This window comes from Rhodococcus gannanensis (genome assembly GCF_042681175.1).
GTDB lineage: Bacteria > Actinomycetota > Actinomycetes > Mycobacteriales > Mycobacteriaceae > Rhodococcus_G > Rhodococcus_G gannanensis.
This window is the reverse complement of the sequence record NZ_JBHUFB010000012.1, coordinates 434,410-482,777: the sequence shown is the minus strand read 5'-3', so window position 1 is coordinate 482,777 and position 48,368 is coordinate 434,410. Positions and strand designations below refer to the sequence as shown.

Sequence of the window (48,368 nt, the reverse complement as noted above, 5' to 3'; positions counted from 1 at the left end):
GTGGCTGTGGCTGAGGACACCCTGTGTGGGTTCGGGTCCGAGGCGCCCCCGCTGATAGTCTGAGCGGCGTCAGACATCCTTTAACGACCCGTCCAGAGAGGCGGAGAAGGAGGTCCAGTTGTCCACGCCCGAATCGTCGGCTCACACGCCTCCCGTCAGGGAGTTGCTTTCCGCTGCCGACGTCGGTCGCACGATCGCCAGGATCGCGCACCAGATCATCGAGAAGACCGCACTCGACGCGGAGACCGATCCGCCCCGTGTGGTGTTGATCGGCATCCCCACTCGCGGCACCACCCTCGCCCACCGCCTCGCGGTGAGGATCGAGGAGTTCTCGGGAGTCCGCCCTGCGGTCGGATCCCTCGACATCACGCTCTACCGAGACGACCTTCGGACCAAGCCGCACCGGCCCCTCGAACGGACCTCCGTGCCCGACGGCGGTGTCGACGGCACCCTCGTCGTCCTCGTCGACGACGTCCTGTTCTCCGGTCGTTCGGTCCGGTCCGCGCTGGACGCGCTGCGCGACCTCGGACGCCCCCGTGCCGTGCAACTGGCGGTCCTGGTGGACCGCGGGCATCGCGAGCTTCCCCTGCGTGCCGACTACGTCGGCAAGAACGTGCCGACCGCACGCAGCGAGGACGTCCAGGTGCTGCTCGAGGAGCACGACGGCGTCGACGCCGTCACCCTCAGCAGCGGAGACAACGAGGAAAACGCCCAGTGAAGCACCTGCTCTCGGTCACCGACCTCACCCCTGCGTCGGCCACCGGACTGCTCGACGAGGCCGAACGATTCCAGCAGGCGCTGCTGGGACGTGAGGTCCGCAAGCTCCCCACTCTGCGCGGCCGCACCGTGATGACCGTGTTCTTCGAGAACTCCACCCGCACCCGCGTCTCGTTCGAGGTCGCGGGCAAGTGGATGAGCGCCGACGTCATCAACGTCAGCGCGTCGAGTTCGTCGGTCAGCAAGGGGGAGTCGCTGCGCGACACCGCGCTGACCCTGCATGCGGCAGGCGCGGACGCGCTGATCGTCCGTCACCCCGCCTCCGGTGCCGCGCACCGGATCGCCGAGTGGACCGGCGACGGCAACGGCGGCGGACCGGCCGTGATCAACGCGGGCGACGGCACCCACGAGCACCCGACGCAGGCGCTGCTCGACGCACTGACCCTGCGTCAGCGACTCGGGGACATCGCGGGCAAGCGGATCCTGATCGTCGGCGACATCCTGCACAGCCGGGTCGCGCGGTCGAACGCCTTCCTGCTGTCGATGCTCGGCGCCGAGGTCGTGCTCGTCGCACCGCCGACGCTGCTCCCGGTCGGCGTGTCCGGCTGGCCGGTCACGGTGTCGCACTCGCTGGACGCCGAGCTGCCCGGCGCAGACGCGGTTCTGATGCTGCGGGTCCAGGCGGAACGGATGAACGGCGGGTTCTTCCCGTCGCCGCGCGAGTACTCGATCACCTACGGACTGAACGAGCGGCGGATGGCGCTGCTGCCGGAACACGCGGTGGTCCTGCACCCCGGTCCGATGCTGCGCGGTATGGAAATCGCGTCGGCAGTCGCCGATTCACCGAAAACTGCTGTGCTGCAGCAGGTCACGAATGGAGTTCACGTCCGTATGGCTGTCCTGTTCGGGTTGCTCGTCGGTACCGAGGCGGGGGCCGCGCTGTGAGCGTCGCAGAAGTTCTCATCACAGGTGCCCGGCTCTACGGCGAGGGCGAGCCGACGGACGTGCTCGTCCGGGACGGCGAGATCGTCGAGATCGGCACCGGCCTGACCGCCGACGACGCGACCGTGATCGACGCCGCGGGCCAGGTGCTGCTGCCCGGCTTCGTCGACATGCACACCCACCTGCGCGAGCCCGGTCGCGAGGACACCGAGACCATCGAGTCCGGTTCTGCCGCAGCCGCTCTCGGTGGCTACACCGCGGTGTTCGCGATGGCGAACACCAGTCCGGTCGCCGACTCCGTCGTGATCACGGACCACGTGTGGCGTCGCGGCCAGGAGGTCGGCCTCGTCGACGTGCACCCGGTCGGCGCGGTCACGGTCGGACTCGAGGGCAAGCAGCTCGCGGAGATGGCGACGATGGCTGCGGGCGTCGGCCAGGTGAAGATGTTCTCCGACGACGGTCACTGCGTGTACGACCCGCTGCTCATGCGGCGTGCGCTCGAGTACTCCAGCGCGCTCGGCGTGCTGATCGCGCAGCACGCGGAGGAGCCGCGGCTGACGGTCGGCGCCGTCGCCCACGAGGGCCCGACGGCCGCCCGCCTCGGTCTCGGCGGCTGGCCGCGCTCCGCGGAGGAGTCGATCGTCGCCCGGGACGCGATCCTCGCGCGTGACGCCGGCGCCCGCGTGCACATCTGCCACGCCTCGACGGCGGGCACCGTCGAACTGCTGAAGTGGGCGAAGGGCCAGGGGATCGCGATCACCGCCGAGGTCACCCCGCACCACCTGCTGCTCGACGACTCGCGCCTGGAGACCTATGACGGCGTGAACCGGGTGAACCCGCCGCTGCGGGAGCGCTCCGACGTCGAAGCGCTGCGGAAGGCGCTGTCGGACGGCACCGTCGACTGCGTCGGCACCGACCATGCCCCGCACGCCGAGCAGGACAAGTGCTGTGAGTTCTCGCAGGCCCGGCCCGGCATGCTGGGGCTGGAGACGGCCCTCGCGATCGTCGCGCAGACGATGGTCGAGCCGGGACTGCTGGACTGGCGTGGTGTCGCGAAGGTGATGAGCGAGCGGCCCGCCGAGATCGTCGGCCTGCACGACCAGGGCCGTCCGATCGCCGTCGGCGAGCCGGCGAACCTGACGCTGGTCGACCCGAACCGCGAGTGGACGGTACGCGGCCCGGAGCTGGCGTCGATCTCGAACAACACCCCGTTCGAGGCGATGACGTTCGGCGCCAAGGTCACCGCGACGCTGCTGCGCGGCCGGCCCACCGTCCTCGACGGGCAGGTGCAGCGATGAGCTGGGACCGGGTGTGGCTGACCGTCGGTTTCGCGCTGTTCTGGCTGCTGCTCGTCGCGCTGATGTTCTGGGGCTGGAAGGGGCGCGGCAAGCGCCAGCGAGACCGGGTCGGGGAACTGCCCGCGGTGCCCGCGGACCTCGGCGCCCAGCTGATCGCGCCGAGCACCGGGCTGTACGTCGGCAGCACTCTGGCCCCGAGCTGGCAGGACCGGATCGCCGTCGGCGACCTCGGTCACCGTGCGAACTGCGACCTCGCCCGCTACGAGCACGGAATCCTGATGGAGCGCGACGGTGAGTCGCCGATCTGGATTCCGCAGGAGTCGATCCGCGCGATCCGCACCGAGCGGGGACTCGCGGGCAAGGTCATGACGAAGGACGGAGTCCTGGTGATCCGGTGGGAGCTGCCCACCGGGACGGAGATCGACACCGGATTCCGCGGAGACGACAAGAGTGTGTACCCGCATTGGGTGAACGGAGAGAAAGCGTGAGCATCGTGCATGGTGGGCCCGCGGCCCTGGTCCTCGAGGACGGACGGATCTTCCGGGGCGTCGAGTTCGGCGCCGTCGGACGGACCCTCGGCGAGGCGGTGTTCTCCACCGGCATGACCGGCTACCAGGAGACCCTGACCGACCCCAGCTACCACCGCCAGATCGTGGTCGCGACCGCGCCGCAGATCGGCAACACCGGCTGGAACGGCGAGGACGGCGAGGCGCTGTCCGCGGGCGATCAGGCGTCCGGCCCGTCCAACAAGATCTGGGTCGCCGGCTACGTCGTGCGTGACCCCTCGCGCCGCACATCCAGCTGGCGCGCCACCGGGTCGCTGCAGGACGAGCTCGTCGCACAGGGCGTCGTCGGCATCGCAGGCATCGACACCCGCGCACTGGTCCGGCACCTGCGCACCCGCGGTTCGATGAAGGCGGGCGTGTTCTCCGGATCGGCGCTCGCCGACGACGCGACGATGCTCGCCGCCGTGCAGGGCCAGCCGTCGATGCTCGGCGCCGACCTCGCCCGCGAGGTCAGCACGGACTCCGGATTCGTCATCGAGCCGGCCGGCGGGGAGGCGCGCTACACGGTCGCCGCCATCGACCTCGGCATCAAGACCAACACCCCGCGGATGTTCGCGGAGCGCGGCATCCGGGTGCACGTGCTTCCGTCCACCACGAGCCTCGAGCAGATCCTCGACCTCGGCGCCGACGGCGTGTTCCTCTCGAACGGCCCGGGCGACCCGGCCACCGCGGACGGCGCCGTGCACCTGACCAAGGAGGTGCTGGGACAGGGCCTGCCGCTGTTCGGCATCTGCTTCGGCAACCAGATCCTCGGCCGCGCGCTCGGCCTGAGCACCTACAAGATGAAGTTCGGCCACCGCGGCATCAACATCCCGGTCGTCGAGCACGAGACCGGCCGCATCGCGATCACCGCGCAGAACCACGGCTTCGCGCTCGAGGGCGAGGCCGGCCAGGAGTTCGACACCCCGTTCGGTCGCGCCCAGGTGAGTCACACCTGCGCCAACGACGGTGCGGTCGAGGGTGTCCGTCTGCTCGACGGATCCGCCTTCTCCGTGCAGTACCACCCCGAGGCCGCGGCCGGGCCGCACGACGCCGCGTACCTGTTCGACCGCTTCACCAGCCTGCTCGAAGGAGCCAAGAAGTAATGCCACGCCGCACAGATCTTCAGCACATCCTGGTGATCGGCTCCGGACCGATCGTCATCGGCCAGGCCTGCGAGTTCGACTACTCGGGCACCCAGGCGTGCCGCGTACTGCGCGAGGAGGGCCTGCGGGTCTCCCTGGTCAACTCGAACCCGGCCACGATCATGACCGACCCCGAGTTCGCCGACTCGACCTACGTCGAGCCCATCACGGCGGAGTTCGTGGAGAAGGTCATCGCCCGCGAGGCGGAGAAGGGCCACAAGATCGACGCGGTCCTCGCGACCCTCGGCGGCCAGACCGCGCTCAACACCGCCGTCGCGCTGCACGAGCAGGGCATCCTCGAGAAGTACGACGTCGAGCTGATCGGCGCCGACTTCGACGCCATCCAGCGTGGCGAGGACCGGCAGAAGTTCAAGGACATCGTCGCCAAGGTCGGCGGCGAGTCCGCGCGCTCGCGGGTCTGCTTCACGATGGACGAGGTGCACGACACGGTCGCCGAGCTCGGCTACCCGGTGGTTGTGCGCCCGTCCTTCACCATGGGCGGTCTCGGTTCCGGCATGGCCTACGACATCGACGATCTCAACCGGATCGCCGGTGGTGGCCTCGCCGCGTCGCCGACTGCGAACGTGCTGATCGAGGAGTCGATCCTCGGTTGGAAGGAGTACGAGCTCGAGCTGATGCGCGACGGCCGCGACAACGTGGTCATCGTCTGCTCCATCGAGAACGTCGACCCGGTGGGCGTCCACACGGGCGACTCGGTCACGGTCGCTCCGGCGATGACCCTCACCGACCGCGAGTACCAGGAGATGCGCGACCTCTCGATCGCGATCCTGCGCGAGGTCGGCGTGGACACCGGCGGCTGCAACATCCAGTTCGCGATGGATCCGACGGACGGCCGCCTGGTCGTCATCGAGATGAACCCGCGCGTGTCCCGCTCGTCGGCGCTGGCGTCGAAGGCGACCGGCTACCCGATCGCGAAGATGGCTGCCAAGCTGGCCATCGGGTACACGCTCGACGAGATCGTCAACGACATCACGAAGGAGACGCCTGCCTGCTTCGAGCCCACGCTCGACTACGTCGTCGTCAAGGCGCCGCGCTTCGCGTTCGAGAAGTTCCCCGGTGCGGACGGCACGCTGACCACCACGATGAAGTCGGTCGGCGAGGCCATGTCCATCGGCCGCAACTTCACCGAAGCGTTCGGCAAGGTCATGCGGTCGCTGGAGACCAAGCGCGCCGGCTGGTGGACCGGACCCGAGGTCGAGGGCGAGAGCCTCGACGCCCTGCTCGAGGAGCTGAAGGTCCCGCACGACGGCCGCATGTACGGCCTGCAGAAGGCGTTCGCGCTCGGCGCCACCGTCGAGCAGCTGTTCGACGCCACGAAGATCGACCCGTGGTTCCTGGACCAGTTCCAGCAGATCCACGAGCTCGGCGAGGAGATCCGGGCCGCCGAGAACCTGGACGAGCTGACGCTGCGTCAGGCCAAGTACCACGGACTGTCCGACCGGCAGATCGCCGCGCTGCGCCCCGGCCAGTTCGCGGACGAGGACGCGGTCCGGGCGATGCGCGACGAGCTGAAGATCCACCCGGTCTACAAGACGGTCGACACCTGCGCCGCAGAGTTCGAGGCCAAGACGCCGTACCACTACTCGACGTACGAGCTCGACCCGAACGCGGAGACCGAGGTCGCCGAGCAGCGGGAGAAGCCGAAGGTCCTGATCCTCGGTTCCGGTCCGAACCGCATCGGTCAGGGCATCGAGTTCGACTACTCGTGCGTGCACGCGGCGCTGACGCTGTCCGAGGCCGGCTACGAGACCGTCATGGTCAACTGCAACCCGGAGACCGTCTCCACCGACTACGACACCGCCGATCGCCTCTACTTCGAGCCGCTGACCTTCGAGGACGTGCTCGAGGTGTACCGCGCCGAGTCGGCGTCGGGCACCGTCGCGGGCGTCATCGTGCAGCTCGGCGGTCAGACCCCGCTGGGCCTGGCCAAGCGCCTCAAGGCGGCGGGCGTCCCGATCGTCGGCACCAGCCCCGAGGCCATCGACCTCGCGGAGGACCGCGGCGAGTTCGGTCGCGTCCTCACCGAGGCCGGCCTGCCAGCGCCGAAGTTCGGCACCGCGACCACCTTCGACGGCGCACGCGAGATCGCCGCCGGCATCGGTTACCCGGTGCTGGTGCGGCCGTCGTACGTGCTCGGCGGTCGCGGCATGGAGATCGTGTACGACGAGGAGTCGCTGCAGGACTACATCTCCCGCGCCACCGAGATCTCGGACGACCGCCCGGTGCTCGTCGACCGGTTCCTCGACGACGCCGTCGAGATCGATGTCGACGCGCTCTGTGACGGCACCGAGGTGTACCTCGGCGGCGTGATGGAGCACATCGAGGAGGCCGGCATCCACTCCGGTGACTCGGCGTGCGCGCTGCCGCCGATCACGCTCGGCCGCGCCGATTTCGAGAACGTCCGCCGGTCCACCGAGGCGCTCGCGAAGGGCATCGGAGTGAAGGGCCTGCTCAACGTCCAGTACGCGCTCAAGGACGACATCCTGTACGTCCTCGAGGCCAACCCGCGCGCGTCCCGCACGGTCCCGTTCGTGTCCAAGGCCACGGCGGTGCAGCTCGCGAAGGCGTGTGCCCGGGTGATGCTCGGCGAGTCGATCGCGGACCTGCGGACGGCCGGCATCCTGCCCGAGTCCGGCGACGGCCTCGACGCGCCGATGACCGCACCGATCGCGGTCAAGGAGGCGGTGCTGCCGTTCAACCGCTTCCGGCGTGCGGACGGTACCGGGATCGACACGCTGCTGAGCCCCGAGATGAAGTCGACGGGCGAGGTCATGGGTATCGACAAGGACTTCGGTACCGCGTTCGCGAAGAGCCAGACCGCCGCCTACGGATCGCTGCCGACCAGCGGCAAGGTCTTCGTCTCCGTCGCCAACAAGGACAAGCGGTCGCTGCTGTTCCCCGTCAAGCGTCTCGCCGACCTCGGGTTCTCGATCCTCGCGACCGAGGGGACGGCCGATGTGCTGCGGCGTAACGGCATCCCGTGCGAGACCGTGCACAAGGCGTCCGGCGAGGTGCTGCCGGAGGGTGCGGTGACGATCGTCGACCAGATCAAGGCCGGTGACGTCGACATGGTGATCAACACCCCGTACGGCAACTCGGGTCCGCGCGTCGACGGCTACGAGATCCGCGCGGCCGCGGTGTCGGCGAGCATCCCGTGCATCACGACCGTCCAGGGCGCCTCGGCGGCGGTCCAGGGCATCGAGGCGGGCATTCGCGGCGACATCGGCGTCCGCTCCCTGCAGGACCTGCACGCGGTGCTGCGCGAGACGGCCTCGTGACCGAACACAGCTGGGGTCACCGGCTCCGGACCGCGGTCCGGAACCGGGGCCGGCTGTGTGTCGGCATCGACCCGCATCCGCCTCTCCTCGACGCGTGGGGCCTGCCGCGGACTGCGGACGGGGTGGCACGGTTCTCGGACATCTGCGTCGAGGCGTTCGGGGGAGAGGTCGCCGTCGTCAAACCGCAGGTGGCGTTTTTCGAGGCGTACGGCTCGGCGGGCTTCGCGGTCCTCGAGCGGACCGTCGCCGCGTTGCGGGAGGCCGGGACGCTGGTCGTCTCGGACGCCAAGCGGGGCGACATCGGATCGACGATGTCCGCGTACGCGCAGGCATGGCTGGGAGACGGCTCACCGCTCGTCTCGGACGCCGTGACGGTCTCGCCCTACCTGGGTTTCGGTGCGCTCGACCCGGCCGTCACGCTGGCCGGGGAGACCGGCAGGGGCCTTTTCGTGCTGGCTCGTACCTCCAACCCGGAGGGCGGTGGACTGCAGCAGTCGCTGACGGCCGGGGGGCCGTCGGTGGCGCAGTCGATCGTCGACGCCGCCGTCGCGCAGAACCGCGACGGCAACGACACGATCGGCCTGGTCGTCGGTGCGACGCGTGGTCACGGTCTCGATTTGTCCGAGTTCACGGGACCGATCCTCGCTCCGGGTCTCGGTGCGCAGGGCGCGACCGTGCGTGATCTCGCCGACATTTTCGAGGGTTCACGAGAACTGTTGCTGCCCAACACTTCTCGTGACGTTCTCAAGGCGGGCCCGACCGTGTCGGCGCTGCGTGCGGCGGCGCTGCGGGTCCGTGACGAGGTCGAGACCGGCCTCGCATAGCCGACGCGATTCCACCCCTCGGGGCGGGGGGTGGGTTCGCAATCGTCGCCCGGCGTGAGTACGGTCGCTATCGCCCCTGGTTATCCGGGGGTTGTAGGCATTTGCACACGACGAGACGGAGGAACCGTGGCCCTTCCCCAGTTGACCGACGAGCAGCGCGCTGCTGCTTTGGAGAAGGCGGCTGCCGCCCGTAAGGCCCGGGCTGAGCTCAAGGAGCGCCTCAAGCGCGGCGGCACGGACCTCAAGCAGGTCCTGAAGGACGCCGAAGAGGACGAGATCCTGGGCAAGATGAAGGTGTCCGCCCTGCTCGAGGCCCTGCCGAAGGTTGGCAAGGTCAAGGCGCAGGAGATCATGACCGAGCTGGAGATCGCTCCGACCCGCCGCCTGCGTGGCCTCGGCGATCGTCAGCGCAAGGCGCTGCTGGCCAGGTTCGATTTCGAGGCCTGAGTCGCACGTGGCTGACGCACACAACGTGTCAGACCGCGAGACCACTCCGCCGCGAGCGAAGGGGAGCAATTCCTCCCAGCCCGCGACGGGGGACGACGCAGTGCGGAGGGGCCGGCTGGTGGTACTGGCCGGCCCCTCCGCCGTCGGTAAGTCGACCGTCGTGCGCATGCTGCACGAACGGCTTCCCGACCTGGTCTTCAGCGTGTCTGCAACAACGAGAGATCCCCGCCCGGGTGAGGTCGACGGTCGCGACTACCGGTTCGTCACGCCCGCCGAGTTCGATCGCATGATCGACGCAGGCGAGCTGCTCGAGTGGGCCGAGATCCACGGCGGGCTGCAGCGGTCCGGTACTCCGGCCGCGCCGGTCGAGGAGGCACTGGCCGCCGGCCATCCGGTGCTGGTCGAGGTCGACCTGGCCGGAGCCCGCGCGGTGCGGGCCGCGAAGCCGGAGGCTGTGCTCGTGTTCCTCGCCCCGCCGAGCTGGGAGGAACTGGTCTCCCGGCTGACGTCCCGGGGCACCGAATCCGAGGACGTGGTAGCGCGCCGACTCGAGACCGCGCGCGTCGAACTCGACGCGAAGGACGAGTTCGACCAGGTGGTCGTGAACGTCGACGTCGACCGGGCCTGCGAAGACTTGGTATCCTTGTTGGTCGGCGACCAGCACTGACCGCCGTAGTCGCATCTAAAGACCAGTTCAGCTCGTTTTTCTCAACCGCTCGACCAACCGTAGGAGACTCGCCAGTGAGCGCAACCACCGCAGTCGCGACCGATCGTCACGGAATCCCGGCGTACGACACGCCGCTGGGTATCACCAACCCGCCGATCGACGAGCTGCTCGAGCGCACCTCCTCGAAGTACGCGCTGGTGATCTACGCGGCCAAGCGGGCGCGCCAGATCAACGACTACTACAACCAGCTCGGCGACGGCATCCTCGAGTACGTGGGCCCGCTCGTCGAGCCCGGTCTCCAGGAGAAGCCGCTCTCCATCGCGATGCGCGAGATCCACTCGGACCTGCTCGAGCACACCGAGGGCGAGTGACCCACTCCGTCTCGACTGCGAACGCCCCGATACTGTGACGTTCGTGACGGATTCGCATTCCGATACCGCCGGTTCACCACGACGCATCATCGTCGGGGTGGGCGGCGGTATCGCCGCATACAAGGCCTGTTCGATCATCCGTGGATTCACGGAAGCGGGGCATCACGTCCGGGTCGTTCCCACCGAATCGGCCCTCGAGTTCGTCGGTCGCGCCACCTTCGAGGCGCTGTCCGGCAACGCGGTGCAGACCGGAGTGTTCGCCGACGTGCCGCAGGTTCCGCACGTGCGCCTCGGGCAGGAGGCGGACCTCGTGGTCGTCGCCCCCGCCACCGCGGACCTCATGGCCCGCGCCGCACACGGTCGCGCCGACGACCTGCTCACTGCGACGCTGCTGACGGCGCGCTGCCCGGTGCTGTTCGCACCGGCGATGCACACCGAGATGTGGGAGCACCCCGCGACCGTCGACAACGTCGCGACGCTCCGCTCGCGTGGCGTGGTCGTCGTGGAACCAGCGTCCGGGCGGCTCACCGGCAAGGACACGGGCGCGGGTCGGCTTCCCGAGCCCGAGGAGATCCTCGGCCTCGCGAACCTCCTGCTCGAACGGCCCGACGGACTGCCCCGTGACCTCGAGGGCAAGCGGATCGTCGTGTCCGCGGGCGGCACCCGTGAACCCCTCGATCCGGTCCGTTTCCTCGGCAACCGCAGCTCCGGCAAGCAGGGCTACGCGATCGCGCGGCTCGCGGTCCAGCGGGGCGCCCAGGTCACGCTGATCGCCGGGTACACCGCCGAACTCGCCGATCCGGCCGCCGTCGACGTGGTCCGGGTGAAGACCGCCCAGGACATGAAGGTCGCCGTCGACAAGGTCGCCCCGAGTGCCGACGCCGTCGTCATGGCCGCCGCCGTCGCCGACTTCCGGCCCACAACTCTCGCCGCGTCCAAGATCAAGAAGGGCGCCGACGAGCCCGACGTGGTGCCACTCACCCGCAACGACGACATCCTCGCCGGCCTGGTGCAGGCCCGCCGTGACGGCTCTGTGCCCGCGGCGACCCGCATCGTCGGCTTCGCCGCCGAGACCGGCGACGCCAACGGGACCGTCCTGGACCATGCCCGCGAGAAGTTCGCCCGCAAGGGATGCGATCTGCTCGTCGTCAACGCGGTCGGCGACGGCAAGGCGTTCGAGGTCGACAGCAACGACGGCTGGCTGCTCTCGACTGACGGCTCCGAGCGGGCGCTGGCGCACGGTTCGAAGGCGCTGATGGCGAGCCGCGTCCTCGATGCGGTCGCGGGCCTGTTGTCCGACGACTCCACGGGTGCCGGGCACGCCGGAAGCTCGTAGTGTGGGTGTGACGGCGATCGCATCGCGAACGCCGTGATCCTAAGTGTTCTTATCTGCCGTACCAGGCATTAGTGTTCGTGTCCGATACATCATCAGTTGGCGAGAGGGAGATCTGTGAGCAAGTCCGGTAGTCGGCTATTCACCAGCGAGTCTGTGACCGAAGGGCACCCGGACAAGATCTGTGACGCGATCAGCGACTCCGTACTCGACGCGCTGCTCGCGCAGGATCCCCGCAGCCGTGTCGCCGTCGAGACGCTGGTGACGACCGGGCAGGTCCACGTCGCGGGTGAGGTCACCACGTCGGCGTACGCCGACATTCCGACGATCGTTCGGGAGAAGATCCTCGAGATCGGCTACGACTCGTCCGCGAAGGGCTTCGACGGCAACTCGTGCGGCGTCAACATCGCGATCGGCGCGCAGTCGCCGGAGATCGCGCAGGGCGTCGACCACTCGCACGAGGCGCGGGTCGAGGGCAGCTCGGACGACGACATCGACCGTCAGGGTGCCGGCGACCAGGGCCTGATGTTCGGGTACGCGTGCACCGACACCCCGGAGCTGATGCCGCTGCCGATCGCGCTCGCGCACCGACTCTCGCGTCGTCTCACCGAGGTCCGCAAGACCGGCGTTCTGCCGTACCTGCGTCCGGACGGCAAGACCCAGGTCACCATCGAGTACGACGGCGACAAGGCCGTCCGCCTCGACACCGTGGTCGTGTCCACGCAGCACGCCGCGGACATCGACCTCGACAACCTGCTCACCCCGGACATCCGCGAGAAGGTTCTCGGCTCGGTCCTGGCCGAGATCGAGGTTCCCACGCTGGACACGTCCGACGTGCGCCTGCTCGTCAACCCCACCGGCAAGTTCGTGCTCGGTGGACCGATGGGCGACGCCGGCCTGACCGGCCGCAAGATCATCGTCGACACCTACGGCGGCATGGCCCGCCACGGCGGTGGCGCGTTCTCCGGCAAGGATCCGTCGAAGGTGGACCGCTCGGCCGCGTACGCAATGCGCTGGGTCGCGAAGAACGCCGTCGCAGCCGGCCTCGCCGACCGCATCGAGGTCCAGGTGGCGTACGCGATCGGCAAGGCTGCACCGGTCGGCCTGTTCGTCGAGACGTTCGGCACGGAGAAGACCGATCCTGCCCGCATCCAGTCGGCGATCTCGGAGATCTTCGACCTGCGTCCGGGCGCGATCATCCGCGATCTGGACCTGCTGCGGCCGATCTACTCCAAGACCGCCGCGTACGGTCACTTCGGTCGCACCGACATCGACCTGCCGTGGGAGCACACGGACCGCGCGGAGAAGCTGCGCGCGGCTGCTGGGCTGTAATTGACCAGTCGTCCGAGCCGCCCACCGTTCACGGTGGGCGGCTCGTGTCATTCGGGCCGGTGGGCCGCGTGACTGCCGCCCGCGAGGCCGCGGCGACACTGCCGGTCGCGCGGGTGCTACCGATCCTGCAGGTGGCGCACCTGGACCGGGAGTTCGACTACCTGATCCCGCAGGAACTGGACGAGCAGGCCCGCCCTGGCGTGCGGGTGCGGATCCGGTTCTCGGGACGGCTCGTCGACGGGTTCTTGCTCGACCGCATCGAGACGAGTGAGCACCCCGGCAAGTTGGGCTGGCTCGAGCGCGTGGTGTCCGGGGAGCCGGTGCTCACCGCCGAGGTTGCGGAGTTGGTCGACGCCGTCGCCGCCCGGTACGCCGGAACGCGGGCGGACGTGCTGCGGCTCGCGGTCCCACCACGGCACGCCCGGGTGGAGGCCGAGCCGGTACCGGACCCGGCTGACGTCACCGCGGACCCTGACGTCTCGGCATGGTCCGCGTACCGCTACGGCGACAGCTTCGTGTCTGCACTGGGGGCGGGCAGGTCGCCACGCGCGGTCTGGCAGGCACTGCCGGGGGAGGAATGGCCGTCCCGGCTCGCCGAGCTCGCCGCGGTCGTGGCGCGACGCGGGAAGTCCACGGTGATCGTGGTGCCCGATCAGAAGGATCTCGACCGGGTGGCGACGGCGTGCACGGTCGTCCTCGGCGACGACCTGGTCGCCCCGCTCTCCGCGGGACTCGGGCCCGCCATGCGGTACCGGAGGTGGCTCGCGGCGCTGCGCGGCACCGCGAAGGTGGTCGTCGGCACCCGCGCCTCGGTGTTCGCGCCCGTTCCCGACCTGGGCCTGATCGTCGTCTGGGACGACGGCGACGACCTCCACGCAGAACCCCGCGCGCCTTACCCGCATGCACGAGAGGTGGCGTTGCTGCGCGCCCACGGAACCGGCGCGGCCGCGGTGATCGGGTCGCACTCGCGGACGGTCGAAGCGCAGGCGCTCGTCGACTCCGGGTGGGCGAGCGACCTCGTCGCGGATCGCCCGGTGGTCCGGTCGCGGGCGCCGCACGTGGTGGCGCTCGCCGACAGCGATCACGCGCTGGCGAGGGATCCCGGAGCGCGTGCGGCGAGGCTGCCGGGGATCGCGTTCAGCGCTGCCCGCGACGCGCTGGCGGCGGGTAACGGTGTGCTGGTTCAGGTTCCGCGCCGTGGGTACGTGCCCTCGCTCGCCTGTGGGAAGTGCCGGGCGCCCGCCCGCTGTCGGCGGTGCAACGGGCCGTTGTCGTTGCCGTCGGCGGCCGGACCCGACGGCGCGGGCACACCCAGTTGCCGCTGGTGCGGTGTCGCGGATGCGACGCATCGCTGCAACGTGTGCGGATCGCGACAGTTGCGCGCGGTGGTCGTCGGCGCGGGCCGCACCGCCGAGGAACTCGGTCGTGCGTTCCCCGGTGTCCCGGTGCGTACCTCCGGCGGGGGCGAGGTGCTGCGGGATGTCACACCCGGTGCGGCCCTCGTTGTTTCGACCGTCGGGGCGGAGCCGGTGATGGCCGGTGGCTACGGGGCCGCGCTGCTGCTCGACGGCTGGGCGCTGCTCGGGCGCGCCGACCTGCGCGCAGAGGAGGAGACGCTCCGCCGCTGGATGACCGCGGGCGCGCTGGTGCGGCCCGCAGCGGACGGTGGGCGGGTGGTGGTCGTCGCGGACTCGGGCATACCTGTGGTGCAGGCGTTGGTGCGCTGGGACCCGGTGGGGGCGGCGCAGGCCCAGCTCGCGCAGCGTGCCGAGGTGCGCTTCCCGCCGACCGTCCACATGGCCGCGGTGGACGGCACCCGAGCCGCCATCGACGCGCTGCTCAGCGCCGCGGCGTTGCCCGCGGACGTCGAACTGCTCGGCCCCGTGCCGCTGCCGCCGGGGGAGCGGCTGCCGTTCGGCGGGGAGGATCCCGAGCCCGACGAGGTCGAGCGGATGCTGGTGCGCGTGCCGCGGGAGTCCGGTGCAGCGCTGTCCCGTTCACTGAGGGAGGCGCAGGCCGGGCGGGCGGCCCGCAAGGATACGGGGCCGCTTCGCGTGCAGATCGATCCGCTGAGAATCGGCTGACGCTCGCTGCCGACGACACCGGTGGATGCCGAGTACGCGGTGATGCTCGGTCAGATTGATTCTGCACTGTTGGCCGACTCTACGAACCGGGACCAGAACGGCACACTGACGGTGATGGGTGAGAGATTCTTCCGGCCCTGACCGAGTGGGAACTCATTGGTGAGGTATTCGAGGAGGTTGGCCCCGTAATAGATGACGTCGGTCTGCCACACGGAGAAGACCGGCGATCCCGACGGGGAAGGTGCAGCAGGGGTGAAGCGGTGCCCGTAGATCGGGACGAGGCGCGGCCATGCCCCGAGCTCGCGGCGTACCGTTGCGGCCACCTGCTCCGGGGTGGAGGGCAATTCGCCCCAGGAGGCCGGCCAGAATGGCGGTGTCTGGTGGAGCGCATCCCACGTGAATCCGTCGGCGACTCGGTCCAGGCGTTTGACCAACTCGAGATCGTCGCCATTGCGCCAGTCCGGCCAGCCTTCGCCGAGCGGTAGGGCAGTCGCCAGAAGACTGCGGTGGTCGGGGTTGAAGTGAAATCCGAACCGATCGTGAAGCGAGGAAAACTCGGCATCGGTCAGACCACGGTCGAGTTCGACCCCAGCGTCGTCGAGCAGTACGACTGCTTCGCGCCCGATGTGTTCCATTCGAGGAGTCTCGCAAAGTGCACCGACCCATGTAGCCGTGGGCTGGAACCGCTCACGGTTGCCTCCTGTTCCGAAGCCGACTTTCGGTCGTCTTGTCATCGGCTCGTCGAAGTGGGCTGGTGTCGACGATCACTCTTGCTATCGACACATTGTCGATATATCGTCGAAGACGTAAACGAAAGGAGTTCGACCACGAACTCGAACCCGAAAGGACGCATCATGAAGAACCTCCACAGGAACTTCGATCACGAACACGGCCGCCGTGGGCGGCCCGGACACATGGGCAGGGCGGGTCGCCGCGAGGGCTTCGGCCCCGGCGAACACTTCGGTCCCACAGGGGGATTCGGCCCCGGTGGCGGATTCGGGCCGGGACCGCGGGGGCATCGCGGTGAGCCGGGTGACCGGGTCGGCCGTGGGCGCGGCCGAGGCGGCAGGGGCCGACGCGGTGACGTCAGAGCCGCCACACTGCTCCTGCTCGGTGAGCAGCCGATGCACGGCTACGAGCTGATTCAGCGGATCGCGGAACGCAGCAACGGCGTGTGGCGGCCCAGCCCCGGCTCTGTCTATCCCGCGCTCGCCCAACTCGAGGACGAGGGACTCGTCGTCATCGAGAAGATCGAGGGTCGCAAGACCGCGCGGCTCACCGAGGCCGGCGTCACCTACGTCGCAGAACACAAGGACGAACTCGGCAATCCGTGGGACGAGATCAGCGCGACCGTCGGCCGGCCCGCGCAGGAACTGCGTGCGCTGACGCACCAGTTGACGAGTGCGATCCGTCAGGTCGCCGTGGTGGGAACCGTCGAGCAGACGAAGGCGGCGGCCGAGGTGCTGACCGAGGCGCGCCGCGCGCTCTACCGAATCCTCGCCGACGAGGCCGGAGACACGAACACCGATTCTGACAGCGCACAGTGAATCCCCGTTCCCGTTCGAGCATGATGAACCTTGGCTGCGTCGGTCGGGGAGGACGTCATGAGGATCGGAGAAGTGGTGGGTGCCGCGCTCGCGGGAGCGGCACTGCTGGCCGCGGTGACGCCCGCGGGCGCGGCGCCGGCCACTGACGCGGGTTCGGTTGCGTCCGAAAGCGTGTCGGTGTCCGCCGTTCCGGACCTGCCGGGACCCGTTCAGGTCACCCACGCTGCCGCCTCCGACTTCGCGGATGCGCATCCGGGCAGCGTCCCGCCCGGCACCAACGACTTCGGATGCCGACCCACCGCCGAGCATCCCGATCCGGTGGTGCTGGCCCACGGCAGCGACTCCAGCGCCTACTCCGACTGGGCGGCGATCGCGCCCCGGCTGCACGACGCCGGGTACTGCGTCTTCGCCCTCGACTTCGGCGGCGCACTCGGCGCCACCACCTACGGCACCGAGGACATGTACGTCAGCGGTGATCAGGTCGCCGACTTCGTCGGTCTGGTTCTGCGCGAAACCGGCTCCGAGAAGGTCGATCTCGTGGGCTTCTCCCAGGGCGCGACGGTGACGCGCTACTTCATCAAGCTCGGGGGTGCGCCGGTCGTCGACCGCTGGGTCGGGCTCGCGTCACCCAGCTACGGCGGCATCTTCTACGGCCTCGTGCCCGCCGCGAATGCAATCCCCGGGGGTCGTGACGTGGTGAGCCTCTTCACCACCGTCGCGGTCGCCCAGCAGGCCGAGGGGTCGGATTTCCTCGCCGAGCTCAACGGCGACGGCGACACCGTTCCGGGCGTCGAGTACACGACCATCGGTACCCGGTACGACGAGATGATCCAGCCATACACCAATGTCGCGCTTCGCGGAGCGGGCGCGACGAACATCCTGATCCAGGACCGGTGCCCGCAGAACATGACCGGACACATGAACATGCCCTACGACGACTACACGATCGGACTCGTGATGCAGGCCCTCGATCCCGGTCACCCCGATCCCGTGTGCACGGACGTGCCCCTCGGGACCGGGATGGCCGGGATGATCGGTCGTTGACCGCAGGGCGAGCTCAGTCGGCGAGCGCCGCGAACCCCTGGGCCCACCGGAAGTACTTGTTGGTACCGAGATCGGCGACCGTCTTGATCCCGAAGGCCGCCGCGAGGTGTTCGGCGTCGCTCTCGCTCACCCCCTGTAGCGCGGACACGGGAGCCTTCGCGATCTCCTCGACCGACTTGCCTTCCCATTCCTTGTCGAGCTTGGTGTCCGTGCCGGCCATGTCGACCTCCGTCGGTGGTTGTCTCGGACGTGTGCGCGACCGGGGCGCGCCACGATCAAGTCTGGCAACCCCGCGCAGTGGTACGCCCCGGAGTTCGGTGAGGTTTGGTCAAACCGTTGCGTCCTCGAGACCGGCCTGCAGTCTCGGGATCACAGCGACGCCGCTCGTGGGTACCCGCGACGCACCGTTCGATCGAGTACGCCGAGTGTCGCCTTGAGTGAGCTCTCCGGGATCACGGGGAAGATGCCCGCCTCGCGCCACTGCGGATGGATGTTCGACCAGTCGTAGTACGAGGTGACAAGGGTGCCGCCGTCGGCCGGTTCGAGTCGGTAGCCGTAGACGTGGCCGATCTGCGGCCGGATCCTGCCGAGGATCGTCCACGCGATCTCCCGGTCGGGGACGAAGGTCTCGATGGTGACGGTGACGTCGTACAGGCCGAGCGGGACGTCGCCGAGCGCCTCGCGGTCCATGTGCACGACGAAGGTGTCACCCACGCCGGTGACCGGGTCACCGTCCGCATCCATGAGCATGCCGGAGGCGTCGATCGCCACGTGCCCCTGCGGGTCGCGCAGGACCGCGAACACGCGTTCCGGTGCGGCGGGCATGAGTCGCTGGACTTCGATTCTGTCGTCGGTCATGTCGCCATGCTCACACGCGCGGCCGCGCGTGGTCGGGACCTGGGCGCCACTTCCCTAGAATGAAACGGATCCGTCGTCGATTTGCCGGGAGCAGCCCTGTGAGTGTTCAGCCCGTTCGCCTGTTCGGCGATCCCGTACTGCGGACCCGAGCAGACGAGGTGGTCGACTTCGATGCGGAGCTGGAACAGCTGGTCACCGACCTGGTCGACACCATGCGCGAGCAGGGCGGCGCCGGCATCGCCGCCCCGCAGATCGGGGTGTCGCTGAGGGTGTTCGCGTACGACTGCGGCGGTGAGTTCGGCCACGTCGTGAATCCGGTCTACGAGGTCGTCGGCGACGACGAGCAGGTCGGTCCCGAGGGGTGTCTGTCGATCCCCGGCGTGCGCGCCGACATCCGACGGGCCATGACCGTCCGGGTCAGCGGTGTCGACATGCGCGGCGAGCCGGTGTCCTTCGAGTGCAGCGAGATCCTCGCCCGGTGCGTCCAGCACGAGACCGACCACCTCGACGGGGTGCTGTTCCTGTCCCGGATGGATCCGGCCGACCGAAAGGAGGCGATGCGGACCCTCCGCGAAGCCGACTGGTTCGGCGCGAACGCGGGGGTGCGCTGACATGCGGGTCGTCTTTGCCGGCACGCCCGAACCCGCCGTTCCGTCCCTCGCGCGACTGCTGGCGTCCGGCAGGCACGAGGTCGTCGCCGTCGTGACCCGCCCCGACGCCGTCGCCGGACGCGGCCGCAAGGTCACCCGGTCGCCCGTCGGGCTGTTGGCGGACGAACACGGCATCGAGGTCCTCACCCCGGCGCGGGCGTCCGACCCCGACTTCCTCTCCCGGCTCACCGAGCTCGCGCCCGACTGCGCTCCCGTCGTCGCCTACGGTGCACTGCTGCCCCGGCCCGTTCTCGACGTCCCGAAGTTCGGCTGGGTGAACCTGCACTTCTCCCTGCTGCCCGCCTGGCGTGGTGCCGCGCCGGTGCAGGCCGCAATCGCCGCGGGCGACGACATGACCGGATCAAGCGCGTTCCGGCTCGAAGAGGGGCTCGACACCGGGCCGGTGTACGGCGTGGCAACCGAGCGCATCCGCGAAACGGACACCGCGGGCGAACTGCTGGGTCGGCTCGCCGAGAGCGGAGCCTTCCTGCTCGAATCGGTCCTCGACGGCATCGAGGACGGCGCGCTGAACGCCGTACCACAGTCAGACGACGGCGTCTCGCACGCTCCGAAGGTGACCGTCGAGTCGGCGCGCATCGACTGGACGCTCCCCGCCGTGGTCGTCGACCGTCGCATCCGGTCGGTGACCCCGGCCCCCGGAGCGTGGACGCAGGTAGGTGACCTGCGGGTGAAGGTGGCGCCGGTGACCCCGGTCGCGGAACTGGACGCGGCGCTGGAACCGGGACAGTTCCTGGTGCGCAAGGACGGCTGCTACCTCGGCACCGCGACCACGCCGGTGCGACTGAGTCAGGTTCAGCCGCAAGGAAAGAAGCTCATGGCGGCAGCAGATTGGGCGCGCGGCGCGCGCCTCGACCCCGAGGTGCGTGCACAATGACCGAATCCCGTCGTCCTTCCCGCGGCGGCCCTCGCGGCGAGAATGCCGGTCGCAACTCCGGGAACCAGAACACCCGGCGGCCCAACAACCGTCCGCGTCAGGCGAAGCGGCCCGACGGTGCGGGTGTCGACAAGCCGCGGCTCGCCGCGCGCGACGTGCTCCGTGCGGTCCGGGAACGGGACTCGTACGCCAACCTGGTGCTGCCCGCGCTGCTCCGCGAACGTGGCATCGACGGCCGCGACGCGGCGCTCGCGACCGAGCTGACCTACGGTGCGTGCCGTGCACAGGGGCTGCTGGACGCGGTGATCTCCGCGGGCGCCGGCCGTCCGGTGGACGAGATCGACGGCCCGTTGCTCGACGTCCTGCGGCTCGGCGCCTACCAGCTGCTGCGCACCAGGATCGGGTCGCACGCCGCGGTCGACACCTCCGTCGATCTGGTGCGCACCGAGTTCGGCAGTGGCCGAGCCGGTTTCGTCAATGCCGTGCTGCGGCGGGTGGCGGAGAAGTCCGAGGACGAGTGGATCGCGCAGCTCGCCCCCGACGCGGTCCGCGATCCGGTGGGACATCTCTCGTTCCGGTACGCGCATCCGGTGTGGATCGCGCAGGCGTTCGCCGACGCGCTCGGTCCCGACGCCGCCGAACTCGAACAGGTCCTCGCCGCCGACGACGCCCGCCCCGCCGTCCATCTCGTCGCCCGCCCGGGGGAAATCTCGGCCGAGGAACTCGCGCTGATCACCGGCGGCGAGGAGGGGCCGTACTCGCCGTACGCCGTTCACCTCGACGGCGGTGACCCGGGCCTGCTCGAACCGGTTCGGGAGGGTCTCGCGGCGGTGCAGGACGAGGGCAGTCAGCTCGTCGCGCTCGCCCTGACCCGGGCCACGCTGCTCGGCGAGGACGGCGGCCGCTGGCTCGACCTGTGTGCCGGTCCCGGCGGCAAGGCCGCGCTGCTCGGCGCGGTCGCGGACATCGAGGGCGCCCGCGTGGACGCCGTCGAACCAGCCGAACACCGCGCCGACCTGGTGCGCAAGACCACCCGCGGACTGCCCGTCACGGTGCACGTCGCGGACGGCCGCGATCCCGGACTGGAACCGGGATACGACCGGATCCTCGTCGACGCGCCCTGCACCGGTCTCGGTGCGCTGCGCCGCCGGCCCGAGGCGCGGTGGCGCCGCAAGCCGACCGACGTCACGGAGCTGGTGAAGCTGCAGCGCGAGCTGCTCGCCTCCGCGATCTCCCTCGTGCGGCCCGGCGGCGTCGTCCTGTACTCGACCTGCTCCCCGCACCTGTCGGAGACGGTCGCGGTGGTCGCGGACGCCGTGCGTCGGCACGGCGTCGAGCCGCTCGACACCCGCGAGTTCGTGCCCGGCGTCCCGAACATCGGTGCCGGACAGGGTGTGCAGCTGTGGCCGCATCGGCACGGCACCGATGCCATGTTCATGGCGGCGGTGCGCAAGCCGGAGTAGCCGGCGCAGCGCGCGCCTAGTCGTGGTGCGCGACCACGTTGATCACCGCACCGTCGGGCGCGCGGACGAAGAATCGGCGCACACCCCACTCCTCGGTGGTCAGCGGGTGCACGATATCGACGCCCGCCGCGAGGGCTTCCTCGTAGGCGGCGTCGACGTCGTCGACGTGGATGGACATGACCGAGTCCTCCGGGGCGGTGGCGTCACCCGTGACGAGTTGGACGTGGGCACCCGTCTCGGGGTCGGTGTAGCGGGCCACCCAGCCGAGGTTGAACTCCTCCGTGCTCAGTCCGAGGAAGTCGGTGTAGAACGACTTCGCCCCGTCGATGTCGGGGACGGTCAGGTTCGTGGTGATTCGCTTCACTCGCATGACCCCGATGCTCGTCGCATTCGGGCGATGTGTCGACCGATCAGGCGAGTCGGCGGTCGAACTCCAGTGTCGAAGTGCCGGTGGGGATGTCGACGGCATGTGCCTGCAGCCGCACCGAGTTCGCCGTCAACTCCATGACCATGAACCCCACGTCGTCGAAGTTCTGGTACATGTTGGCGCGGTCGGGCGTGCCCGCCTTGCCGTGACTGTTCTTTCCCGACGCGCCCGACACGATCTGCCGGGTGCCCTTCGACTCGATCGTCGGTTCGAGCACCTGCATCGAATGATCGTGCCCCGACAGGATGAACTGACAACGGCCCACGACGTGGTCCTCGAAGAACCTCTTGGCATCGCTGCCGTTCATCGGCGGGACCGGGATGCCGTCGTACTCGCCGGCATCGCCGTGCGAGCCGTTACTCAGATAGGGGTGGTGGGTGCAGGCGACCTTCCACTGCGCCGGTGACTCGGCGATCGCACGGTCGAGCCAGGCACGCTGCTCGTTCATGAACTGGCCATTGGTCTGCCAGTAGGGCACGAACAGCGGCGGCAGGTAGGCGGCGAGCGGATTCAGGTCGAGGACGAAGAACTCGACGATCGGGTTCTCCTCCGGCACCCGCACCGAGTAGTAGCGACTCGGCATCCACCAGCGGCGCGAGCGGTGGTGGTAGCCGACCTCGTCGTCTCCGCGCAACAGCCAACCGCCGTCGCCGGGGAACACCGCGCTGTTGTCGTGGTTGCCGAGCACCATCACCCAGGGGAAATCGAGGCCGTGGTTGGGGTCCTCGAACTTCGTCGCGAACTGGTTGTCGTCGGTGCCGTTCGGTCCGGCCTCGTAGATGTTGTCGCCGAGACCGACCGCCATCGACAGGGGTTCCCTCCCGTGCAGTTCGCGGATCGCGTCGGTGACGGCCCACTGCGGCGGGGTGCCGGTGCCGGCGTCGCCGGTGACGAGCACCCGCAGGGTCCGCTCGGTGGGGAAGGGGAACTTGCCGGCCTGCGCCTGGGCTGTGCCCGCTCCGACACCCAGGGTCGGTGCGGCGGCACCGGCAACGGCTGCGCTGGCGAGGAAGTGTCGGCGGGTGATCGAGTCGAAGGTCGTCAACGTGGTCCTCGTCGGTCGCAGATGGCCTGGTTCGGTCGGCGTGAATCTGGACCATTGTCCAACTGTCGGCCCGTCCGTGTCGGCCGAACGCCACATGTTCATCCGACGGCCACCGGTCCGTCGCTCGATAGGCTGCGAGGATGCGCGGTGAGTACAAGGTTCCCGGTGGCAAGCTCGTGGTCGTCGACGTCGAGGTCGAGGACGGACACCTGACGCGGGTGTCGCTGTCCGGCGACTTCTTCCTCGAACCCGACGAGGCCCTCGACGACATCACCGCGGCCGTGACGGGGATGTCCACGAATTCCGATGCGGCGCAGCTGGGTCGGGCGATCGCGGACTCGCTCGACGACGACGTGTCCCTGATCGGGTTCACCCCCGAGTCCGTCGGCATCGCGATCCGGCGTGCCCTCGGTCACGCGACCGGCTGGTACGACCACACCTTCGACGTCATCGAGCCGGTGGTGCTCGACCCGGCGATGCACGTCGCGCTCGACGAGGTGATCACGCGGGAGGTCGCGTCCGGCGAACGAGGGCCGACCCTTCGCTTCTGGGACTGGGATTCACCGCTGGTGGTGATCGGCTCGTTCCAGTCGGTGCGCAACGAGGTCGACGTGGAGGCAGCCGCGCGGCACGGCATCGGCATCGTGCGGCGCATCTCCGGTGGCGGTGCGATGTTCATGGAACCGGGGAACTGCATCACCTACTCGCTGTCCGTCCCGACCTCCTTGGTCGACGGCTTGAGCTTCGAACGCTCCTACGAGTTCCTCGACCAGTGGGTGATGGGCGCGCTCGCCGACGTCGGGATCAAGGCGCGGTACGTGCCGATCAACGACATCGTCTCCGACCAGGGCAAGATCGGTGGCGCCGCGCAGAAGCGGTTCGCCGCGGGCGCGGTCCTGCATCACGTGACAATGTCCTACGACATCGACGCCGACAAGATGACCGAGGTGCTCCGGATCGGCCGGGAGAAGATCTCCGACAAGGGCATCACCAGTTCCGGTAAGCGCGTCGATCCGATGCGCTCGCAGACCGGCATGGCCCGGGGGGCCATCATCGGATCGTTCATAGCCCATTTCCGTGCCCGCTATGACACGCGTCCGGGTCGTTACACCGACGCCGAGCTTGCTGCCGCCCGTGACCTCGTCGAATCGAAGTTCAGCACCGAGGCGTGGACGCGTCGGGTGCCGTGACGCCTGCGGGTCGGCATACTCGGCGGCATGAGCCGATTCGCCAGGGGAGCCGCTGCATTCAACAAGGTCGCCGTGCCGATGCTCGGGTTGCCGCTGATCGGTCCGCTGCTGCGACGCGGCATCGTGGTGATCGCGTACACCGGACGGAAGTCGGGCAAGCAGTTCGAGCTGCCCGTGTTCTACCGCCGGCGCGGCGACGAGGTCCGGATCGACGTCGCGATGCCGGACCAGAAGAAGTGGTGGCAGAACTTCACCGGCGACGGCGGCCCGCTCGTGGTGCGGCTGCCCGACGGCGAGCGCAGCGGGCACGCCGTCACCCGACGGAACGAGTCGGGTGCGGTGTCGGTGACGGTCGCCCTGGATCCGGTCACGCCCTGACCGTCAGCGGGCGGAAGTCCGTGGTCTCCGCAGTCCGGCCGCGGCCGGCCAGGCCGCGGTGATCGCGGCGAGCACGCCGTAGCCCACGGTGAGGGTAGCCACCGCGGCGACGCCGCCCACCAGCAGCGGTCCGCCCGCGTCGCCGAGTTCGCGACCCAGTTCGGCCGCACCGAGGGTCTGCCCGATCCGTTCGGGCGGCGTCGACGACGCGAGTGCCGCGAACCCGACCGGGGTGATGACGCCGGTTCCGATGCCGATTCCCGCCGCCGCGAGGAGCACGCCGGCGATACCGGGGATCATCGCGCAGGCCAGTCCCGCGGCGGTGACGGCGAGCCCGACGGTCATCCCGAACCCGGCGGTGAACCGACCGGCGTCGAGCGCACGGCCGACTCGCGGCTGAACGACCGCGGCGACCGCTGCGAGCAGGGACACCGCTGCGCCGGTGACGACCGGCCCCAGACCGGCCGCGGCCCCGGACACCGGAAGGAATCCGACGCCGACCGACAGTGCCGCGGTGGACGCGGCCAGTGCAGCCGTCGGGCCGAGGAACGTGCGGTCACCGAGACGACGCGCGAGTCCGAGCAGCGTCTGCCGCGACTTGGGCAGCGGCGGTACCGACGGAACCGCCACCGCCGCCCACGCCGCGGTCACCGCCGCGACGACCGTCAGCACGACGAACAGCGCGGAAAGACCTCCGAGCCAGACGATCACACCGCCGAGCAACGGACCCGCCATGTAGCCGATGCTCTTGAAGAACCCGTAGCTGCCGAACGCGCGGCCGTGCGACGCGCTCGGGTTCAGTCGCGCGACGAGCGCACCCGCCGCGGGGGAGAAGGCGGACGCCGCGGCGCCCTGACCGAGGCGCGACACCCACAGCCACGCCGAGTCGTCCGCGAACACGAACAGCGCCGAGAACAGCGCGAATCCGACCAGCCCGCCGATCATCACCGATCGTGCTCCGATCCGGTCGGCGAGCGTGCCGAACACTGGTTTCAGAACGACCTCGGCGCCGTCGTACAACGCGAGGAGCAGTCCGAGGTAGAGCAGCGACGTGGCGAGGTCGCCTGCCTCGGACCCGAGCGACGCCGCGACGGCGTGTGCGCCGAAGGCGGTGGTGAAACCGGCCGCGTACAGCGGCCACAACTGCCGGGCCGGGGGTGCCGTGTCAGGGTTGGTCATGCGGATTCCTCCGGCCCCGCGCCGTGCAGGGCCGCGAAGACACGGTCGGTGTAGTCGTGCAGCCGGTCCGTGCAGGTGCGCAGTCGCTCGGTGGCGGCGCTCGCGCTCGGTGCTCCGAAGGCGTCCCGTGTCTTGATGTCGCGGTGCCAGCGCCGCAGCCGCTCCAGGCTCTGTTCCTCCTCGTCCAGTTCGGCCAGGGTGAACTTGGCCGAGGCGATCTCCCTGTCCAGTTCCGCCTCGTATTTGTCGCAGTCCGACAGGAACTCCGACCAGTCGTCCTCACGGGCCGCGGTGAACATGGCCTCGAACCGGGCGGCGTCCACGTCGGTGACGCCTGCGGCCCTGAGCGTGACGGTTTCGCCGTCGGCGCGGTCGGTCAGTTCCCGCGCGCGGGTGATCCCGGCGGCGAAGACCGGGAGGTCGGGGACCGCCCACACGCCCTGCCCGAGGGACAGTGCGCCGACCTTGCGCAGCTCCCGCCACACTGCGACGCGGTGGCGCGTCGGTTCCGCTGCGAGCCGGATCACCAGCACGGTCCAGTCGACATGAGGGGATGAATCTGTCGTCACTCCACGGAATGTAACACGCGTTACACACGTACGGTTCGGCTGGAACCCGATGTCGGTTGCCGGGAATACGGAGAAGTATGAGGCGTTTCACCCGGTACTGGGTTTCACGGATGCCGAGGGTGACGCCCCGGGTACCGGACCAGAGAGAGCCGAGTGCGGAACCGATGTGCTCCCGTCGGCCCTCGTATCCGACGCCTGCCGGAGGGCTGGGCGACACCTTCCGCTGCCGTCCCTCGATGACCGTTGCGTGCCGCGACCGGCCTTCCGCACCGGAAGGAAGGCACGATCATGACGTTGCCCGTCAGGCTCGCCCGGTTCCTCACCGTCGGGGCCGTCGCGGTGCCGATGCTGGCGCTCGCCCCGCTCACCGGGAGTTCGACTCCGTTGCCGAACGTCGCCGTGCCGGCGGCCGCGGTCGACGTCGTGCTCGACGACGACTCCGACGATGCGCGGGACCGCGACCGGGACCGGGACGCCGAGCAGCTCCGCAACGAACAACGACAGCAGCAGCTCGAACGCCGCCAGGACCGGTGCGAGGAGGCCGAGGTTCCCCTGCCGCCGATGTGCGTGATCCCACCGCCCGGTGGGTCGGTCGAGTGATCGTCGGCTCTCCTTGACCGCACCCACGGACGAGGCGCGCAACGTCGCAAACGTTGCGATACTCGATCCCGAGTGGATACCCGGTCCCGGATGGGAGAGCGATGGCACTGCCCGCAATCCTCAGTGTCGACGACGACCCGAACGTCTCGCGTGCCATCGTGCGCGACCTGCGGCGCCGCTACGGGGAGTCGTACCGGATCGTGCGGGCGCAATCCGGAGCGGATGCACTCGACGCGCTCAAGGACATGAAGCTGCGGGGCGACCCGGTGGCAGTGCTGCTCGCCGACTACCGCATGCCCGGGATGAGCGGCATCGAGTTCCTCGAAGAGGCCATGGATCTGCATCCCGCCGCCAAACGGGTGCTGCTCACGGCGTACGCCGACACGAACGCCGCCATCGACGCCATCAACGTCGTCGACCTCGACCACTACCTCCTCAAACCGTGGGATCCGCCGGAGGAGAAGCTGTACCCGGTCCTCGACGCGATGCTCGAGGCGTGGGCGACATCGGGCGACCGCCCCGTCACCGAGATCAGGGTCGTCGGGCATCGCTGGTCCGCGCGGTCGTCGGAGGTGCGGGAGTTCCTGGCGCGCAACCAGTGTCCCTACCGCTGGTACATGTCGGACGAACCCGAGGGCCAGCGATTGTTGGAGGCCGCGGGAGCCGACGGGATGCGGCTGCCGGTGGTCGTCACCAGCGACGGCCAGGCCCTCGTGGAGCCGACGGACTCGGAACTGGCCGACCGCGTGGGACTGTCGACCACACCGTGTGCCGACTTCTACGACATCGTCGTCATCGGTGGTGGGCCCGCCGGGCTCGGTGCCGCCGTTTACGGCGCCTCGGAGGGGCTGCGGACCGTGCTGATCGAGCGCACCGCCACCGGTGGGCAGGCGGGGCAGAGTTCCCGCATCGAGAACTACCTCGGGTTTCCCGACGGACTGTCCGGGGGTCAGCTCGCGGACCGAGCCCGGCGGCAGGCCGCGAAGTTCGGAGCCGAGATCGTCACCACCCGCGACGTGGTCGCGCTCGAGGTGAACGGATCCGCGCGCACGGTCCGGTTCGCCGACGGTGCCGCCCTGGACGCGCACACCGTCATCCTCGCGACAGGAGTGTCCTACCGGCAGTTGCCGGTGCCGGGAATCGACGACTTCACCGGTCGCGGCGTCTACTACGGTTCCGCCGTCACCGAAGCGGCGCGGTGCGCCGACGAGGACGTGTACATCGTCGGCGGCGCGAACTCGGCCGGTCAGGCGGCCGTCTACCTGGCGCGGAGCGCCCGCTCGGTCACCATCGTGGTGCGGGCCCGCTCGCTCGACGCGTCCATGTCGCACTACCTGATTCAGCAGATCGGCCGGAACCCGCGCATCGGCGTGCGGGTGTGCTCCGAGGTGATCGGGGTGGAGGGCGACGACCACTTGTCCCGGATCACGGTGCGGGACAACGTCACCGGGAACGCCGAGACCGTCGACGCGCAGTGGCTGTTCCTGTTCATCGGAGCCGCACCGCGCACCGACTGGCTCGACGGCGTGGTCGTCCGCGACGAACACGGGTACGTGCTGTCCGGTCCCGACCTCGTGGTGGAAGGACGACGACCCCACGGGTGGGACCTGGACCGGCCACCCCAGCACCTGGAGACGAGCGTCCCCGGCGTCTTTGCTGCCGGCGACGTCCGCGCCGACTCGGCGAAACGCGTCGCCTCCGCCGTCGGCGAGGGCGCGATGGCCGTCATGCTGGTACACCGATACCTGGCGCGCCAATGACCGCCTCCGACCCGGCGGTGCCGGACATCCCCGACTGCACGCCGACGCTGCTGCGTTCGCTGTTCCTCTTCGAGAAGCTCGACGACGACCAGATCGCCGAGCTGTGCCGGGTCGGCCGGATCGAGGTGATCGAACCGGGACTCGTCTACGCGGAGGGGGAGCCCGCGACGTGCTTCTACGTGCTGCTCGAGGGAACCGTCGTGCTGACGAAACTGTCGGGCAGTCACCAGGTGGAGACAGCGCGGACCGACCACCGCGGCGCGTACGCGGGTGCGTGGACCGCGTACATGGGGGACCGGGTGCCGCAGGTGTACGCAGGCTCGATGACTGTGCCGGACCGGGCCACGTTCTACGTGCTCGACGCGGGTGACTTCGCCCGGCTGATGGCCGACTGGTTCCCCATGGCACTGCACCTGCTGGAGGGGTTGTTCTTCGGCAATCGCAACGCCCGGGAGATCCTGGACCAGCGGGAACGACTGTTGGCCCTCGGCTCGCTGTCCGCGGGACTCACCCACGAGCTGAACAACCCGGCCGCGGCCGCGGTCCGCGCGACGTCCGAGCTCCGCGACCGGGTCGTCCACATGCGGCACAAGCTCGGGCTGATCGCGTCGGGGGCCTACGATCCCGCCGTTCTCCAGACGCTCATCCGCATCCAGGAGGAGGCGGTCGAACTCGTCGGGAAGGCGCCGACGCTGACTCCGATGGAGGAATCGGACCGAGAGGACGAACTGGGGGACTGGCTCGGCGACCACGGGATCGAGGGTGCGTGGACCTACGCGCCGACGTTCGTCCAGGCCGGGTTCGACGTCGCGTGGCTCGAGCGGGTCGCCGCGGCCGTCGACTCCACGATCCTCGCGAGCGCCGTGGGCTGGCTCGCCCACACGATCGAGACCGAACTGCTGATGCGGGAGATCACCGACTCCACCTCCCGGATCACCGCGCTCGTCGGCGCCGCGAAACAGTACTCCCAGCTGGACCGGGCGCCCGTTCAGGTCGCGGACGTCCACGACCTCCTCGACAGCACCCTCGTGATGCTGAGCGGCAAGATCGGCAAGGGCGTCGACGTGGACAAGGACTACGACCGGGCGTTGCCGGCGATTCCGGTGAACGCCGCCGAACTGAACCAGGTGTGGACCAACCTGATCGACAACGCGGTCGGTGCCATGCGCGGGACCGGAACGCTCACCGTGCGCACCCGGCGCGTCGGAGACGTCGTCGAAGTCGTCATAGGCGACACCGGTGAGGGGATCCCCGACGACGTGCGCGGACGCATCTTCGAACCGTTCTTCACCACCAAGTCGGTCGGGGAGGGGACGGGTCTCGGGCTGGACATCTCGTGGCGGATCGTCGACCGGCACGGCGGCGACATCGGAGTCGAGTCACGGCCCGGGAGAACCGAGTTCACGGTCCGGCTTCCGGTCGACGGATCCGAAGGGGAGTCGAATGAGTGAGGACGGATCCGAAGGAGGGTCGAATGAGTGAGATCGAGGGCATCGCACCGGAGGTGCTGCCGAGTGGTCCCGGCTGCGTGGACTGCGACGCAGTCGGCGGATGGTGGGTGCACCTGCGGCGCTGCGCGGAGTGCGGGCACGTCGGGTGCTGCGACTCCTCGCCCGCCCAGCACGCGACGGCGCACGCCATGACGACCGGGCATCCGATCGTGCAGAGCTACGAGCCCGGCGAGGACTGGTTCTGGAACTACCGCACCGAGCAGGCGTTCGCCGGACCCGATCTCGCCGAGCCGCGGCACCGCCCGGTGGACCAACCGTCACCCGGGCCGCGGGACCGCGTTCCGTCGGACTGGCGCAACCACATTCACTGACCGGGCTCGGCGGAGTCGGTTGCCGCGGTCTCCTCGGTGCGGGTGATCCGGAGCCACGCGATGCGATGTCCGGCGAGTTCGGTCACGGTGAGGACGTGGTCGCCGATCGGGACCTCGTCGCCGGGGCGGGCCAGTCGTTGCAGCCGGTGCAGGACGAATCCGGCCACGGTGTCGTACGGGCCGTGGGGAATCCGGACCCCCGTCTCCTTCTCGGCGTCGTCGACGAGCAACCGGCCGTCCACGAGGCGACCGTGCTGCGGCACCTGGTCGAACTCGTCGTCGATCTCGCCGACGACCTCCTCGACGAGGTCCTCCAGCGTCGCGATCCCGGCGGCCCCGCCGTACTCGTCGATGACCAGTACCAGCTGCGTGCTGTCCCGTCTCATCTCGGCCAGTGCAGCCAGCGCGGCTTTGCTGCCCGGGAACTGGGCGAGCGGGCGGCACAGGTCGCCCACCACCGCGTCGGGAGCGGCGCGGAGCAGGTCGCGCAGGTGCACGAACCCCAGCACGTCGTCGAGCGACCCACCGGCCACCACGGGGAAACGGCTGTGTCCCAGCTCGATTGCGCGGGGGAGTTCGTCGCGGACGCGGGCCGCCGCGTCCAGGTTGTCCACCTCGGTTCGGGGGCGCATCACCTCGGTGAGCGAACGCTGACCGGCGTCGAAGAGCTCCGACAGGACGTGACGTTGCTCCACGGGGATCCGGTCGTGGGCGACGAGCAGTTCCCGCAGTTCGTCGGGCGAGACGTCCTCGCCCTTCCTGGTCGGATCGCCGCCGAGCAGGCGGACGAGCAGGTCGGTCGAGATCGACAGCAACCAGATGACCGGCCGCATCAGGGCGGCGAAGCGGTCGAGGGGCGGGCCGGCCACCAGCGCGACACCCGTCGATCGTTGCAGCGCGATCCGTTTGGGCACCAGCTCGCCGAGAACGAGGGACAGGTAGGCGATGACGAGCGTCGTCCCGAACAGTGCGAGCCCGTCCGACAGGTGGTCGGGCACCCCGACCGCCTCCAACCCGGGTGCGAGATCCGGTGCGATGGTCGACGCGCCGTAGGCGGCCGAGAAGAACCCGGCGACCGTCACACCGATCTGTACCGCGGAGAGGAACCGGTTGGGGTCGCGGGCCAGCGCCGCGGTGCGGGCGCCCCGCCGACCCCTCCGCGACAGCCGGGAGATCTGGCTGTCGCGGAGGGAGACCAGAGCGATCTCGGTGGCCGCGAACACGCCACCGATCAGCACGAACACGACGACGAGCGCGATGTTCACGACGGTCGCGGCGTTCACGGCCGCGTCCCGGCGTCATCGCATCGTGCTCGGTCGTCCATGTCCTTCTCACCTCATCGGAGAGACACCGAAATCCCGGTCGTCACAACAGTGTCCCCGTCGCCGGGAGCAAGCGCGCGAGAACGTCGCCCAGCGTCACGAGGCCGACGAGACCGCCCGAGGAGTCCCGGACCACCGCGATGTGGCTGCGGGTCTCGCGCATCGTCGCCAGCGCCTCGTACACGGGTGCCGCGGCGTCGAGCGTGAGCAGGTCCCGCATCAGGGTGCGAGCAGTCGCGCCTGCCGGGGCTCCCAACGCGTCCCGGGCGTGCACGACACCGAGGATCTCGTCACCCGAGCGCACCAGCAGTCGCAGGTGGCCGCTCCGGTCGGAGGCGCCGCGGATCGCGTCGGCGTCGTCGTCAGGGCGGACACTGCTCGGGTCGGTGTTGGGGCGCACGATGTCGCCGACCGTCAGGGACTCCAGTTCGAGCGCACTGGTGAGATGCCCGTGGTAGCGCTCGTCGAGAGTGCCGACGGTGGCCGAGTGTTCGACCAGTTGCCGCAACGCCTGCGGATCCTGGCCCGATGCGACCTGGTCGACCGGCTCGACGCCGACCTTCACCAGGCACCAGTTCGCCATGCGGTTCAGTCGCGTGAGCAACGGCCGCGTCAGCCACATGAATCCGCGCATCGGCAGGGCCAGCAGCGTCGCGGACCGCTCCGGGTGCGCGATCGCCCACGACTTCGGCGCCATCTCGCCGACCACCAGGTGCAGGAAGGTGACGATGATCAGCGCGAGCACGAAGCCCGCGACGTCGGCCAGCCAGCTGGGCGCACCCCAGTCGGTGAACAGAGGTGTCAGCCAGTGGTGCACAGCCGGTTTCGTGATTGCACCCAGAGCCAGCGTGCACACGGTGATGCCCAGCTGGGATCCCGCGAGCAACACCGACAGCTCCGACGCGCTCCGCAGTGCGGCGCGCGCAGACGCGCTGTTCGGCGCGGCGTCCTCCAGTCGGTGTCGACGCGCCGCGATCAGCGCGAACTCGACCGCGACGAAGAATGCGCTCGCGGCGATCAGCGCCGCGGTGACGGCGAGGACGATCCACGGGTCACTCATCGGAGTCGTCCTTTCCGGTGCGGATCGTCACGAACAGTGACGACGGGACGTGGCGTGCGACTTCGCGCACCTCCACGTGCAGTTCCTCCGGTGGCCCGGGCTCGTCGGACACCAGGTCGGCCGGGTCGCCGGGGATCGAGACGTCCACGCTGTCACCGACCTTGGGGAATCCGCCGAATCGGTCGATCACCAGGCCGGCGAGGGTCTCGAAGTCCTCGTCCTCCGGCAGGTCCCGGTCGAGGACGCGGGACGCCTCGTCGACCGGCATGGCACCGGGCATCAGCCAGCCGCCGTCGACTTCGCGGGCAGCGTCCGCGTCACCGTCGGGGTCGTGCTCGTCGGCGATCTCGCCGACCAGTTCCTCGGCCATGTCCTCGATGGTGACGACACCGGCGAATCCGCCGTACTCGTCGATGACGAGAGCCATCTCGTCCTTGGCGGCGTTGATCTCCGCGAGGACCTCGGGCAGCGGCAGCGTCGTCGGGACGACCACCGCCTTCCGTGCGTGCTCGGCGGCGGTTCCGGTGGGTACGCCCAGCAGGTCGTGCAGGTGCACGACGCCGCGCAGGTCGTCGCTCGACGTGCCCACGACCGGGTACCGGGTGTGTCCGGAACCCATCCGTGCGAGCACGTCCTCGATCGGGTCGTCGGCGTGGACGACGTCCACCCGGGCACGGGGGATCATCGCGTGTTCCGCAGTGCGGGTGGGGAACTCGAGGATGCGGTCGAGCAGCGCCGACAGTTCGCGGGGCAGCTCACCCGCGTCGCGGGACTCGGCCACGATGTGCTCGAGATCGCGTGGGGTCGCCGAGTGCTCGACGTCGTGCACCGGTTCGATCCGCAACGCGCGCAGCAACAGGTTCGACGAGGCGTCGAACAGCGCGATCAGCCAGCCGAACAGCTTCAGGTAGAGCGTCGTGGACAGCGCGAGCCAGCGCGCCACGGGTTCCGGCCGGGCGATGGCCAGGTTCTTCGGGAACAACTCGCCGAACAGCATCTGCACGACCGTCGAGAAGGCGACGGCGACGATCGCGCCGATCGCGATGCCGACGCCGGTGGGGATTCCGACGCCGCCGAGGAGGTCGCCGAGTCCGCGCCCGATCAGTGGTTCGGCGACGTAACCGACGAGCAGGCCGGTCACGGTGATGCCGAGTTGGGCGCCGGACAGCATGAACGAGGTGCGGCGGGTGACGGTGAGGGCGCGGGCCGCGGCGGCATCGCCGGACTCGGCGCGGGCCTTGAGGCGGGAGCGGTCCACCGCCATGTAGGCGAACTCCTGCGCCACGAAGTAGCCGGTGAAGGCGGTGATCAACAGGACGACCAGCACACCGAGGAGGATGGTCAGGATTGTCAGCACGGGCACGCTCCCGAAGGGGGGTACTCAGTGCGGGGCGGGACGGGTCTTCGAGGTTTGCGCTTGGCGCGTCTCATGAACTCTCTCTGAGGTGAAGGGACGTGTCCCGATCCAGAATAGGACAAATCGTCGCCGGGTTGTCGGGGTGGCCGCGCATACTCGGGTCATGCGCACGTGGGAACAGGTCGTCGCGTTCGCCGTCGGACTTCCGGAGGTGGAGGAGTCCACCTGGTACCGGACGCCGGCACTGAAGGTGGCGGGCAAGGGCTTCGCGCGCCTGCGCGACGAGGCGGAGGGCGGGCTGGTGCTGATGTGCGGCCTCGACGAGAAGGCGGCGCTGCTCGCGTCCGGCGATCCGGCGTTCTACACGACGCCGCACTACGACGGATACGGCGCGATCCTCGTCGACCTCGGCCGGGTCGATCCGGCGCAGCTCGAGGAACTCGTCGAGGAGGCGTGGCGGCTTAAGGCTCCCGCCCGGCTCCGTCGGCGGTGAGGTCGTCGCAGAGTCGTTCGCGGACACACTAAACTCGGTCAGCGTGGCTCACCCGATGATCGCTCCGTCCATCCTCTCCGCCGATTTCGCCCGCCTCGCCGACGAAGCCGCCGCCGTCGCCGGATCCGACTGGCTGCACGTGGACGTCATGGACGCGCATTTCGTGCCGAATCTCACCCTGGGTCTGCCGGTGGTCGAGTCGCTGCTGAAGGCGACCGACATCCCGCTCGACTGCCATCTGATGATCGAGAACCCGGGACGATGGGCACCGCCGTACGCGGAGGCGGGTGCCCACAACGTCACCTTCCACGCGGAGGCCACCGACGACCCGGTCGCGGTCGCCCGCGACATCCGTGCCGCCGGCGCCAAGGCGGGCCTGTCGGTCAAGCCGGGCACCCCGATCGAGCCGTACCTGGAGATCCTCAAGGAGTTCGACACCCTGCTCGTGATGAGCGTCGAACCCGGCTTCGGTGGTCAGTCCTTCATGCCCGACGTCCTCGGAAAGGCCCGCGCCGTCCGTAAGCTCGTCGACTCCGGCGAGCTGACCCTGATCGTCGAGATCGACGGCGGCATCAACGCCGACACCGTCGAGGCCGCCGCCGAGGCGGGCGTGGACTGCTTCGTCGCGGGCTCCGCCGTCTACGGTGCGGCCGACCCCGGTGAGGCGGTGCGCAAGCTGCGCGCCCAGGCCGCGTCGGCCTCCCCGCACCTGACCCTGGCCGTCTAGTCGTGGCGCGGAGCGCGCGGCGTCCCGACGACGCCGCCGAGCAGGACCTCGCCGCCGTCGCCATCGCCAACGACGCCGCCGAACGTGTCCGGGGGACCACGAGCCCGAATCCGCCGGTCGGCGCTGTGATTCTCGACACCGACGGGCTCATCGCCGGCGTCGGCGCGACGAGTCCAGTCGGCGGGCCGCACGCGGAGATCATGGCGCTCGGCGTCGCAGGGGAGCGTGCGCGCGGCGGTACCGCCGTCGTCACGCTCGAACCGTGCAACCACACCGGCCGGACCGGGCCCTGCACCGAGGCGCTCGTCGAGGCCGGGGTGGCCCGCGTCGTCTACGCCGTCGACGACCCCAACCCGCAGGCGGCAGGCGGAGCACACGCGCTGCGGGCCGCCGGCGTCGAAGTGCAAGGCGGAGTGGGCGCCGACCTCGTCGAACGCACCACCCTGCGGGCCTGGCTGCACCGCCAGAGTGTCGGTCGTGCCCACGTGACCTGGAAGTTCGCCGCCTCGCTCGACGGTCGCAGCGCCGCAGCGGACGGCACCAGCCAGTGGATCACCGGACCCGAGGCGCGGGCCCTCGTGCACGCCCAGCGTGCTCGGCTCGACGCCATCGTCGTCGGCACCGGCACCGTCCTTGCGGACGATCCGTGGCTCACGGCACGCGAACCCGACGGCTCCCTCGCCGCGCGGCAGCCGCTGCGGGTCGTCGTCGGCGAGCGGGAGATCCCGGCGTCGTCGCGAGTGCTCGACGACGCCGCCGAGACCCTGATCCTGCGGACCCGCGACCCGCACGACGTGATCGCCGCGCTCGCCGACCGACCCGACGTACTGCTCGAGGGCGGGCCGCACCTCGCCGGTGCCTTCCTCGAGGCGGGATTGATCGACCGCGTCCAGGCGTTCCTCTCACCGGTACTGCTCGGTGCGGGTGCCGCGGCCGTGGAGGATGCTGGAGTCGGCACCATCGCCGAGGCGTTGCGATTCACCCGGGAGTCGGTCGAGGCGGTCGGACCGGACCTGTTGCTGACCCTGGTGCCCAACGGCGCATGAAACCCATCACACGAGGAGAGAACTGAGTGTTCACCGGCATCGTCGAAGAACTGGGCGAGATCGTCGCCAAGGAGGACCTGGCCGACGCGGCCCGCTTCACCGTTCGCGGACCGCTCGTCACCTCCGACGCCGGTCACGGTGACTCCATCGCCGTCAACGGCGTCTGCCTGACCGTCGTCGACGTGCTCGACGGGAACAGCTTCACGGCCGACGTGATGGCCGAGACGCTGAACCGGTCGAGCCTCGGCAACCTCGCCGTCGGCAGCAAGGTGAACCTCGAACGCGCCGCCGCGCTGAACAGCCGGCTCGGTGGGCACCTCGTCCAGGGGCACGTCGACGGCACCGGCACGATCGTCAGCCGCTCTCCGTCGGAGAACTGGGAGGTCGTCCGGATCTCGCTGCCCGACGCGATCTCGCGGTACGTGGTGGAGAAGGGATCGATCACCGTCGACGGTGTCTCGCTCACCGTCTCGGCGCTGGGAGCCGCAGACAGCGCCGAATCGGTCGGCACCGCCGACGCCGGTGAGTGGTTCGAGATCTCGCTGATCCCGACCACACTCGCGCTGACCGTCCTCGGCACCGCGACGCCGGGAACGCTGGTGAATCTCGAGGTGGACGTGATCGCGAAGTACGTCGAGCGCCTGCAGTCGGCGGGCAGGTAGGACACGTGGCGGCCTCACACGCGTGGGGCCGTACTGTTGAGGTGCATCCTGCGGGTGACCCGCCGGAGGTGCACGGAGCAAACGAAGAGTGATGGAGCGCAGGACGTGACCAGGTTCGACAGTATCGAGCGCGCAGTCGCCGACATGGCGGCAGGCAAGGCCGTCGTCGTCGTCGACGACGAGGATCGCGAGAACGAGGGCGACCTCATCTTCGCCGCGGAGAAGGCGACGCCGGAACTCGTGGCCTTCATGGTCCGGTACACCTCCGGCTACCTCTGTGTGCCGCTCGACGGCGAGGACTGCGACCGCCTCGGCCTGCCGCCGATGTACTCGTCCAACCAGGACAAGCACGGCACCGCGTATACGGTCACCGTCGACGCCAAGGAAGGCATCGGCACCGGCATCTCGGCCTCCGACCGCGCCGCCACGATGCGCCTGCTGGCCGACCCGACCACGGGTGCCTCCGACTTCACCCGGCCCGGACACGTCGTGCCGCTGCGCGCCAAGGAGGGCGGCGTCCTGCGCCGTCCCGGGCACACCGAGGCCGCCGTCGACCTCGCCCGCATGGCGGACCTGCGTCCCGCGGGCGTCATCTGCGAGATCGTCAGCCAGAAGGACGAGGGCCACATGGCCCAGACCGACGAGCTGCGCGTCTTCGCCGACGACCACAACCTGGCGATGATCTCGATCGCGGACCTCATCGCATGGCGCCGTAAGCACGAGAAGCACGTGGTGCGTATCGCCGAGGCGCGGATCCCCACCCCGCACGGCGAGTTCCGGGCTGTCGGATACCAGAGCATCTACGACGAGGTCGAGCACGTCGCCCTGGTCAAGGGCGACGTCGCCGGCCCCGACGGGGACGGCGGCGACGTCCTGGTGCGGGTGCACTCCGAATGTCTGACCGGCGACGTGTTCGGGTCGCTGCGCTGCGACTGCGGTCCGCAGCTCGACGCGGCACTGGAGATGGTCGCCGCCGAGGGCCGCGGCGTCGTCCTCTACATGCGCGGTCACGAGGGCCGCGGCATCGGCCTGATGCACAAGCTGCAGGCGTACCAGCTGCAGGACGCGGGCTCCGACACCGTCGACGCGAACCTCGAGCTCGGCCTGCCCGCCGACGCTCGCGACTACGGCATCGGTGCGCAGATCCTCGTCGACCTGGGCATCACCTCGATGCGCCTGCTGACCAACAACCCGGCCAAGCGGGTCGGTCTCGACGGGTACGGACTGCAGATCCTCGAGCGGGTCCCGATGCCGCTGCGCGCCAACGCCGAGAACCTGACCTACCTCCGGACCAAGCGGGACCGGATGGGCCACGACCTCGCCGGTCTCGACGACTACGAGAAGGGCGGAGCGCTGTGAGCGGCGAGGGACTTCCCGAACTGCAGCTCGGCCAGGCCAAGGACCTGAGCCTGGCCATCGTCGCCGGCTCGTGGCATCCCGAGATCTCCGAGGCGCTGATCGCCGGAGCGAAGCGGGTGGCCAAGCAGGCGCAGATCGAGGACGTGACGCTGGTTCGCGTCGCCGGGGCCATCGAGCTTCCCGTCGTCGCCCAGCAGCTCGCCCGGATGCACGACGCCGTCGTCGCTCTCGGTGTCGTGATCCGTGGCGGCACCCCGCACTTCGAGTACGTGTGCGACGCCGTCACCTACGGCCTCACCCGCGTCTCCCTCGACGAGGGCACCCCGGTCGCGAACGGCGTGCTCACCACCGACACCGAGCAGCAGGCCCGCGACCGGGCCGGACTGCCGGACTCGGTGGAGGACAAGGGCGGACAGGCCTGCGCCGCCGCCATCGACACCGCCGTCACCCTGAAGAACCTGCGCGAGCAGGCCGGGGCCTGACATGAGCGACTGGGATCTCGAAGTGCGTTCCCGCAAGTCTGCGCGTTACGCGATCGGCGTGGCGGCCGTGTGCGTGCTGATGTTCCTCGTGCTCGGGGTGCTGCTCCGGACGAGCGCGACGGGCGTGTACTTCCGTCTCGTGGACCAACTCGCCATGATCGGCATCGGCGTCGCACTCGCGTGCGGCGTCCTGCTGCTGGCCCGGCCGCGGCTGCGCGTCAACGCGGACGGTGTCCGGGTGCGCAATGCGTTCGGTGAGCGGACGGTGGACTGGGACCTCGTGCAGGGCCTGTCGTTCCCCGACGGTGCCGCGTGGGCGCGGATCGAGCTGCCCGACGACGAGTACATCCCGGTGATGGCGATCCAGTCGAACGACCGCGAGCACGCGGTGGCCGCGGTGCGGTCGTTCCGGGGTCTCGAGGCGAAGTACGCCGGACGGGCCTGACAGGCCGCGCTCAGCCCGGTGGGCGTGAGTAGTCGACGATCCGCTGCCCGTTGCCCAGGGCCGTCGTGAGGCCGGTGCCGAAGACGCCCGCGCGGTCGAACAGGGTGGTCGTGCCGACGGCGACACCGTCGGCGGCGACGTGGCGGTCCGCGACCACACCGATCTCCAGGCTCTCGGGCAGCCGTGCCAACGCGAGGGTCAGATCGGCGTTGATGTAGCCGACGCCGTCGGAACCCCAGTTGGTGAGCAGGCTGGTCAGTTCACCGACCATCGTCGTGTTGACGAACAGCGACGATTCCTCGCCAGTGACGATCGGGAACTGCCGCATCCACACCCGCTTGCGTTCGGCACCCTGGTGGTCGGACATGTGTGTCGTCCAGTCGTTGTCCTCGCCGCTGCTCCAGTGGGCCCGCCGCCGGTCACGCTCGGCCTCGTCGACCACCGGCGGGCGGGGCATCTCCGGGTTGGTCCAGTAGTCGCCCTGCGGCGCAGCGGACCGGCGCAGGAAGACGACGCGGGCCTGCGCCGACACCTCGCCGTCCTGCACGATCGCGGCGTCCGTGACCCGGATCCGGTTGCCGTCGCGCACCGGGGTCGTCTCGATCTGCAGGAGCGTGTTGCGGACCGGGCGGAACATGTCGACGGTGATGCGGGCCGGCACGAACTCCTCGTCGCCGGACCGAGCCTCGATCGCGCGGGCCAGTGCCCCGCAGACCGCGGGACCGGTCAGCATGTCGGGTGACCACGCACTGACCGCGAACCGGGTCGGCGCGAGCCCGGACCCCTGCTGCTCGAAGAACGCCGCCGGTGTGCTCATGGTGGTACCCCCGTCTGCGGCATCGGCGAGCCGCGCCGCCTCACGGTAGCGACGCCGTGAGGGGACCCGGATCCCGGGGCGGCCGGGACCGTCGGTGCGGGCGACTAGCCTGGAATCGTGCCCGATCCCGCCACCTACCGCCCCGCCACCGGAACGATTCCGACGGCACCCGGCGTCTACAAGTTCCGCGATCCACACGGTCGGGTGATCTACGTCGGGAAGGCGAAGAGTCTGCGCAGCAGGCTGAACTCCTACTTCGCCGACGTCGCGTCCCTGCATCCGAGGACACGACAGATGGTGACGACGGCGGCCGCCGTCGAGTGGACGGTGGTCGGGACCGAGGTCGAGGCGCTCCAGCTCGAGTACAACTGGATCAAGGAGTTCGACCCCCGCTTCAACGTCCGGTACCGGGACGACAAGACCTATCCAGTGCTCGCGGTGACCCTCGGGGAGGAGTACCCGCGACTGTTCGTGTACCGGGGCCCGCGGCGCAAGGGAGTGCGGTACTTCGGCCCGTACTCGCACGCGTGGGCGATCCGCGAAACCCTCGACCTGCTGCTGCGAGTGTTCCCTGCGCGCACTTGCTCCAGTGGAGTCTTCAAGCGGCACAACCAGATCGGTCGTCCCTGCCTGCTCGGCTACATCGACAAGTGCTCGGCGCCCTGCGTCGGCCGTGTCACCGCCGACGAGCACCGCCGGATCGTCGAGGACTTCTGCGACTTCCTCGCCGGCCGCACCGACAAGCTGGTCCGGGAGCTCGAGATCCGGATGCAGCGCGCCTCCGACGACCTGGACTTCGAAACCGCCGCCCGCCTGCGCGACGACCTCGGCGCGCTGCGCAAGGCTCTGGAGAAGCAGGCCGTGGTGCTCGGCGACGGCACCGACGCCGATGTCGTCGACTTCGCCGCCGACGAGCTGGAGATGTCCGTCCAGGTCTTCCACGTCCGCGGCGGCCGGGTCCGCGGCCAGCGCGGCTGGGTGGTCGAACTGTCCGGCGACCAGGACACCCCGGAACTGGTCGAGGAGTTCCTCACCCAGTTCTACGGCGAGCAGGCGGCGCTGACCGACCAGCCCGGACTGCAGGCCGACAAGGCGACGGTCGTTCCGCGTGAGGTACTGGTGCCGGTGCTGCCCCGCAACGTCGGTGAGATGCAGAACTGGCTCAGCGGGCTGCGCGGATCGGCGGTGTCCCTACGGGTACCGCAGCGCGGGGACAAGAAGGCCCTCGCCGAGACCGTGGAACGCAACGCGAAGGAGGCATTGGCCCAGCACAAGCTCAAGCGCGCAGGCGATCTGACGTCGCGCTCCGCGGCGCTGCAGGGCATCCAGGAGGCCCTCGAACTCGACGAGGCGCCGCTGCGCATCGAGTGCGTCGACATCAGTCACGTGCAGGGCACCGACGTCGTGGCCTCGCTCGTGGTGTTCGAGGACGGGCTACCGCGCAAGTCCGACTACCGGCACTACGCGATCCGCGAGGCGGCGGGGGACGGCAGGTCCGACGACGTCGCGTCCATCGCGGAGGTGACGCGGCGCCGGTTCCTGCGACACGTGCGGGACGCGGCAACAGATCCGGCGGACGAGGCGCTGGACCCGCAGACCGGACGACCGCGCCGGTTCGCCTACCCACCGAACCTGTACGTCGTCGACGGCGGGCAGCCCCAGGTCACCGCCGCGGCCGCGGTCCTCGACGAACTCGGCGTCACCGACGTCGCCGTCGTCGGTCTCGCGAAACGTCTCGAGGAGGTGTGGGTTCCCGGCGAGGACGACCCGGTGATCCTGCCCCGGACCAGCGAAGCGCTGTTCCTGCTGCAACGCGTGCGCGACGAGGCGCACCGCTTCGCGATCACGTTCCACCGCAGCAAACGCTCCCGCCGGATGACGGCATCGGCGCTCGACTCCGTGAAGGGGCTCGGCGAGCGGCGGCGAACCGCGCTTGTCACCCATTTCGGATCCGTCGCCAGGCTCAAGGAGGCGACGGTCGAGGAGATCACCGCCGTCCCCGGGGTCGGCGTCGCCACGGCGCGTGCCGTCCTCGCCGCGCTCGGCGGCGACGTCGTCGGGTCGGCGGAGGAAACCCCGGCGGCGGAACCCGGCGATTCGGTCCCGGTGAGGGATGATGATCCCGGGTCCGCGAACACGGGATCCGACGCGATCGTGGAGTCTGAAAGGGCGGGTGTCGAGTGACGGAAGACGTGGCCGAGCGGCCGGACATCGACGTTGCCCTGGTCACCGGGCTCTCCGGAGCCGGACTGAGCACCGCAGCCAAGGTGCTCGAGGACATGGGCTGGTACGTCGCCGACAACCTTCCCCCAGAGCTGATCACGCGCATGGTCGACCTCGGCCGGTCGCCGTCGTCGCGGATTCCGAAACTTGCCGTGGTGATCGACGTGCGCAGCCGCAGGTTCACCGGCGAGCTGGGGTCGGTCGTGAAGGAGGTCGCGGCGAGCGCCACCCGCACGCGCGTGCTGTTCCTCGAGGCGAGCGACCCGGTGCTGGTGCGCAGGTTCGAGCAGAACCGGCGCAGCCACCCGCTGCAGAGCGAGGGCAGCGACGGAACCCTGAGCGAGGGCATCGCGGCGGAACGGGCGCGGCTGGCGCCGGTCCGCGCCGACGCCGACCTCGTCATCGACACCTCGGCGCTCTCGGTGCACGAACTGCGGCATCGGGTGGAGGCCGCGTTCGGTGGCGGCCACGTCCCGTCGGTCGCGGTCACCGTCGAATCGTTCGGCTTCAAGTACGGGCTACCGATGGACGCCGATCTCGTGTGCGACGTACGGTTTCTGCCTAACCCACACTGGATCCCCGAACTGCGCGAGCACACGGGACGCGAGGACGCCGTCCGTGACTACGTCCTCGAACAGGACGGCGCGCAGGACTATCTCGAGACCTATCACCACATCGTCGACCTCACCACCACCGGTTATCGCAGGGAGGGCAAGCGCTACATGACGATCGCGGTCGGTTGCACCGGCGGCAAACACCGCAGTGTCGCGATGACGGAGGCACTGGCGTCCCGGCTCGCCGCAGATACGGGCATCACCGTCAAGGTCGTACACCGTGACCTGGGGCGCGAGTGACAGAGCGGTCCGGATCAGGCATGACAGACGGTGAGGCGCCGGGACCGGCGATCGTCGCACTCGGCGGCGGGCACGGGTTGTACGCGACACTGCGTGCCGCCCGGCGGCTCAGCAGCGACGTGACCGCGGTCGTGACCGTCGCGGACGACGGCGGCTCCTCGGGGAGGCTGCGCTCCGAACTCGGGCTCATCCCGCCCGGCGACCTGCGCATGGCGCTGGCCGCGCTGGCGTCGGAGGACCCCGACGTCGCGACGTGGACGGACACACTCCAGCACCGCTTCGGGGGAACCGGCGCGCTGGCCGGGCACTCGGTCGGCAATCTCATCATCGCCGGCCTGACCGAGGTGCTCGGCGACACCGTCAGCGCCCTCGACGAGGTCGCGAGAATCCTCCGCGTCCGCGGTCGTGTGCTGCCGATGTCCCCGATTCCGCTGGCGATCGAGGCCGATGTGGTCGGTCTCGAGTCCGATCCACGGGTGAGCCGGACGATCCGCGGGCAGGTGGCGGTCGCCACCACGCCGGGGCAGGTGCGGCGGGTCCGGCTGTTGCCGCCCGATCCGCCCGCGACGCCCGCCGCGGTCGCCGCCATCGAGCGTGCCGACCTGGTGATCCTCGGGCCGGGTTCCTGGTTCACGAGCGTGATTCCGCATGTCGTCGTCCCGGAGCTGTCGGCGGCGCTCGAGCAGACCGCCGCTCGTAAGGCCCTGATCCTCAATCTCGCGGCGGAACCGGGGGAGACCGCCGGGTTCTCCGCCGAGCGGCACCTCCACGTTCTCGCGCAGCACGCGCCGGACCTGCGGGTCGACGACGTCCTCGTCGACTCGATGTCGGTACCGGCGGGCAGCGAGCGCGACCACCTGTGCCGGGCCGCGGCACGACTGGGCGCCGTCGTCGGGTACGCCGACGTCGCCCGCAACGGGACCGCGACGCACCATCCGGGGAAGCTCGCCGCGGCACTCGACCAGATTCTGTCCACTGCACTGCTGCGGGGGAATCGCGAACCGCAGGCGTCACATACGGGAAGGGAGCCCACTTCGTGGCAATGACAGCGGAGGTCAAGGACGAGCTGAGCCGGCTCGTGGTGACCCAGGTTTCCGCACGCCGGGCGGAGGTGTCGTCGCTGCTGCGGTTCGCCGGCGGCCTCCACATCGTGGCCGGCCGGGTGGTCGTGGAGGCCGAGGTCGATCTCGGTTCGACCGCGCGGCGGCTGCGCGGCGAGATCCACGACCTGTACGGGTACGCGGCCGACGTCCACGTCCTCGGGGCGGGCGGGTTGCGCAAGAGCGCTCGGTACATCGTCCGGGTGAGCAAGGACGGCGAAGCGCTCGCGCGTCAAACCGGGCTCCTCGACATGCGGGGCCGTCCGGTCCGGGGACTGCCGGCGCAGGTCGTCGGTGGCAGTGTCGTCGACTCGGAGGCCGCGTGGCGTGGCGCGTTCCTCGCACACGGTTCGCTCACCGAGCCCGGGCGGTCGTCGGCGCTGGAGATCAGCTGCCCCGGTCCGGAGGCGGCGCTCGCACTGGTCGGCGCAGCGCGCCGGCTCGGTGTCGCGGCGAAGGCGCGGGAGGTTCGCGGCGCCGACCGTGTCGTCGTGCGCGACGGCGAGGCCATCGGCGCCCTGCTGACCCGGATGGGTGCGCAGGACACGAGGCTGACCTGGGAGGAACGTCGCATGCGCCGCGAGGTGCGGGCGACGGCGAATCGGCTCGCGAACTTCGACGACGCCAATCTGCGACGGTCCGCTCGGGCCGCGGTCGCGGCGGCGGCGCGGGTGGAGCGCGCACTCGACATCCTCGGCGAGGACGTCCCCGACCATCTCGCCGCGGCGGGCAGCCTGCGGGTACAGCATCGGCAGGCCTCGCTCGAGGAACTCGGCCAACTGGCAGATCCACCGATGACGAAGGATGCTGTAGCGGGACGCATCCGGCGCCTGCTGTCCATGGCGGATCGCAAAGCCAAGGAGACCGGGATTCCGGACACAGAGTCCGCAGTGACCGCGGAGCTGCTCGACGAGGCGTAGCGACGCGGAGCCGACGCTCGGTACCGAGGCGCTGCGAAGCGGAACGAACCCTCGGAACCGTGCATCGACTGGAACATCACAGGAGAACTGCCAGAGGGGAGTCACAGTGACAGTCCGGGTTGGCGTGAACGGCTTCGGCCGTATTGGACGCAATTTCTTCCGAGCCGTCGACGCGCAGAAAGCGCTCGGCACCACCGACATCGAGATCGTGGCAGTCAACGACCTCACCGACAACGCGACCCTCGCTCACCTGCTGAAATACGACTCCATCCTCGGTCGCCTGCCGCACGACGTCTCGCTCGACGGCGAGGACACGATCGTGGTCGGCAGCACCCCGATCAAGGCCCTGTCCCTGCGGGAGGGTCCGTCGGCGCTGCCCTGGGGCGATCTGGGCGTCGACGTCGTCGTCGAATCCACCGGCATCTTCACCGACGCCACCAAGGCGAAGGGGCACATCGACGCCGGGGCCAAGAAGGTCGTCATCTCGGCGCCGGCCAAGGGGGAGGACATCACCATCGTGATGGGTGTCAACGACGACAAGTACGACGGCAGCCAGAACATCATCTCGAACGCCTCGTGCACCACGAACTGCCTCGGCCCGGTCGCGAAGGTCCTCGACGAGGAGTTCGGCATCGCCCGGGGACTGATGACCACGGTCCACGCCTACACCCAGGACCAGAACCTGCAGGACGGCCCCCACCGGGATCTGCGTCGCGCCCGCGCCGCCGCACTCAACGTCGTCCCGACCAGTACAGGTGCCGCGAAGGCGATCGGCCTCGTGCTTCCCCAGTTGGCGGGCAGGCTCGACGGCTACGCGCTGCGGGTCCCGATCCCCACGGGATCGGCCACCGACCTCACCGTGAACCTGACGAAGCCGGCCTCCGCCCAGGAGATCAACGCCGCGATGAAGGCCGCCTCGGAGGGGCCACTGAAGGGCATCCTGAAGTACACCGAGGACCAGATCGTATCCTCGGACATTGTCACCGACCCCCACTCGTCGATCTTCGATGCAGGGTTGACCAAGGTCATCGAGGACCAGGCCAAGATCGTCGCCTGGTACGACAACGAGTGGGGGTACTCGAACCGTCTCGTCGACCTCATCGGTCTCGTTGGAAAGGCCCTCTGATCACAGTGACAGTCAAGACTCTGAAGGATCTGCTGGACGAGGGGGTCGCCGGCCGCAGCGTGCTGGTCCGCTCCGACCTCAACGTTCCGCTCGACGGTGACACGATCACCGACCCGGGCCGGATCCTGGCGTCCGCGCCGACGATCTCCGCACTCGCCGAGGCGGGTGCGAAGGTCATCGTGATGGCGCATCTCGGCCGGCCGAAGGGCACGCCCGACCCGGCACTGTCCCTGGCGCCGGTGGCGGCGAAGCTGAGCGAGGTGCTGGGCCGCAACGTCCAGCTCGCAGGCGACGTGGTGGGCCAGGACGCACTCGCACGGGCCGAGGGGCTCACCGACGGTGACGTGATGCTGTTGGAGAACATCCGCTTCGATCCGCGGGAGACGAGCAAGGACGACGCGGAGCGGCTGGCACTGGCCAAGGCGCTCGTGGAGCTGACGGACATGGGCGGTGCGTTCGTCTCCGACGGATTCGGTGTCGTGCACCGCAAGCAGGCGTCGGTCTACGACGTGGCGACGTTGCTGCCGCACTACGCGGGCACCCTCGTCGCGGCCGAGGTGGAGGTGCTGCAGAAGCTGACCACGGACGAGGAGCGTCCGTACGCGGTGGTGCTCGGTGGCTCGAAGGTCTCGGACAAGCTCGCCGTGATCGAGGCGCTGGCCGACAAGGCCGACACGCTCGTCATCGGTGGCGGCATGTACTACACCTTCCTTGCCGCGCAGGGCGTCTCGGTCGGCAACTCGCTGTGCGAGGAGTCGATGATCGACACCTGCAAGGAGCTCCTCGAGCGCTACGCGGACGTCATCCACATCCCGCAGGACGTCGTGATCGCCGACTCGTTCTCCGCGGACGCGGAGGCACGGACGGTCTCCGTCCTGGACATTCCGGACGGCTGGATGGGCCTGGACATCGGCCCGGAGTCGGTGGAGCGCTTCGCGGCGATCCTGTCGAACTCCAAGACCGTGTTCTGGAACGGTCCGATGGGCGTGTTCGAGTTCCCGAAGTTCGCCGCAGGCACGAAGGGTGTCGCCGAGGCGATCGTCGAGGCCACCGGCAAGGGCGCGTTCAGCGTCGTGGGCGGCGGCGACTCCGCGGCCGCGGTGCGGCTGCTGGGTCTGCCGGAGGACGGCTTCTCGCACATCTCCACCGGCGGCGGAGCCTCGCTCGAGTACCTCGAGGGCAAGACCCTGCCGGGTCTGGAGGTGCTCGATGGCGCGTAAGCCGTTGATCGCAGGCAACTGGAAGATGAACCTCAACCACCTCGAGGCCATCGCACTGGTGCAGAAGATTGCGTTCTCCCTGCCGGAGAAGTACTTCGACAAGGTCGACGTGACGGTGATCCCGCCGTTCACCGACATCCGCTCGGTGCAGACCATCGTCGAGGGCGACAAGCTGCTGCTCACCTACGGTGCGCAGGACGTCTCGCAGCACGCGTCGGGCGCGTACACCGGCGAGGTCAGCGCCGCGATGCTGGCCAAGCTCGGCTGCACCTACGTCGTCGTCGGGCACTCGGAACGTCGTCAATACCACGGCGAGACCGACGAGATCGTGCTCGCCAAGACGAAGGCGGCACTCGGGGCCGGTGTCACACCGATCGTCTGCATCGGCGAGGGCCTCGACATCCGTGAGGCCGGGAACCATGTCGAGTACAACGTGACCCAGCTGAAGGGCTCGCTCGCGGGACTGTCCGCCGATCAGATCGGCAAGGTCGTCATCGCGTACGAGCCGGTGTGGGCCATCGGTACCGGCAAGGTCGCCTCGGCCGCCGATGCGCAGGAGGTGTGCGCCGCGGTGCGGGCCACCCTCGCCGAGCTGGCGTCCCCGGAGGTCGCCGCGGACGTCCGCGTGCTCTACGGCGGTTCGGTCAACGCCAAGAACGTCGGCGAGCTGGTCGCTCAGGCCGATGTCGACGGTGGACTGGTCGGCGGAGCGTCGCTCAAGGCC

At 69.7% G+C, this 48,368-nt stretch carries 49 protein-coding genes; 38 read left to right on the top strand and 11 right to left on the bottom strand.

The features are described from left to right. Positions 1–118: 118 nt before the first annotated feature. The 13 genes from pyrR to ACFSJG_RS16920 all read left to right on the top strand — a co-directional run bounded on the left by pyrR (position 119) and on the right by ACFSJG_RS16920 (position 15,004). The gene (gene pyrR / locus ACFSJG_RS16980) at positions 119–718 is read left to right on the top strand and encodes a bifunctional pyr operon transcriptional regulator/uracil phosphoribosyltransferase PyrR (protein ID WP_378486395.1); all 600 of its coding nucleotides are present in this window, start codon (positions 119–121) and stop codon (positions 716–718) included. Continuing rightward, positions 715–1,662: an aspartate carbamoyltransferase catalytic subunit gene (locus tag ACFSJG_RS16975; RefSeq protein ID WP_378486394.1), complete on the top strand. Its 948-nt coding sequence runs from the start codon at positions 715–717 to the stop codon at positions 1,660–1,662. Before pyrR ends, ACFSJG_RS16975 begins: the two co-directional genes overlap by 4 nt. Beyond that, a complete protein-coding gene (locus ACFSJG_RS16970) occupies positions 1,659–2,957 on the top strand; it encodes a dihydroorotase (protein WP_378486393.1) in 1,299 nt (432 codons plus the stop codon). The genes ACFSJG_RS16975 and ACFSJG_RS16970 overlap by 4 nt, the downstream gene beginning before the upstream one ends. Beyond that, entirely contained in the window at positions 2,954–3,445 is a 492-nt protein-coding gene (locus ACFSJG_RS16965; protein WP_378486392.1) for a PH-like domain-containing protein, read from the top strand. Before ACFSJG_RS16970 ends, ACFSJG_RS16965 begins: the two co-directional genes overlap by 4 nt. Continuing rightward, positions 3,442–4,608 (top strand): glutamine-hydrolyzing carbamoyl-phosphate synthase small subunit, encoded by a 1,167-nt coding sequence (gene carA / locus ACFSJG_RS16960; RefSeq protein WP_378486391.1) that lies wholly within the window; start codon positions 3,442–3,444, stop codon positions 4,606–4,608. The genes ACFSJG_RS16965 and carA overlap by 4 nt, the downstream gene beginning before the upstream one ends. Next, a complete protein-coding gene (gene carB / locus ACFSJG_RS16955; RefSeq protein ID WP_378486390.1) occupies positions 4,608–7,946 on the top strand; it encodes a carbamoyl-phosphate synthase large subunit in 3,339 nt (1,112 codons plus the stop codon). Before carA ends, carB begins: the two co-directional genes overlap by 1 nt. Next, entirely contained in the window at positions 7,943–8,770 is an 828-nt protein-coding gene (pyrF, locus tag ACFSJG_RS16950) for an orotidine-5'-phosphate decarboxylase (protein ID WP_378486389.1), read from the top strand. The genes carB and pyrF overlap by 4 nt, the downstream gene beginning before the upstream one ends. A 126-nt stretch (positions 8,771–8,896) precedes the next feature. Further along, entirely contained in the window at positions 8,897–9,217 is a 321-nt protein-coding gene (mihF, locus tag ACFSJG_RS16945; protein ID WP_007535578.1) for an integration host factor, actinobacterial type, read from the top strand. 118 nt (positions 9,218–9,335) lie between these two features. Next, entirely contained in the window at positions 9,336–9,884 is a 549-nt protein-coding gene (gene gmk / locus ACFSJG_RS16940) for a guanylate kinase (RefSeq protein WP_378486461.1), read from the top strand. Positions 9,885–9,958: 74 nt separating this feature from the next. Next, a complete protein-coding gene (gene rpoZ, locus ACFSJG_RS16935; RefSeq protein WP_050066003.1) occupies positions 9,959–10,255 on the top strand; it encodes a DNA-directed RNA polymerase subunit omega in 297 nt (98 codons plus the stop codon). Positions 10,256–10,289: 34 nt separating this feature from the next. Further along, positions 10,290–11,591: a bifunctional phosphopantothenoylcysteine decarboxylase/phosphopantothenate--cysteine ligase CoaBC gene (coaBC, locus tag ACFSJG_RS16930; RefSeq protein ID WP_378486388.1), complete on the top strand. Its 1,302-nt coding sequence runs from the start codon at positions 10,290–10,292 to the stop codon at positions 11,589–11,591. Positions 11,592–11,705: 114 nt separating this feature from the next. Continuing rightward, positions 11,706–12,920: a methionine adenosyltransferase gene (gene metK, locus ACFSJG_RS16925; protein ID WP_378486387.1), complete on the top strand. Its 1,215-nt coding sequence runs from the start codon at positions 11,706–11,708 to the stop codon at positions 12,918–12,920. 68 nt (positions 12,921–12,988) lie between these two features. Then, positions 12,989–15,004, top strand: a complete 2,016-nt coding sequence (locus ACFSJG_RS16920) for a primosomal protein N' (protein WP_378486386.1) — start codon at positions 12,989–12,991, stop codon at positions 15,002–15,004. A gap of 50 nt (positions 15,005–15,054) precedes the next feature. Here ACFSJG_RS16920 and ACFSJG_RS16915 read toward each other — a convergent pair whose 3' ends face one another. Then, positions 15,055–15,639, bottom strand: a complete 585-nt coding sequence (locus ACFSJG_RS16915; RefSeq protein WP_378486385.1) for a hypothetical protein — start codon at positions 15,637–15,639, stop codon at positions 15,055–15,057. A gap of 219 nt (positions 15,640–15,858) precedes the next feature. On the opposite strand from ACFSJG_RS16915, the gene ACFSJG_RS16910 reads away from it, so the two are divergent. Then, positions 15,859–16,551 (top strand): PadR family transcriptional regulator, encoded by a 693-nt coding sequence (locus ACFSJG_RS16910; RefSeq protein ID WP_378486384.1) that lies wholly within the window; start codon positions 15,859–15,861, stop codon positions 16,549–16,551. Positions 16,552–16,608: 57 nt separating this feature from the next. Then, complete coding sequence (locus ACFSJG_RS16905; protein ID WP_378486383.1) at positions 16,609–17,595, top strand: esterase/lipase family protein; 987 nt, start codon at positions 16,609–16,611, stop codon at positions 17,593–17,595. 13 nt (positions 17,596–17,608) lie between these two features. Here the strand turns inward: ACFSJG_RS16905 and ACFSJG_RS16900 are convergent, their stop codons facing one another. Next, a complete protein-coding gene (locus ACFSJG_RS16900; RefSeq protein ID WP_378486382.1) occupies positions 17,609–17,815 on the bottom strand; it encodes a hypothetical protein in 207 nt (68 codons plus the stop codon). Positions 17,816–17,964: 149 nt separating this feature from the next. Further along, positions 17,965–18,453 (bottom strand): SRPBCC family protein, encoded by a 489-nt coding sequence (locus ACFSJG_RS16895; RefSeq protein WP_378486381.1) that lies wholly within the window; start codon positions 18,451–18,453, stop codon positions 17,965–17,967. Between the two features lie 98 nt (positions 18,454–18,551). Between ACFSJG_RS16895 and def the strand changes: the two genes are divergently transcribed. From def to ACFSJG_RS16880, 3 genes are read left to right on the top strand one after another with little or no spacing between them, the layout of a single operon-like run. Then, positions 18,552–19,064 carry a peptide deformylase gene (def, locus tag ACFSJG_RS16890; protein WP_378486380.1) on the top strand — a complete coding sequence of 171 codons (513 nt, stop codon included), beginning with the start codon at positions 18,552–18,554 and terminating at the stop codon, positions 19,062–19,064. 1 nt (position 19,065) lies between these two features. Beyond that, on the top strand, positions 19,066–19,998 hold the full coding sequence (gene fmt, locus ACFSJG_RS16885) for a methionyl-tRNA formyltransferase (protein WP_378486379.1): 933 nt from the start codon (positions 19,066–19,068) through the stop codon (positions 19,996–19,998). After that, positions 19,995–21,461 carry an RsmB/NOP family class I SAM-dependent RNA methyltransferase gene (locus tag ACFSJG_RS16880; RefSeq protein ID WP_378486378.1) on the top strand — a complete coding sequence of 489 codons (1,467 nt, stop codon included), beginning with the start codon at positions 19,995–19,997 and terminating at the stop codon, positions 21,459–21,461. Before fmt ends, ACFSJG_RS16880 begins: the two co-directional genes overlap by 4 nt. A gap of 16 nt (positions 21,462–21,477) precedes the next feature. Here the strand turns inward: ACFSJG_RS16880 and ACFSJG_RS16875 are convergent, their stop codons facing one another. Together ACFSJG_RS16875 and ACFSJG_RS16870 are read right to left on the bottom strand one after the other, a co-directional pair. Further along, on the bottom strand, positions 21,478–21,831 hold the full coding sequence (locus ACFSJG_RS16875; protein WP_378486377.1) for a VOC family protein: 354 nt from the start codon (positions 21,829–21,831) through the stop codon (positions 21,478–21,480). Between the two features lie 40 nt (positions 21,832–21,871). After that, positions 21,872–22,933, bottom strand: a complete 1,062-nt coding sequence (locus ACFSJG_RS16870) for a metallophosphoesterase (protein WP_378486376.1) — start codon at positions 22,931–22,933, stop codon at positions 21,872–21,874. Between the two features lie 140 nt (positions 22,934–23,073). Between ACFSJG_RS16870 and ACFSJG_RS16865 the strand changes: the two genes are divergently transcribed. Together ACFSJG_RS16865 and ACFSJG_RS16860 are read left to right on the top strand one after the other, a co-directional pair. Further along, positions 23,074–24,123, top strand: coding sequence for a lipoate--protein ligase family protein (locus ACFSJG_RS16865; RefSeq protein WP_378486375.1), 1,050 nt, complete (start codon positions 23,074–23,076; stop codon positions 24,121–24,123). Between the two features lie 27 nt (positions 24,124–24,150). Continuing rightward, positions 24,151–24,501 (top strand): hypothetical protein, encoded by a 351-nt coding sequence (locus ACFSJG_RS16860; RefSeq protein WP_378486374.1) that lies wholly within the window; start codon positions 24,151–24,153, stop codon positions 24,499–24,501. 3 nt (positions 24,502–24,504) lie between these two features. Here ACFSJG_RS16860 and ACFSJG_RS16855 read toward each other — a convergent pair whose 3' ends face one another. Together ACFSJG_RS16855 and ACFSJG_RS16850 are read right to left on the bottom strand one after the other, a co-directional pair. Continuing rightward, a complete protein-coding gene (locus tag ACFSJG_RS16855; protein ID WP_378486373.1) occupies positions 24,505–25,680 on the bottom strand; it encodes an MFS transporter in 1,176 nt (391 codons plus the stop codon). Continuing rightward, positions 25,677–26,249 (bottom strand): Chromate resistance protein ChrB, encoded by a 573-nt coding sequence (locus ACFSJG_RS16850; protein WP_378486372.1) that lies wholly within the window; start codon positions 26,247–26,249, stop codon positions 25,677–25,679. The genes ACFSJG_RS16855 and ACFSJG_RS16850 overlap by 4 nt, the downstream gene beginning before the upstream one ends. 288 nt (positions 26,250–26,537) lie before the next feature. Between ACFSJG_RS16850 and ACFSJG_RS16845 the strand changes: the two genes are divergently transcribed. From ACFSJG_RS16845 to ACFSJG_RS16830, 4 genes are all read left to right on the top strand, one after another. After that, positions 26,538–26,849 (top strand): hypothetical protein, encoded by a 312-nt coding sequence (locus tag ACFSJG_RS16845; protein WP_378486371.1) that lies wholly within the window; start codon positions 26,538–26,540, stop codon positions 26,847–26,849. 101 nt (positions 26,850–26,950) lie between these two features. Continuing rightward, positions 26,951–28,609 (top strand): NAD(P)/FAD-dependent oxidoreductase, encoded by a 1,659-nt coding sequence (locus ACFSJG_RS16840; RefSeq protein ID WP_378486370.1) that lies wholly within the window; start codon positions 26,951–26,953, stop codon positions 28,607–28,609. Next, positions 28,606–30,060 (top strand): ATP-binding protein, encoded by a 1,455-nt coding sequence (locus ACFSJG_RS16835; RefSeq protein WP_378486369.1) that lies wholly within the window; start codon positions 28,606–28,608, stop codon positions 30,058–30,060. The genes ACFSJG_RS16840 and ACFSJG_RS16835 overlap by 4 nt, the downstream gene beginning before the upstream one ends. Before the next feature lie 23 nt (positions 30,061–30,083). Further along, a complete protein-coding gene (locus ACFSJG_RS16830; protein ID WP_378486368.1) occupies positions 30,084–30,431 on the top strand; it encodes a UBP-type zinc finger domain-containing protein in 348 nt (115 codons plus the stop codon). Here the strand turns inward: ACFSJG_RS16830 and ACFSJG_RS16825 are convergent. The 3 genes from ACFSJG_RS16825 to ACFSJG_RS16815 all read right to left on the bottom strand — a co-directional run bounded on the left by ACFSJG_RS16825 (position 30,425) and on the right by ACFSJG_RS16815 (position 34,170). After that, positions 30,425–31,714: a hemolysin family protein gene (locus ACFSJG_RS16825; protein WP_378486367.1), complete on the bottom strand. Its 1,290-nt coding sequence runs from the start codon at positions 31,712–31,714 to the stop codon at positions 30,425–30,427. The two genes, ACFSJG_RS16830 and ACFSJG_RS16825, sit on opposite strands and share 7 nt — an antisense overlap. Positions 31,715–31,796: 82 nt before the next feature. Further along, positions 31,797–32,813, bottom strand: a complete 1,017-nt coding sequence (locus ACFSJG_RS16820; protein WP_378486366.1) for a hemolysin family protein — start codon at positions 32,811–32,813, stop codon at positions 31,797–31,799. Then, positions 32,806–34,170 carry a hemolysin family protein gene (locus ACFSJG_RS16815; protein ID WP_378486365.1) on the bottom strand — a complete coding sequence of 455 codons (1,365 nt, stop codon included), beginning with the start codon at positions 34,168–34,170 and terminating at the stop codon, positions 32,806–32,808. The genes ACFSJG_RS16820 and ACFSJG_RS16815 overlap by 8 nt, the downstream gene beginning before the upstream one ends. Positions 34,171–34,333: 163 nt before the next feature. Here ACFSJG_RS16815 and ACFSJG_RS16810 point away from each other — a divergent pair, with 163 nt between their 5' ends. The 7 genes from ACFSJG_RS16810 to ACFSJG_RS16780 all read left to right on the top strand — a co-directional run bounded on the left by ACFSJG_RS16810 (position 34,334) and on the right by ACFSJG_RS16780 (position 39,384). Continuing rightward, entirely contained in the window at positions 34,334–34,663 is a 330-nt protein-coding gene (locus ACFSJG_RS16810; protein WP_378486364.1) for an MmcQ/YjbR family DNA-binding protein, read from the top strand. 43 nt (positions 34,664–34,706) lie between these two features. Beyond that, positions 34,707–35,390, top strand: coding sequence for a ribulose-phosphate 3-epimerase (rpe, locus tag ACFSJG_RS16805; RefSeq protein WP_378486363.1), 684 nt, complete (start codon positions 34,707–34,709; stop codon positions 35,388–35,390). Between the two features lie 2 nt (positions 35,391–35,392). After that, positions 35,393–36,436, top strand: coding sequence for a bifunctional diaminohydroxyphosphoribosylaminopyrimidine deaminase/5-amino-6-(5-phosphoribosylamino)uracil reductase RibD (gene ribD / locus ACFSJG_RS16800; RefSeq protein WP_378486362.1), 1,044 nt, complete (start codon positions 35,393–35,395; stop codon positions 36,434–36,436). Between the two features lie 26 nt (positions 36,437–36,462). Continuing rightward, a complete protein-coding gene (locus tag ACFSJG_RS16795; RefSeq protein WP_378486361.1) occupies positions 36,463–37,098 on the top strand; it encodes a riboflavin synthase in 636 nt (211 codons plus the stop codon). A 105-nt stretch (positions 37,099–37,203) separates the two neighbouring features. After that, entirely contained in the window at positions 37,204–38,457 is a 1,254-nt protein-coding gene (locus ACFSJG_RS16790) for a bifunctional 3,4-dihydroxy-2-butanone-4-phosphate synthase/GTP cyclohydrolase II (RefSeq protein ID WP_378486360.1), read from the top strand. Next, a complete protein-coding gene (ribH, locus tag ACFSJG_RS16785; protein WP_378486359.1) occupies positions 38,454–38,939 on the top strand; it encodes a 6,7-dimethyl-8-ribityllumazine synthase in 486 nt (161 codons plus the stop codon). The genes ACFSJG_RS16790 and ribH overlap by 4 nt, the downstream gene beginning before the upstream one ends. Before the next feature lies 1 nt (position 38,940). Next, positions 38,941–39,384, top strand: a complete 444-nt coding sequence (locus ACFSJG_RS16780; RefSeq protein ID WP_378486358.1) for a PH domain-containing protein — start codon at positions 38,941–38,943, stop codon at positions 39,382–39,384. A gap of 10 nt (positions 39,385–39,394) precedes the next feature. Here ACFSJG_RS16780 and ACFSJG_RS16775 read toward each other — a convergent pair whose 3' ends face one another. Beyond that, positions 39,395–40,201, bottom strand: a complete 807-nt coding sequence (locus ACFSJG_RS16775; protein ID WP_378486357.1) for an acyl-CoA thioesterase domain-containing protein — start codon at positions 40,199–40,201, stop codon at positions 39,395–39,397. Between the two features lie 117 nt (positions 40,202–40,318). Between ACFSJG_RS16775 and uvrC the strand changes: the two genes are divergently transcribed. The 7 genes from uvrC to tpiA all read left to right on the top strand — a co-directional run. Further along, on the top strand, positions 40,319–42,385 hold the full coding sequence (uvrC, locus tag ACFSJG_RS16770) for an excinuclease ABC subunit UvrC (protein ID WP_378486356.1): 2,067 nt from the start codon (positions 40,319–40,321) through the stop codon (positions 42,383–42,385). Continuing rightward, positions 42,382–43,278 (top strand): RNase adapter RapZ, encoded by an 897-nt coding sequence (rapZ, locus tag ACFSJG_RS16765; protein ID WP_378486355.1) that lies wholly within the window; start codon positions 42,382–42,384, stop codon positions 43,276–43,278. The genes uvrC and rapZ overlap by 4 nt, the downstream gene beginning before the upstream one ends. A gap of 20 nt (positions 43,279–43,298) precedes the next feature. Further along, positions 43,299–44,324, top strand: a complete 1,026-nt coding sequence (locus tag ACFSJG_RS16760) for a gluconeogenesis factor YvcK family protein (RefSeq protein ID WP_378486354.1) — start codon at positions 43,299–43,301, stop codon at positions 44,322–44,324. Then, entirely contained in the window at positions 44,315–45,298 is a 984-nt protein-coding gene (gene whiA / locus ACFSJG_RS16755; RefSeq protein ID WP_378486353.1) for a DNA-binding protein WhiA, read from the top strand. The genes ACFSJG_RS16760 and whiA overlap by 10 nt, the downstream gene beginning before the upstream one ends. Positions 45,299–45,404: 106 nt before the next feature. Beyond that, positions 45,405–46,424 (top strand): type I glyceraldehyde-3-phosphate dehydrogenase, encoded by a 1,020-nt coding sequence (gene gap, locus ACFSJG_RS16750; RefSeq protein ID WP_378486352.1) that lies wholly within the window; start codon positions 45,405–45,407, stop codon positions 46,422–46,424. 5 nt (positions 46,425–46,429) lie between these two features. Continuing rightward, the gene (locus ACFSJG_RS16745; RefSeq protein WP_378486351.1) at positions 46,430–47,644 is read left to right on the top strand and encodes a phosphoglycerate kinase; all 1,215 of its coding nucleotides are present in this window, start codon (positions 46,430–46,432) and stop codon (positions 47,642–47,644) included. After that, the coding region (tpiA, locus tag ACFSJG_RS16740; RefSeq protein ID WP_378486350.1) for a triose-phosphate isomerase at positions 47,634–48,368 on the top strand (735 nt) is incomplete at its 3' end. The genes ACFSJG_RS16745 and tpiA, both read left to right, overlap by 11 nt.

What these genes read in the sequence shown, in the direction of transcription:
- ACFSJG_RS16900 (WP_378486382.1), bottom strand. Translation starts at nt 17,815, where the DNA reads ATGGCCGGCACGGACACCAAGCTCGACAAGGAATGGGAAGGCAAGTCG.
- ACFSJG_RS16835 (WP_378486369.1), top strand. Translation starts at nt 28,606, where the DNA reads ATGACCGCCTCCGACCCGGCGGTGCCGGACATCCCCGACTGCACGCCG.
- ACFSJG_RS16760 (WP_378486354.1), top strand. Translation starts at nt 43,299, where the DNA reads ATGACAGACGGTGAGGCGCCGGGACCGGCGATCGTCGCACTCGGCGGC.
- ACFSJG_RS16895 (WP_378486381.1), bottom strand. Translation starts at nt 18,453, where the DNA reads ATGACCGACGACAGAATCGAAGTCCAGCGACTCATGCCCGCCGCACCG.
- ACFSJG_RS16830 (WP_378486368.1), top strand. Translation starts at nt 30,084, where the DNA reads ATGAGTGAGATCGAGGGCATCGCACCGGAGGTGCTGCCGAGTGGTCCC.
- ACFSJG_RS16845 (WP_378486371.1), top strand. Translation starts at nt 26,538, where the DNA reads ATGACGTTGCCCGTCAGGCTCGCCCGGTTCCTCACCGTCGGGGCCGTC.
- ACFSJG_RS16915 (WP_378486385.1), bottom strand. Translation starts at nt 15,639, where the DNA reads ATGGAACACATCGGGCGCGAAGCAGTCGTACTGCTCGACGACGCTGGG.
- ACFSJG_RS16810 (WP_378486364.1), top strand. Translation starts at nt 34,334, where the DNA reads ATGCGCACGTGGGAACAGGTCGTCGCGTTCGCCGTCGGACTTCCGGAG.
- carB (WP_378486390.1), top strand. Translation starts at nt 4,608, where the DNA reads ATGCCACGCCGCACAGATCTTCAGCACATCCTGGTGATCGGCTCCGGA.
- ACFSJG_RS16880 (WP_378486378.1), top strand. Translation starts at nt 19,995, where the DNA reads ATGACCGAATCCCGTCGTCCTTCCCGCGGCGGCCCTCGCGGCGAGAAT.
- ACFSJG_RS16840 (WP_378486370.1), top strand. Translation starts at nt 26,951, where the DNA reads ATGGCACTGCCCGCAATCCTCAGTGTCGACGACGACCCGAACGTCTCG.
- ACFSJG_RS16875 (WP_378486377.1), bottom strand. Translation starts at nt 21,831, where the DNA reads ATGCGAGTGAAGCGAATCACCACGAACCTGACCGTCCCCGACATCGAC.
- ACFSJG_RS16780 (WP_378486358.1), top strand. Translation starts at nt 38,941, where the DNA reads ATGAGCGACTGGGATCTCGAAGTGCGTTCCCGCAAGTCTGCGCGTTAC.
- ACFSJG_RS16855 (WP_378486373.1), bottom strand. Translation starts at nt 25,680, where the DNA reads ATGACCAACCCTGACACGGCACCCCCGGCCCGGCAGTTGTGGCCGCTG.
- fmt (WP_378486379.1), top strand. Translation starts at nt 19,066, where the DNA reads ATGCGGGTCGTCTTTGCCGGCACGCCCGAACCCGCCGTTCCGTCCCTC.
- ACFSJG_RS16865 (WP_378486375.1), top strand. Translation starts at nt 23,074, where the DNA reads ATGCGCGGTGAGTACAAGGTTCCCGGTGGCAAGCTCGTGGTCGTCGAC.
- ACFSJG_RS16910 (WP_378486384.1), top strand. Translation starts at nt 15,859, where the DNA reads ATGAAGAACCTCCACAGGAACTTCGATCACGAACACGGCCGCCGTGGG.
- ACFSJG_RS16965 (WP_378486392.1), top strand. Translation starts at nt 2,954, where the DNA reads ATGAGCTGGGACCGGGTGTGGCTGACCGTCGGTTTCGCGCTGTTCTGG.
- ACFSJG_RS16820 (WP_378486366.1), bottom strand. Translation starts at nt 32,813, where the DNA reads ATGAGTGACCCGTGGATCGTCCTCGCCGTCACCGCGGCGCTGATCGCC.
- ACFSJG_RS16905 (WP_378486383.1), top strand. Translation starts at nt 16,609, where the DNA reads ATGAGGATCGGAGAAGTGGTGGGTGCCGCGCTCGCGGGAGCGGCACTG.
- ACFSJG_RS16775 (WP_378486357.1), bottom strand. Translation starts at nt 40,201, where the DNA reads ATGAGCACACCGGCGGCGTTCTTCGAGCAGCAGGGGTCCGGGCTCGCG.
- ACFSJG_RS16860 (WP_378486374.1), top strand. Translation starts at nt 24,151, where the DNA reads ATGAGCCGATTCGCCAGGGGAGCCGCTGCATTCAACAAGGTCGCCGTG.